Source organism: Funiculus sociatus GB2-C1 (assembly GCF_039962115.1).
GTDB lineage: Bacteria > Cyanobacteriota > Cyanobacteriia > Cyanobacteriales > FACHB-T130 > Funiculus > Funiculus sociatus.
Genome location: NZ_JAMPKJ010000050.1, coordinates 1 through 43,491, shown reverse-complemented (window position 1 = coordinate 43,491; position 43,491 = coordinate 1). Strand labels below are relative to the sequence as shown.

The following is a 43,491-nucleotide window of genomic DNA, read 5'->3' as shown; positions in this document are numbered from 1 at the left end:
AACGCTCTTTTTCTTCCGGGGTCATAGCGGTTCCTCTTGCTTACCTTTTGAGACTTCAGTTGACTACCTATTATCTTTTCTTAATGGAATTTTTACAAAACCGGGATGCTCCCAACATTGACAAGCATTTGTTGGGTTTCGCTACAATTATTCTTCACAGTAGGTTGGGTTGACGTAGGAAACCCAACTTATTTATTAACAAGCATTTGTTGAGTTGCGCTTCGCTCTACCCAACCTAAAATTATTATAAATTGATATTAAAACAGCTCCCAACTTACTCGTGTCCTACACTGACATAAAACAACATTTCTTCCGCAGAACCCCAAAATACATCATATAATCCGGCAGCAACATAACGGTAAAAACTAGAATATTCCCAGTCTTTCGGTGCTTTCACTAATCCATGTTTGACTGGATTATAGTGAATATACTCCAGGTGTTTAGCAAAATCTTCTTCGTCTCGAATTTGATGTTCCGAAAAGCGGCGTTGCCAGATTGATTGCTCTTTTTTACTTTGTCTGGATAGAGAAACTTGGTGAGGTGGTTAGCACTCAAGTCGTTTTGCAAGGGTTCAGTGTGGCGGTAGATGAACTGCTGGGTTGATATGCGATCGCTTACTTTTGAGCAAGACCTGAAGGCGGAATTGACAAATTAGAGAGATTTGAAGGTATAGGTGGAAAGGTAGATGAAACGGGAGTATTGTTAGCTGGTGCTGTGGTTGGTGATTTACCGCACAAAGTTTCTAAATTTACCATTTGACCATTTGCTGTTTGCATATAACAAAATGGTATGTCAACATGAGATTGTACTTGCGATGCTGGAAGACTAAAAGCAGCCTTAGTTGTCAGTGTAATCAAAAAGCCAGATAGGGCAAACGTCCAACGAAAAATTCTTAGCATTTGAATCAAACTTGATAATACTCTTCGATTAAGAGCTTGGCTGATCAAGGTTTAAAACAACAACCGAGAAAACACCGAAAAACGGGCGTTGCATAATTGAGAGGTGACACCAATCGGCTAATTTTGGTAGGAAACACCAAACAAAAATTTTAACAAAAGAATTATTGTTTTTAAAATAACATCCTATATTTACCAAATATATTCCCTAAGTGTCGATGAGGTAAAGCTGTAAGGATGATACAGTTCTTTCAAAGATTGCCCTGTAATATAAAAGAAGTAGGAAAGCAGCAATCGCCAGGGTTCATTGGACTTGAATATCGCACACATTAAGTAAACCATATTGCCCTGTATAGAGTTTTTCAGTGGAATATATGGCAGTTCTGACGTTCAGTCCAGCTTGATAGGGACATGGCATTGCCATGTTCCTAGAGATGTATTGCACCCAATCAAGAATTGCTAGAGACAGTAACTGCATTCCTGCGGTTTCAACTTGATGTCTGCTAGAAATTGCTAGTAAATTTTCACCCATGCAAGTTGCCAATGTCGATTCTGATAATTCCCCCCGCTGTTGCATCCGCGATATTATTCAAAACAAGCGCCTGCAACCTCATTTCCAGCCAATCGTTTCAATCCGTAGAAGAGATGTTATTGGACTGGAAGCGTTAGCGCGAGGCATTGGGGAGGGCGGTTCGCTTATTTCTCCCGACACTCTTTTCGGCTTAGCTGCTGTTTTGGACACCATCCTAGATTTAGACAAGCTGTGCAGCAAAACGGCTGCGGAAAACTTCCTGCGCCTCCATGCTGCCAACCCAAAGCTGATTTTGTTTTTGAATTTTCACCCTTCTACGGTGGTTAGTGACTTAAAGGGCTGCGGCGAACTGCTGGATGTGGTGGAACACTTAAATCTAAATCCGCACAACATCGTCATCGAAATTCTGGAGTCGCACATCGACGACATCAAAGCGTTGAGTCGGATGGTGGACAGCTACAAGCAGCATGGCTTTTTAGTAGCGCTGGATGACATAGGTTGCGGTCACTCCAACCTTGACCGCATTGCTTTTATCAAGCCGGACATTTTGAAAATCGACCGCAGTTTGGTACAAAATATTCACAACGAATACCACAAGCAGCAGATTTTCAAGTCGCTGGTCATGTTGTCGGAAAAAATCGGCGGTTGGGTAATCGCGGAAGGGATAGAATGCCAGGAGGAAGCGATCGCAGTCCTAGAATTAGGTGCGGACTTGCTACAAGGCTATTATTTTGCCAGACCCCACGCCATTGATGCCGAACGGGACAACGGCTTCCAAGACACTATCAACGACACCGCAAACAAATTCAAAAGCCATAAGCTGGCTAAAATCAAAGCCCGCAAATCCAAGCAGGAGGAACGCTTGGCGACTGTGGACGCTTGCTTGAGGGAATTGACCACAACTCAGGTGGAAGATTTCGATCGGCAATTGAACGAAATCATTGGACATTATCCCTCAGTGGAATCGATCCACGTTTTGGATGAAACGGGCATACAAGTCAGCGACTGCATCTGCAACCTGCGGCACTTGCAACCACAAAAGACAATTATTTTTCCTGCGCCCGTTAAAGGCACCGATCACTCGCTAAAGGAATATTATTATCTTTTGCTGGAAGCACAATTTGCTTATTATACGACCGACCCTTATGTACCGCGACCGTCAGGAGATTTGTGCGTCACTGTCTCAGCCCGCTTCCATGATGCCAACAACCAACTGTTTATTCTGTGTGTTGCAATGTATGCAGATTTTGCCTTGGAAATTTAGGTGCATGGATTTATTAACCGTCAATTTCCTGTGTAGGGGCATGGCAATGCCCCTACAAATCGCCAATTTTGCCTTAGTGAAAGTTACATTGTCAGAGATTGCACGTTAGTTTCAATTAACTTCGCCAAGCTTTGCAAGAAAGCTGCGCCATCTGCACCGTAGATAATTCGGTGATCTGCGGTCAGATTTACCTGCATTTGTCGCCGCACTCCCATCATTCCGTCTTCGGTGGCGACGACTTGGGGACGCGACGCGCCAATTGCCAAGATAGCACCTGTCCCTGGAGGTAATATGGCATCAAACTTGTCTACGCCATACATCCCTAAATTGGAGAGGGTAAAGGTGCCAGAACTGTACTCGGCGGGTTGCAGCTGCTTGCTGCGCGATCGCTCTACTAAATCTTTCCAGGTACGGGACAAAGAGTAAATATCCTGCTGGTCAGCATTTTGCAGAACTGGCGTAATTAAGCCGCCGTCGTCCATTGCTACGGCTACGGCTACGTTAATCGCACTATGATAATGGATTCCCTGCTCTGAGTAGCTGGCATTCACCAAGGGATGTTTTTGCAAGGTTACGGCTACTGCTTTGGCGAGTAGCGCTGTCATGGTGACACCCTTGGATTTAATTTGCTTGTAGAGTTTGTCTAGGTTATCGGTGGTGATGGTGTAACCAACGCGGAAAGTAGGCACTTGCAGACTGGCTACCATGTTCCGCACGACGGCATTTTGCAGCGTGTTGAGGGGGACGACACTACCAGGAACGGCAACGGCTGGTATAGTGGCTGCTGCTGCGGGTTTAACAGATGGTGCTGGTGCTGGTGCTGTTGGTGCTGGCTGTGGTGCAACGGGTACCATTGTTGGTGTGGCAGTTGCGGCAGCAGGTTGTTTGCCTTTATTCGCTGCTGCTTCTACATCTTCGGCAACAATGCGCCCGTGGGGGCCACTGCCTTGGATGTTACTTAAATCAACTTTCAGCTCTTTTGCTAATTTACGGGCGCGGGGTGAGATGATGCTGCGTCCGTTGCGCCGTGCTGCTGGTGGCGTTTCTACGGCTGCGGTAGCGGCTGCTGGCTGTTCTTGGGGAGTGGGGGCTGGTGCAGGTGTGGGGGTGGCGCTGCCAGCACTGGGAGCCTGTTGTTGGGCTGTTTCGATTTCGGCTTCGGTTTCTGCGACCAGCGCGATCGCTGCCCCAACGGGTGCCGCTTCCCCAGCAGGTACGATGATTGTAGCCAGGTAGCCTTCATAAAAGGATTCCACATCCATATCAGCTTTGTCTGACTCTACAACGACCACGGTTTCGCCTTTTTCCACTTTGTCGCCTGGAGATTTGACCCAAGAGACTATTTTGCCTTCGGTCATCGTGGAACTAAGAGCGGGCATGAAAACTTCGTGAATCATGGGGTGGTCTTCCGAATCGACAGTCTACAAGAACAAGATTAAAGCCAGACGAATATTGTATCTTGACGGATGGCTTAGGGGCGAAGCATTCGAGGAACAATTTCTGACTTTATCCCAAATTTTTCGCTTGGGATGCTTCTCTCCTACTATCAGACCTTACCACGGTCTATATGTCTGTATTGCTGACAACCTTACAACGCTGATTCCTCCGGACGCTGGCGCTGCTGGCTAGAATTGGATATATAGAACTAAATTGAAACTTTCTATTATATCTAATGTCTGGCAAATTTGGAATTTCCCTTTTGGTGTTAGTAAGTATGACGCTGAGTTTGGGTGCTTGCAGCGACATCCGTGAACAGTACCCTCGGTCAGCTATAAATCCAGCTATAGGTTCAGATACGAATAATACTCCTACGCCTGGGTTACAATCGCCAACGACACAGGTGAGCCAAAGTATCCCCGTTAGTGCAGAGGCAGAGAGAGAAAAGTATAAAACTATACCTCTAACGAATATCAAAGATGGTAAATCTTTGAAGGGAACTGACCCGCAAGCGATCGCTCTGGCAGCTTTCGGTAACATTGAATCCGAGGGAGGATCGCGGGATGTTAGGGTTGAGTATCCGCAACCGGATCGAGCTGTTGTAACTATTACTCAAACTGGGGTTGCAGATGATTCTGTTGGTAGTATTAAGTATCGCGTAGAATTTGCACCAACCTCTCCATCAGCCCAAAAGCCCCAAGAATGGACGATAGCTTGGGTTGGTTCCCAGGTAAAGTGTCGTGTGGGGCGGGGTCATCAAGATTGGTCAACCGAAATTTGTCAATAGGGGCTGGGGACTGGGGGCTAGGGACTGGGGATTGGGGACTGGGGACTAGGTAAGACTTTTTTCCAATCCCCAATCCCCAATTCCCAAATTCTTAAATTTCCCCGCGAATTTCTTCGACAATTCCATCCCGCAGAAGAATTTCTACCTGCATTTTTTGAATCAGGTTGTCTCCCGGTTCAACTTTAAAGAAGCCTTCAATTTGACCGTGGTTAACCTCGTCGTTGAGGTCTATCATTTGCACTTGTTGCAACTGTTGCAGCAGCTGATTCTTTTGCTCTAGGAATTCACTTTTCTTTTGATTGACTTGGATTTGGATATTGTCAATTTGTTGCATCACTTGAGGGCCAGGGGGCTGCAAACTCTGTTTTTGGATTTCCGATATTGCCCTCTGTCCTTGCATCTCCAGCTGTTGTAGCTGAGAGTCAAGTTGATTAATTTGCGTCTGTAGTTGCTGCTGTGCTTCCTCCTTCCAACGAGGAGTGACAACCGCTTTAATAGTAACTGGTCGCTTCAGCAGCAGGTGTGATTGAGAAACATCCATATCCGTTGTACTTGAGAAAATTAAAGGAGGACTCAGAAAAGTTAGAAAGTTTTTCTGCCTACGGCGTTCCCGTAGGATCAGTTTGAAGGTTGAAAGTTGAAAGTTACAGGTTTAAACTTAACCAATTTTTAACTTATTAACTTTCAACTTGCCAACTTTTCAACTTTCCAACTGAATCAGGCAAACATCCCGTCGATCATATCGCGGTAGCGTTCCATTACGACAGGTCTCTTGATTTTCAAGGTTTGGGTCATCATGCCATTTTCAATGGAAAAGGGTTCTAAAATTAGCCTAAACGGGCCAATACGGTCATCTGGGCGATATCCAGGGCGATTTTGCACCTCTCGATTCAACTCTTGCCGGATTAAGTCCTGAATGATCTTACTATCGAGGTCTATTTCTGGTGTGCCTGGAGATGGTTGGTCTGGTAGACGCAAGTGTAAATTTTGTAAAGCTGCCCACTTTTCCAACGCTTCCACATTGGGGACAATTAAAGCACCAAGCGATCGCTCGTCTTGTCCTACTAGAGTAATCTGGTCGATGTAAGGGCTTCGCAGACAAGCATCTTCAATTGGCTGCGGTTCGATATTTTCACCATTAGTTAAGACAATCGTATCCTTTGCCCTTCCGGTCAGCACCACATCATTGGCCACTGTCAGCCAACCCAAGTCGCCGCTATTAAACCAGCCTTCCGGGTCAATTGCCTTAGCAGTGGCTTCAGGATTTTTGTAATAGCCTCGCATAACTTGGGGACCTCGCAACAACACTAAACCTCGTTGACCGACAGGAAGCGGCTGACGAGTTTCCGGGTCAACAATCTTAGCTTCTGTACCGGGAATTGGTTGTCCGGATGAACCTCGTAGATTATGCCAAGGGCGACGGGCGTGGGTGACGGGGGAAGTTTCCGTAAGGCCATACCCTACGAGTACCTGAAGCCCGGTAATTTCAAAGAAGTTCTCTAAGTGCATGGCTAAGGAACCGCCGCCGCTGAGAACATACTTCATTTTTCCTCCTGTAGCTTCGCGTATTTTTTCATACACGAGTTTTCCAGCAAGAGCATGGATAGGATACAAAGCTAAAGCTTGTATTCCAGCCAAGATTCTTTCTGGAAGCGAGGGAGATAGATTATCTAAGCGTAACTTTGAGAAGGTGCGACGAGCCTTGATGTAACGCTGACTTACATTGAGTAGGTTGTTAACCAGTTTCTGTTTGTTAGCTGGTTGTTCGCGGAACTGCTTTTGGACACCTTCATAAATTGATTCCCACAGCCGAGGAACGCCAACCATGTACTGAGGTTTATATTCTTTGAAGTCTCGCTTGATGTGACGAATGTTGCTGTAAATCTGGGTGCAACCTTGGGAGAGAAAAAAGTATTCGCCAATACGTCCGAAACTGTGCCAAGTGGGGAGAATGGTGATAGCGCGATCGCCTTTATGCGGTTGTAAAACAGCTCCCAAGGTGGTTAACTGGTGCATCAAGTTGCCATGACTCAGCATCACACCTTTCGGCTTGCCTGTAGTGCCGGAGGTATAAATTAATGTCGCCAGACTTTCTAGGGTTTGCGTGACACTTTGTAAAGATTGATTTGCACCAGCTGCCATAACTCCAGAAAAGTTCAACACTTTCACAGTGGAGTCTTGGAGTGGTTTTTCATTGGATAGTAGTATTACCAACTGAACTGGCAAATCTTTGAGGTGTTCCCAAAGTTTTGAGAGCGTCTTTAAATCTTCCACTACCAAGGCAGTGCTGCCGCTATTTTCTAGTATAAATAGTAACTCTTGCCGCTCTGCCTGAGCGCTGCGAACAGCGTTAAAGGCACCCGCTGTCATAATACCTTGGTCGGCAATGAACCAGCGAGGGCTGTTGTCAGAAAATAAAGCTACGCAAGATTCTGGTTTTACTCCCAATACCTGCAATCCAACAGCAAATTGTTGAATTTTGTCGGCAAGCTGGGTATAAGTTAGCACAACTTCTGGTTGAGAGTGGGGGTCATGGAGGGCTATGGCATCCCCAAAATGCGATCGCGCTTTTTTCCAGACTTCGGGTAGAGATTGGGCTGAGCTGTAATCTACCACATGGCTGAGGTTAGCACGCTCTCGCTCGCTGAGATGGAAGGTGGGAGTTTTCGACATACTCAATTTCTCCTCTAGCTAATCGCTGTGTTTCCAACATACTCCTTTGGGGGGAGCAAATAGCAATTTTTAAGGACAGATTTTATTGTGCCATACGGCTTAAGATTGGTAGTATTTTATACTTTACCTTTACAGTTTAATAGTGTATTCTAATAGAATGGGAATCTGTGCGTGCAAAAAAAAAAGTGATTTTTTTTAACACAGAGGTAAGTAAAGGTTTTCTTGGCGAACCTTTGCCTTAAAAATTTTTATTCCTTCGTTTCCACATTCCTCGTACCAGTCGAATTTCATCAAAGCTATAGCTTTCCCCTAAGAATTCCCGAATTTTGGTGAGAGATTCAGTAGCAGTAACTTCAATAGCTTTTAAAATTTCTAGCTGACGTTCTGGGGAAACCATTGAGTTTATATCTATTGGTTGATTCAGGGCAATTAATTCAGCTAAATGATCTACAATGGTGCCTGTACGCAAGTCACGTTGTTGGGCTATTTCGGCAACGCTCAAACCTTGCATATACAAATCCAATGTTTTGAGTTGGGTGTAACTGGGTTGATTTTTTGACGGAGTTGTTGCTGTTGCTACTGGGGTTTGCGGGGTAATTCCTTGCTCTTTACAATAAGCTTGGATTTCGCTTACAAAACGTTCCCCGTACTGTGCTAGTTTATATTCCCCAACGCCGGAAAGTCTAGAAAATTCTGTTGAAGTTTGGGGTTGCGATCGCGCCATCAGCTTTAATGTAGAATCTGAGAAGACAACGTAGGGCGCGACAGATTGTTCGTCTGCTAATTGTTTGCGAAGCTGGCGCAGTCTTTCATACAACATTTCCACTTCAGCAACTCTTTGCGGTGATTCCTCTATCACTGCGACAGTGGGAACCGCAATTTTAACTTCACGCTGACGGCGCAATACTTCCCAGCTGAGGGCGTTAAGCTTGAGGACAGAATAACCGTCACTGGTTTGATCTACAAGTCCTTGGTGTAAAAGCGATCGCGCCAGCATCTTCCAATCGTCTACACTTTTATCTGTACCAATACCATAGGTAGAAAGTTCGTGATGTCCGTTCTGCTGAATCTTCTGATTTTTCGAGCCGCGCAGCACATCAATGATATAATTCATCCCAAATCTTTCTTTGCAACGCGCTACGCAAGAGAGAAACTTTTGGGATTCGATTGTCCAATCTTCTAGAGGTTTCGGAAAGCGACAGTTATCACAATTACCGCAATTTCCTTCAAAACGTTCTCCAAAATAACTTAGTTGAATCGTGCGACGACAATCGGTTCCTTCAGTGTAATCTATAACTTGTCGTAGCTGTTGACGGGCAATTCTTTGCTCTTGCGGATCTGATTTTTGGTCGATAATATATTCAATAGTTTTAATATCGCCGTAGCCGAAAAATATTGTACAACTAGCAGGTTCTCCATCGCGTCCTGCCCTTCCTGCTTCTTGATAATAACTTTCTAAATTGCGCGGTAAGTCGTAATGAATTACAAACCGCACATCAGGCTTATTAATGCCCATACCAAAGGCAATTGTCGCCACCATCACTTGCACATCATCCCGAATAAAACGTCTTTGATTAGATGTGCGGTCTTCATCACTTAGTCCCGCGTGATAAGGTAAAGCTTTGATGCCATCTTGCTGTAGCCTAAAAGCAATTTCATCGACCCGCTTGCGACTCAGACAATAGACAATTCCGGAACCTTTAGAGGCGCGAACTTGTTGCAAAAGTTGCGAGTAAGCTGTTTTTAGTTTTGGCTGAACTTCGTAATAGAGATTCGGGCGATTAAAGCTGGCAATGTGAATATTTGGTTGCCGCAGCACCAACTGTTGTATGATGTCTTGGCGGACGCGCTCGGTAGCAGTGGCGGTGAGAGCTAAAAAGGGGACATTTGGGTAGCGATAGCGTAGCAATTGCAACTGGCGATATTCGGGGCGAAAATCATGTCCCCACTCAGAAACACAGTGCGCTTCATCAATTGCGATCGCACTGACGCCAATTTTATGCTGTACTAAATCTAAAAATGGCAGAAATTTCTCCGATAGCAGCCGTTCCGGAGCAACATAAAGTAATTTTACGCGAGAGTTGAGGATGTCTTGTTCCCGCGATCGCACTTGCGCCAAACTCAGACTACTATTGAGGAATGTCGCACCAATTCCATTATCCTGCAACGATTCCACCTGATCTTGCATCAAGGCAATTAAAGGCGACACCACCACAGTTAATCCTGGTTTCAGTAGTGCTGGTAGCTGAAAACACAAAGATTTCCCACCGCCTGTAGGCATCACAACCAGCAAATCCCGATTAGAGAGCGCTTGTTGTATTATCTGGCGTTGTCCGGGGCGAAAGCTATCGTAGCCAAAAAATCGCTTTAGCGCGTGTTCGAGAGATTGAAACTGAGACATTGTTAGCGAGGGCTTCTGCTTTTTCCCCTCATAATGTTAATAGATCACGAAGCAAAGTAAAGTTATGCCAAAAGCAGTTTGGAATGGTGCAATTTTAGCCGAAAGCGATCGCACCGAAGTAGTGGAAAACAACCACTACTTCCCAGCCGACTCCATCAACCGGGAATATTTCAAAGAAAGCAACACCCATACAAGTTGTCCCTGGAAAGGGCAAGCCAGCTATTATACCATCGAAGTCGATGGGCAGGTTAATAAAGATGCGGCTTGGTACTATCCCCAGGCAAAAGACAAAGCCAAGAACATTGAGGGTTACATCGCCTTCTGGAAAGGTGTAAAAGTCGAAGCTTAAAAAAGCTCCCCCCAACTCCCGTTCCTGGGCTGCGGCCTGGGAACGCTCCTAGAGCAGGCTCAGCCTCCGGGGTGTTACTGTAATCTGACCCACAGCGGCGCTTCGCTAACAAAATAGCCACTCCCAGGCGGATACTGGGAAGCACAAAGATATCCTTCCCCCAGTAGACGGATGTAATGTTCCTCTTTTTTGTTAAACCATTAAATCAAAGCAGAGGAGGGGGCGATGCAACTTACAGGAAAAGTGGCACTCATCACGGGTGCTGGTTCGGGTATTGGCAAAGCTGCGGCGGTGCTGCTGGCGAAAGAAGGCGCGAAAATAGGCGCATTAGGTAGAAGTGACGACGAACTCAAAGCAGTTGTCAGCGACATTCAGGCAACTGGCGGAGAAGCCATGATTTTGAAGGCTGACATCTCCGAGCCAGAGCAGATGCAACAAGCTGTGGAACAATTGGTAAATCAGTGGGGACGCTTAGATATAGTCTTCGCCAATGCAGGAATTAACGGTGTCTGGGCATCGCTGGAGGATTTGACACCCCAAGAATGGGATAAAACGATTGACGTCAACCTCAAAGGCACCTTCCTTACCGTCAAATATGCCGTGCCTCATCTGAAAAAGCAAGGCGGTTCCGTGATTGTCACCTCCTCCGTCAACGGCACGCGGATGTTTAGCAACACGGGTGCGACAGCCTACGCCTGCACCAAAGCCGCCCAGGTCGCCTTTACTAAAATGGTGGCGCTGGAACTGGCGGAACAAAAGATTCGAGTCAATGTAATTTGTCCAGGGGCAATTGACACAAATATAGACCAAAATACCGAGCGTCGCGAATTGGACGAGATTCGGCAACCTGTGGACTATCCCGAAGGACAAATTCCCTTAACAGACGGTAAATCTGGAACCTCTGAGCAAGTGGCTCAGCTAGTATTATTTCTAGCTTCCGATAATTCTAGCCACATCAGCGGCACGGAAATCTGGATTGATGGCACCCAGTCGTTGCTGGTGGGGTAGAACGGAAATTAGCGTGTTTGCAAAAAAATGGTGCCAGTGGTGAAAGTTTTTGCTATGATAGCGATCGCACCATGCGGATGTGGCGGAATTGGCAGACGCGCTAGATTTAGGTTCTAGTTTCGCAAGAAGTGAAGGTTCAAGTCCTTTCATCCGCATTACATACACTATAAAGGTTTCAGCTTTGTTAGATGGCTGGAACCTTTTTTACTTTGGTTATAGAGGCTAAGTAGTTTTACTTAGGGTCAATGATTATGCTTTTAAAGACAGTGTAAACCGTAAAAATACGTATTTCATAAATACTAAAGAATAATTTTCAGTAGAACTCACAATTTTTTAATTTCTTTATCTGTTGTATTTTATTACCAGTATTAACTTAGAGTTTTAAAATGTCTGACGTTAAACAACAGAACTTAGTGGAACTTTCTCAAGATCAACAATTAATTTTGAATCAGATAATAGATAGGTTACAAATTGATAGAACTTACCTAAAAGGAAGTCCTAAGTTAATTTTTGGTAGTGTTGAGTTGATGAAACAACAGGCTAATAAACTAATTGATATTGAAAATCAGTTGATGCAAATAAAAGATAAGGTAAATACTGAAATCAAAAAAAATGCATCTAGAAACGTTGTTGATACTGTTGTTGATACTGTTGTTGATACTGTTAGTCATACTGTTGCTCGTACTGGAAAATTTGCAATTGGATTTGGTAAAGCTACGTTAGGATTTAACCTAAGAACAGTTACTATGCCAATTCCTGTTATATCAAATGTTGCCTCAGAAGTAGGTCAAAACTTACTTGGAGATGGTGTTGATAACATGGTAAATGCTTTATTCGAGAACAGTAAAAAAGAAAGTAAAAAAAGCTTAGAACTCTCGGTGCTACTGTTTCTTATTAAGACAATCAACATACTAATATCTGAAAATAGCAATGTAAAAAGTTTAGCAGAAGAGTGCCTCAAAAACCCTAAATTAAGGAAGCAGTTAGAGAAAAAACAAATAAGACAAGAGTTTTTGAAGAAAAACTTAAAGTTAATAATACTTTTAACATTTGCAAGTTTTATAAGTTTAAATGCTATTGTTTCAAAATTAAGGCAAATTCAATATCAACCAATAGTTGCTACTAAAAATATAGACACTAATAACAACGAAAGTGAAGCAATTGAAAATAAAAATATATTACCCCAAAGCTTCGCTAATCAAGAACAGGTAGTATCTAATTCAGAGACTACTAATGAAAGTCCAGAAAATACTAATGTAAATGATGAATTACTTTCTGTCAACCTAAAACTAGAAGCTTCACAAAAAAAAGCTATGGAAGCTTCTATTCTTGCTCAAAATCCACCTCATTCAGTAGAGGTTTGGCAACAGATAGAATCTAAATGGCAGGAAGCGATCGATTTATTAGAAGTAATTCCTCCAAATTCACCTATCTATATTAAAGTAAAAGATAAACTTACTACTTATCAACAAAATCATTCTATTATTACTCAAAGAATTTTAATCGAACAGAAAGCAGCAGATAACTTAAAAACTGCTCAAGAATTAGCATATGAAGCTGCTGTTATTGTTCAAAACCCTCCTCATTCTATAGAAATATGGTTGAAAGCCCAATCAAGGCTAGAACAATCCATTAATTTATTAAAACTTATTCCTCAAAGTACATTTGTTGAATCTATAGCTAAAGAGAAGCGCGTTACTTATCAAAACAACTATACTGCAATTAGTCACCAAATAATAATGTATAAGAAAACTCAAAAAAAGTAATTTACAAATAACTATCAAGATCAGGATAAGCGTCAAATACTCAACTAATAAATTCAATGTATAAAATTTCAGTGGTATGGCTAAAGGATTAACAAGTTCTCATACATCTTATTGGAATAGAAGTAGAGTAGCTCGTTTAATTACAGCTAACCTTTTAGGAGATTGTGAGTTTATAGATTCTGGAAGTCTTTATAGAAAACATTAGATTGACTATTATTGACTATTCTTGTAAATCAAGGGTTTCACGCTTTTTACAGCTAGATTTAGGTTCTAGTTTCGCAAGAAGTGAAGGTTCAAGTCCTTTCATCCGCATTACTAAAGAATAGTCGGGATGTACAGACGTGCGTCCCGACTATTTTTCTATCAGGTTGATGATTGCTGCTGATATGCCAAATATACAGCCTCCAAAAATAAATTAGCGCTTACTCCAGGCGGCACATTTTCCAAAGCAATGACTTCTTTAACCTGTTTAGCCAGTTTTCGGCTTAACTCAGTTCTTGCTTCCGGAATCATCGCCTCACGCCGCTGTAAATACTCTCGAATTACAGCAAAATCTTCTGGCAATAAGCTTGACAAATCCGCTTCCATTTGCAACTTATTAGCCAAAACTTCTGCATTCTCGGAAACTGAGAAAGTTTTAGTAGTAACTTGCTGTTCTTCTTGAATCACAATAGTTCCCGCCACCAAATCTCCCAGGCGCTTCTCTTTTCGGGTAAGTGTAATTAAAAACACTCCCAGAAACAAGATGTCATCAACAGGTCGTAGCAAAGCTCGCAGCGTTGAATGTTGTAGCCTTATCGGTCTACCATCATCACGAATTACGCGAATTTTGACATAGCGCTTACCAGGTGTTTGTCCCCGCCAGAAGGCTTCAAAAAAAACAAAATAACCTACATAAATGGAGAAGGTAATTAAGGACAGAATTGCTATTAGCCAAAGGTTTAAACTACTGTTATTTAAAGCAATAGTTTCAATTATAGCTACTAATTGAATAGAAAATACTGCCCAAACGATTAGGAAGACCAGCAGAATTGCGCTTAAGAAAATATAGTCGATAAACAGCGCATAAGCTCGGTTGCCAATTCCTGCTAAAGTAAAGTCCAGTTCTACGCTTTCCGGAGTTTGGAGCGTAACTCGATTAAAAAAGTGCATAGCAGTTGAGCAAAGCTTGAGATTAAATTAGGTAATAGTGTCAGTCTGCGAAGATAGGTATAACACCTAATTATTATCGCGCAAATTCAAACCCAAACCTTCCCGGCGACTGCGGAGATCGTAATAGATAACTGCTTTAACCGCTTGCCAGAAGGGTATTAAAAGCGCCCCACTTGCTAAGCTGATCGCTAAAACCAGCACTAAATACAGCAAGCCAAAGATGGGAGAATCTGCGGAAAACAAAGCACCTAATAGCAATTGAATGATAGCTGTAACTATTTGAACAACAATGGATATAGGCAGAGTGATTAAAAAAGAAACAAAAACTATCCATTGCAGCCGCCCGACAAATCCCTCCGTTAATTGCCAACTGCGACTAATTGCTGAATTTGCAGTCATATTATTCTCAATCGCCAACGGCACTTCCACGATAAACAACCGGGAAATAAGCCGGATATATACAACCAAAAAGACAATTACGGCAATAACTGTCAGCAGACTCACAATGATAATTGCCGTAGGATTCTGCCCAAGGATAGCACCCAGTACCACTACCAGGAGACCGAAGCCAATACTGGCGACGAGCGCTATCCCAAAAAATATCAAACTAACCAAGATTCCTGCCCAGAGGAAACGCCACATCCGAGGATTGACATGACGGCGGGCATCATTTACTGTTTCCGGACGTTCGTGTAATTCACTGAAAACAAGACGCGAGATTAGCGCTGAGATTGCAGAGAATTTCGCCCAACCATAAATCGGAACTAATATCCACAGATAAGCGGTGAACGCCAGACCATAATATAACTTGAAGCGATCGCGATAAATCCGCAAAGCAGCACTAACGACATTGCCCACACTCAGCGGCCCTGTGGGTTGGCTAAAGCTGGGATTCTTAGACATGAGGATTTCTCCAGTTGTGTGAGGCGCAAAATTTAACGCTATCTTAGGCCAAGTCTGGGAGAATTCTGGGGAAATTTCATGAATATTCAACGTTGGATTGCGCGGCGGGAACCGAACTGGAAGCGCTTAGATGCCCTTTTGAGACAAGTCGAAAAAAAAGGGATTGCGTCTCTGCAAGCATCGGAAATTGGGGCTCTAGCTAGTTTATATCGTTCTGTAGCGGCAGATTTGGCTAGAGCAAAGACAAACAACGTGGGAAATATCCTCGTGCAAGATTTGCAAAAATTAACATCTCGTGCATACAACCAGATTTATCAAGGTTCGCGCCGTCAGGAATGGGAAGCGGTGCGGGATTTTGTGCGTTGGGGTTTTCCGGCGGTGGTGCAAGAGACATTTGGTTACACGGCGGTAGCGACGGCGATTTTTTTCTTGGCGGCGCTGATTGCATGGTGGTTTGCTTGGCAAGATCCGGTGTTTTTGTCGCTGCTTGTTCCAGAAAAATTGATTTCACAGGTACGCGATCGCCAAGAATTGTGGATGGGGTCGATTGTCGGAATTGAACCTTTAGCTTCCAGCAGCATTATGATTAACAACATCTCGGTATCCTTTGGTGCCGTTGGTGGTGGTATCACTGCTGGTGCCTATACGATATTTCTCATGGCATTCAACGGGCTGCATATTGGCGCGATCGCTGCTTTAGTTGCTCAACATAATTTGGCTTACCCTTTCTGGGCGTTTGTTTTTCCTCACGGTTCCCTGGAATTACCGGCGATTTTTTTAGCTGGTGGGGCTGGTTTATTGATAGGTAGAGCTATTCTTTTTCCCGGTAAATATCGTCGCGCTGATGCGCTAAAAGTTCATAGTTTGCAGGCGGCTCAGTTATTATTTGGCATTGTACCCATGTTGATTATTGCTGGTACTATTGAAGGTTTTTTCTCGCCAAGTCCAGTGGTTCCATCTGCGATTAAGTATGTTACTGGTATAGTGCTTTTTACCCTTTTAATAATATATTGCAGCCGTAAACCATTTGATAATATAGCAGCCCTAAAGGATTCGTGAGGGCGAGATCCCCGACTTCTGTAAGAAGTCGGGGATCTGAAGGGCTGGCTCACAACTCAACTACAATTTTTTCTTTAGACGTAAAAGACGCGAAGAGAAGAAACAGAAGGATTGCTATGGTATTACAACTGATTGCGGGCTTTGAGTTGCAGATAGCGGTCTACGAGTTGTTCGCTGATTTGATTGGCGGGTGCATCCAACACTAAAACACCTTTTTGCTTGAGTTGGGCAAAAGCTACTTGGCGCTGGGCGAGTAAATCTAGGGCGACAGCACGAGTATAAGTAGCTTCAACTTGTTGGGTGGGGGTGTGCGCCAGTCGGTCAACTTGAGGATCGCGCAGAGTGACGCAAAAAGGTAAGTAGCGGGGCGTGAGGCGACTTAGTGCAGCAAGCAGTTCAGCGGAAGCGGTGACATCAACTATGTCTGTAATTAGAACTACCAAGGCGCGACGAGTTTGCTGAGTTACCAATTTTGTTACAGCACCAACATAGTCGGGTTCTAACAACACTGGTTGAATGGGGGTAAGACGTTCAGTTAGTTTGGATAGCTGATGCTGACCTCGTTCCGGGGAAATCCAGGTAATTATTTCGCGGTCAAAAACGCCGACTCCCACTTTGTCGCCCCGATTTAACCCAGCTAGTGCTAGGGAGAGAGTGCTATTTACTCCCCAATCAAAACGCTTCAAACCCTCTACTCGTGCCGTCATCAAGCGTCCCCGGTCGAGTAAAATAATCAGAGTTTGCTCCCGTTCTGGTTCCAAGACGCGCATCAGTGGACGACTGCGGCGGGCGGTTGCTTTCCAATCAATTAAGCGGGTGTCGTCACCGATACCATATTCTCGCAGTTCGACGAATTCAGTACCCATACCGAAACGTCGGGATTGGCGCATTGTGCCAGTGTTTTCTAGGGTGAGGCGAATTGAAAGCGATCGCAACCCCACTAAGTCTGGATAAACTGCGACTTCCTGACTTTCCGGGATCTTCCAGTCGCGCCAAACTAAGCCCCAAGGACTCAGCTGGCGGACTTGAATATCTCCCCACACAAACTCACCGCGACTATCTGGACGCACAGTATAAGTTAGTTCCTGGGTGCTGTTGGGGTCGATTGTTGTTTCTAGGGTTGGTTTAGAAACCTGAAACTCTAACGGATAGTAGTCGCGCAAGCGGATTTTAGCCGACTGCTTCCCCGATTGCACGGATAAAACAACCGGATTATCCCGCCCAATCGAAAGTCGCTGTAACGGATAGCGCGTCACTTTTACAGCGTTCGACTTCACCCGTTGTCCGTCCCAGACAGCTAGAAGTAATATCAAAATATCGAATAGCAGGGTGATAAGAATGCTGGTTTTTTCGTCCCAAATGATAGCTAGTATGATAGCGATCGCAATTCCTAGCAGCAATAGAAAATAGAGGCGTTGTGAAGGAATCATAAAACCTCGCAAGATGTGTCACCTTCCCAAGCGATCGCCTGGAAAAGTTAATATTTACCTTGGTACTGATACTTGATTGAGTAGCGACGCAATTACAGAGTCAATCTGTATCCCATCCAACTGCGCCTCTGGTTTCAGGATCAGGCGGTGACGCAAAAGCGGCGACGCAACTACCTTCACATCATCAGGAGTGACATAATTTCGCCCTGCTAACCAAGCTTGCGCCTTACTTGTTTGCAACCAAGCTACAGCCGATCTAGGGGAAGCCCCCAAGGTGATATCGGGATGTTTGCGCGATCGCTGCACCAAAGACAACAAGTAATCTAATATATTATCTTCCACTTTGACAGCTTGAACAGCTTGACGAGCGCTAATAATTTGCTCTACTGTTGCTAGAGGTTTCAGAGGAGCCAATTCTATCGCCTTTGAGCGAAACCCGGATTGAACATTCAGCAACATTTGCTTTTCTGCTGCTGTATCTGGGTAATCTACAACAAGTTTAAATAAAAATCGGTCTAATTGCGCTTCTGGTAGAGGATAAGTTCCTTCAAATTCTAGAGAATTTTGGGTAGCAATCACCCAAAATAAATCAGACAGCCGCAAAGTTTCCCCATCTAGCGTCACCTGCTGTTCTTCCATTGCTTCTAACAGCGCTGCTTGGGTTTTTGGTGGTGTGCGGTTAATTTCATCCGCCAGCAAAACTTGGGTGAAAACTGGGCCTTTTTTCAAGGTAAAACTGCGGCTGTTTATGTCAAAAATATTCGTTCCTAGAATATCTGATGGCAAAATATCCGGTGTTAGCTGAATCCGCCGAAAATCTGCTTGGATCAACTTTGCCAGCACTTTTACCAGTAAGGTTTTCCCCGTTCCTGGTACTCCCTCGATAATTACGTGTCCCCCACTTAGCAGCGCTATTAGTAACTGCTGTACCAGGGAAGATTGACCGACAATTATTTTATCTAAAGTTTGACCCAGGCGGGTAAATATAGTGGCTTCGTTCATAATTTAGTTGTTAATAATTTCCCCATTTTTTAAAATTTGTAGAGTGCTTCGTAAGCGTAACCCACCCTACCAAATAACATTGCATTTTGTTGACTCCACGCTCCTAAGATGGAAGGCTACGACGAATTTGCTCCCATTTTTCTAACCAAGCTAACAATTTTAACTCACTCATTTTAGATTTTCGGGAATGTGAATTTAGCAATGATTCCAGTTCGGTCGCTGGATGTCCGGTTTGTTGTACCCAAGCCTGTATAAGAGATTGATGGTCGAGGGGAACCTGTCCTAATCCTAAAGCTTTTTGCAATTGTAACTGTTCTTCTTTGCCTACCACCTCGACAACAAACTCAGTGCTATTAGCTTTTTGCAAGACACCTGCTAGTGCTTGGATGTAAGCAACGCTATTGTCTATTATTGGTGCTGACAAAGTGAGAGGTTGTCCAAAACGACGATTACCAGCCCAGATGGCGACGAGTAGGAGGATGAATGCTGGTATTAAAGCTGGAAATAAAGGAGTTTTTGTGAAATAAATAATTATATTTTCCCCTTGTTCCCGCTTGATTACTTCTGGATCTTTGTAACCGTGGAGATATTCATCTACTAACAGCTGGTTGGGAATTGATAATTTGTTCGTTTCTCCCGATTCAGTGACAATTTGTGCTAGAAATTTATAGTTACTTTTGAAGTCTTGATAAGCGTTAGCGGCTAGATGGGGTGTAGTGGCGTAAACGACCTTTCCTTTGCCGATACTTTCTTCCCAGACAATGGCACCAAAGCGATCGCTTAAAAGTCCTTCCGCATCTATTTTTCTTCGCCGCGTGTCAATCTTTATGATTCCCTGCGGGCTATTATGGCGGGTACTAAAAGCGGCTTCTGTAACTGGATGCCGGATTCCCAGAAGCACCAAAGTATTACCTTTGTCAACCAATTCTCGCTCTTTTTTTGAAATTGGCGCTTCCAGCTGGCTGTAGACGCGCAACAAGGTAATGGGAGGTTTCGCCTCGCTATCAACTAAATCCTCAAAAGGTTTTTGCCAGCGCTGGATAGGGCTTCCCCGTTCTGACATGAAAGCGTACCAAGCGCCATAGCCAGCGGGGTCACGGGCATAAGTAGAACCGCTTTGCTGCTGATTATTGGCAGGAGCAGCTAGGAAAGTTATCAGGATTATTGCGCCAATAGCGATCGCTCCGAATATCCATAATCGCCGCTTTGATTTCATAATGTCTCAATTTCCCGATAAGCTTGCTGGCACTTGTCAAAGACTGAGCGCGAAGCTTCCCCATTTCCAAAACATAGCTGCTGGTGCGTCATAAGCAATATTTTATAGGGGTTTTGCTGGGGTAAATTTTGGATTAATTGCAGATATTCCCCATCAGTTCGGCTGGGTTGGTGAGGGACAATTCCAGTGTCACTTAATCGTTGCAACATAGCCATATATAAACACAGACAGGCTTCGCGGTAGTTACCTTGCTGCTGGAATTTTTGCGATCGCTCTAACCAACGAGCAAGGGATAATTCATTTTCTGACCTTTTTGTAGTCACATCTGACTGTTTCGGTTGGGTTCTAGCAGTATAAAAATAAGGACGCAACATTTGCCCAATCTGCAAAATAGCCCAGATTAAGAATAAACCTAGGAGCGTCCAAAAGGCGAATTTAGCAATTGTTTGTAAAATAGGAGAATTCAACCAAGATGGTAGGGACATCTTATTTAAGCCGGGAAAATTTGTCGTTTCTCCCCACTCCTGAATTCGTTGTTGCAGCTGTTGTATCTGCCAACTAAAACTATTTTTCTCAAAAGAACCTGTAGCCATAAGTTTATTTATATGTCTGTAGCAAGCGATATTCTGTAAGTCGGACAATGCCACCTTACTTACTACTGAAACTGTGAAACCAACAACGCTTCAGCAGCCATAGCGTCCACAGGTTTAGAGAAAAAGTATCCCTGCCCATAGTCACATTGCAGCTGCTTAAGCTGAAATAACTGATCTGTCGTTTCCACGCCTTCAGCAACGACATCCAACCCTAAATTACGAGCCAGCATAATAATTGTTCGCACAATCTCCCATTTATCCGTCTCATCGCTTCTGGAATTAACAAAAGAACGGTCAATTTTTAAGATATCAATAGGTAGGCGATGCAGACGATCTAAGGATGAGTAACCAGTGCCAAAGTCATCAATTGCTAGTTTAATTCCCAAAGCTTTCAACTGCTCAAAATGCGCGATCGCTTTCTCGGCATTTTCCAGCAAGCAGGTTTCGGTAATTTCTAGCTTCAAACTGCTACTCTCCAAGCCAGTATCCCGAATAATTTCGTCTATCCGTTCAACCATATCAGATTGGTCAAACTGCCTGCTAGAAAGATTAATCCCAATCGTCAGGGGATTATTACTAGAAAATTGCTTTTGCCAAGCACGCACCTGACGACAAGCTTCGCCCATTACCCACCAATCTAGATAAGCAATTAGTCCAGTTTCTTCTGCTACCGGGATAAAGTCGCCTGGGTAAACTATACCCCGCCTTGGGTGCTGCCAGCGCACCAGCGCCTCAAACCCGGTAATTTTACCTGTAGAGAGAGAGACAATGGGCTGATAATATACTGCAAATTCACTGATTGTTGATGGCGTATTGATTAAAGCGCCTATTGCCAACCGCAAATCTGTTTCTAATTGCAAAAGCGCGATCGCATCTTTTTGCACACTCGCATCAAACACTACATAACGCCCTCCACCTTGCGCTTTTGCTTGATACAACGCAATATCAGCATCGCGCAAAAGGTCGGATTTACTATTCTCCTCCTGTCCCCTGCTGCTATTTACGGCAATACCAATGCTTGTGGTGGCAAATATCTCATATCCGTTGAGGTGAAACGGTGCTGCTAGTGCAGAATTGATATCCTCAGCTACGCGGGTAGCATCGCTTAAGTCGTGGATATCTTCAAGCAGGATGGTGAATTCGTCTCCACCAAGACGCGCCACTGTATCGATTGGGCGGATAATGCTAGATAGCCTGTGAGCGATCGCTACTAGCAGTTGATCTCCCACCGTATGCCCTAGGCTCTCGTTGATTACCTTAAACCGATCCAGATCCAGCAAACAAACGGCAAATAAATCATCCTCCCACTCCTGGGAACGTTCTACAGCCAGCTGCAAACGCTCCTGAAATAACGCACGATTTGGTAAACTTGTCAAGGAATCGTAAAGCCGTCTTTGCTGCTGCTGCCCTTCGATACGTTGCAGCTGGGCCTTCATCTTCAGCCGCTCTTGGACGCTCAAACTAATTGCCGTTAAACCAAATAATACCAAAGGGGTTGCTATCGGTATCAAGTAACCAGTGTGCAACAGCAGTAAACTCAGCATCACCCAGCCGCTACAAAGACTCGCAACTGCGATCAGTTGTTGCTTAGCATTCCAGACGCTGAGAGAGCAGTTCAAGACTAGCCCGCCCAACAGCAGGTAAACCAGCAGCGATCGCTCATCTACAATTCGCAGATAGTTTTGTTGCAAAATATTATTAACAACCGCTGCGTGAAGGTGAACGCCACTCGCTGGGGGATGACCGTCAAACGGCGTATTTATCGGGTCAAGACCAAGTGCTGTGGCACCCACCAAAACAATTTTGCCTTTAAAGACACTCGCAGGTACTTTGCCCTGAACTACAGAAGCAAAGGAATATTGCGGCATCTGACTCATCGACCCCGGCCAATTCACCCACAGGGGTCGATTCATATTTGGTAGTTTCACCGACTCTTTAGTAAGGGCGTAAACCCGAAGGCCCGTAATCCCTAAAATCGGCACGCCTCCGAATTGCGGGCTGACTTTGCGAGTTATGCCATCAGTGTCTGGAGTGTTTGAAACATGACCCAAAGCGATCGCGCTTTCTCTCAGCACTGGCGTAGGAAGCAAAGCAGCACCAGTAGCGTCCCACCCCTGCGCTAATACTACCCGACCTTGCCGCAGCATCGCCGCCGCCAATTCTCCATCATCCGGACTACTTTCCGGCATCAGCACATCCATCACCACCACACTCGCTTCTGCCGAAGACAATTTATTTACTAACTTGGTGTATTGCTTGCGAGGCCAGGGAAAGCGACCCAGTTCCCTTAAGCTGGCATCATCAATGACAATTAAGGCCACCCGTTCATCCCAATTAATTGACCCTCGGAGGTGGAATAAACCACGGTAGGCAATTTGTTCTAATGGTTGCCAAATACCCAGAACAGAACCACCAGCGACAGATAAGGTAGCGATCGCACCCCCAAGCGATCGCCACCACCATTTTTTTACTGAGTCAGGATTTTCGTCACCCAACTCACTTTTGTTTAAAAAATGTGGCTGTCTAGGAGAGGTTTTCTCCCCCATATTGCGATCTTCTGATGCCATTAGTAACAACCCTAAAAATCTATTCTCGTTCCTTGGCTGCGGCCTGGGAATGCAAAATGTGAGGTTGTCGCCTTACATGTTGCGTAACTTTTTATATTGTGAGGGTGGAGACACAACCTTCAAGAATCCTTCCTTCGCACTTACGCCTGAAAACCAGTAAATAACTTACAATCTGATTTCCTTTCTTTAAGGCACTGCCAATTCATACACCTGTCGCTTTCCCAAAGGTGTTGTCACAACAGCCTCTATACGACGATCAAAAGGTATTGGCACCTTCACATCAAACTGCCCGTTCAAGTTTGTAGCTACAGGAGTATCAGCAATACTCACCAGATTCGTCGCCTCCACCTTACCTGTAATGCGTGCCATCTGGTTAGCCTCAGTCGTCAGCAATTGAAGTTTCAAACTCGCATCCCCAACATCCCCAGTCAGAGCAACCGGAGCTGAAGGCGCTTGACCAGGTATCATCAAAATCGAGTACCCAGCACCTACTAAGACACCTTTTCCTTGAGAAATAGTGAGAACCTTACCCTCGCGGGTTGCTACCCCTGTCTTCCCATCAGGATGAACAATTACACCAAATTCAGTTCCGCGCACCGCACTGACACCAGCCGGAGTCTGAATTTCCAGTTGCGAACCCGGATTAGTAAATGGCAACAATCGCAAGCGGACTTGTCCACCTGTTACTTGCAAGCGCGTCACTCGCCCTCCGTCCCCTGTACTGTGTAACTCTTGGACGCGCACGGTTGTTTTTTCGGAAACATTTATAACACCCATTTCCGTGTCTACAGCGATAACAGCACTGGATTTGGCACCAGTTTCAATCGCATCGCCGACATTCTGAAGTCGCGTACCAAGCCTAGCCGCAAAAGATTTACTTCCTTGATAATAAATTACATTACCGATCATTTGTCGGACTTCCAGCCAGCGATTAACTCGTATTTCTTGGATGGCAAAACTTGGTTTTTGGACAACTAAAAAATTAGAAGTCAAGCATATTAATGCAAAATAAATAAAACTATTTATTTTCCGCTGCTGGGAATGCGGTTGAAAAATAAAATTTAAAAAAGACAAATTCATAAAATTTTAGCTGTAGGTCTACCCTAATCAGAATGTCTTTTATAAAGTGAAGACGCAATGCCTCCCCCCCCTATAGGTTACAAGGTACTGGTAGATAAGCAACTCGTGCGTCTAGGTTGTACTGTCGCAGTGTAAGACTCAAAATTTCTGCTGGCGCTCTGTCAGAAAAAGAGCCAGCTTGGATATATAATCCCAGCGGCGAATCGGTTAAAAATGCAGAGGGAGCATACTGCTGCACTTTTTCGAGAATCTGGGGATTGGAGGAGGGGATCGCAACTACATAGGGATTTTCACACGGCTGTCCCAGAACAGTCACGCCGTCTTCCGTCTGAGGTTGGAGAATAGGTTCAAGATTAAGATTTTGAGAACGGGAAGGTTTATTTACCAGCCAGCTCACAGATAGAAAAATCAAAGCTTGCAGTAACCCAAGCAGGGTTGGTTTCAACGGCTGCATCGTGGCGCTGACATCGCGGTGCGACTCTTTGGTAATAAACGACTCACAGCAGTTTTACACAGATTCTTAGAAATTAGCAATTAGCTGACAGCTGTTTATTAAAGCTCCAACTGATTCTGCGTCCATCGGCTCAAAGAAATAGTTTCCCTGACCATATTCGCACTTCATCTGCTGGAGTTCAGCCAGCTCTTGGGCTGTTTCTATGCCTTGGGCGATCGCACTCATCCCCAGATTGTGAGCCAGCATTACAATTGCCTGTACAATTGGCAGCCTATATTCATTATTCCAATTGCTTTTTTCTCTGAAGGGATTTTCGCGGGTACGCTTGTCTGTTGCCAATAACGAACGGTCAAACTTGAGAGCATCGACGGTAAATTGATGCAACTGACTCAAGCAAGAATAACCTTTGCCGAAGTCATCAATACAGACAATAATATTACGTTTTTTTAACTGCGCTAAAATTTGTGGTGCAGATTCGCCATTTTCCAGCAAGCAACTTTCAGGAATTTCTAGATGCAAACTACTTCCATCGAGATTCATGTCCTGAAGCGCTTGGTCAATTTGCGATAGGAAGTCTGGTTGCAAAAACTGCTTTTTAAACAGATTCACATGAAGAGTTAATTTTTGCTCATGGCATTGCTGCTGCCATGAAATTAGTTGACGACAGGCTTGGCGGAGCATCCACCAGCCAATCGGGATCATTAATTCTGTTTCTTGAGCAATTGGCATAAACTCGGCAGTGGGTACGAAGCCTTTGAGGGGATGCCAAAGCATTAAAAGCGCCTCGAAGCCTGTAATCTTGCCACTAGAAAGGGAGACGATTGGCTGATACTGGATTTGAAATTCTTGATTTTCAATTGCCCGCCGTAGATCAGTTTCTACCTGCAACATGGGAAGAGTGCTTTGGTGCACGGTTTTGTCAAACACCTCATAGCGTCCTTTACCCAATGCTTTAGCACGATATAAAGCTTTATCGGCATCGCGCAAAAGGTCATCTTCAGTGCTGGAGATTGGGGATTGGGGATTGGGGATTGGGGATTGGGGATTGGGGATTGGGGATTGGGGATTGGGGATTTCCTTGTACCCAGTCCCTTGTCCCTCAGTCCCTTGTCCCCAGTCCCTTGTCCCCAGTCCCTTGTCCCTTACCTCCTCTTCGTCTCTCCGGTTGAGGGCAATACCAATGCTGGCGGCGGTGAAAACTGTGTGTCCGTCTATGTGGAAAGGGGATGTGAGTTCTGCGTTAATTCTCTGGGCGACACTGGTGGCGTGACTAACATCTTCAATGCCTTCTAGGAGGATGGTAAATTCGTCTCCTCCCAAACGAGCTACGGTATCTTGGGTGCGGATGCAGGTTTCTAGACGGCGAGCCAGCGCTACCAATAATTTATCGCCAACCAGGTGTCCTAAACTGTCGTTCACCAGCTTGAAGCGATCTAAATCCAAAAATAACACAGCAAAACAATAGTCTTTAAACTGTTTAGCTCGCTCCACCGCCTGACTCAAGCGTTCCCTGAACAATGCTCGGTTAGGCAACCCTGTCAAAGCATCGTAAAATGCCCGTTCTCGCAGCTGCTCTTTAACTCGCTTGCGCTCGGTAACGTCTTCCACCGTGCCTTCATAGTAAAGCAACCTGCCTTCGCGATCGCGCACAGCACGGGCATTTTCCGAAATCCAAATTACACTACCGTCTTTTCGATATACAGCCGACTCGAACTCGGAAACAGCATCGTTTTCTTGCAGCAGGCGGACAAAATATGCCCGCCGATTCGGATCGAGGTATAGTTGATGCTCAATATCGGTTAGCCGCGCCATGAGTTGAGCTGGTGACTCATATCCATAAATGCGTGCCAGTGCGGGATTAGCGCTGATGTAACACCCTTGTGACGTTGTTTGGAAAATGCCCTCTATTGCATTTTCAAAGATACTGCGATATTTTGCTTCTGCTTGCCGCAAGGCCTCCTCGGCTTGCTTACGCTCGGTGATGTCGATAATAAAGCCTTCTAAATCTAGCAGTTCTCCCGATCCTGAAACCCCACAACCCTGCTCCCAAACCCATTTTTCTAACCCGGAGGCTGTTGTGATGCGGTATACCAGCTGATATTGGCTATTCTCTTCCAAAGCAGCTTGTACATCGTTCCATACTGAGGAGCGATCGTCGGGATGGATGAGTTGCTCCCAGGAGATTCGCTGGTTTCCAATTAGTTCTATGGGATGATATTCAGTAAGCTGATAGCAGCCCTCGCTGACATCCTCTATAGTCCATTTCTGGTCGTTGCGGCGGCGGTACGCTATGCCTGGCAGGTTTCTCATCAGGGTAGAAAAGGCGCGTGCTACGAGCAATACCGCTTCGCGGCTCTCTTTACAGGCGTCTTCTCCCTGCAAAGCATTCGTGATATCAAACGGTGTTTCCAGTACCTGTATCTGCTGCTGAAGATCAACTGGTTTTAACCGCTCCACTTCCAACATCTCCCATAAGAATAAAAAATGTAAAGGTGCTAGAATGCTCGTTGGCTAAAATCAGGCTGTAATTTACTATACCTAATTAAACCAACGTTAATGTATATTAAACTACCTTTACCAGCTTTACTAGGCAGACAACAGTAAAATAGACTACACCCTGCTAAACATTAGTTATTGGCTAATAGCTAATGATTAATCGTTCATGGCAATAAACTAATAGCTATTAGCTATTAGCCCATGACTAATGACCAATGACTACTTTTAATATGCTTCATTGGATACCGAAAAATTGGATCGTTAATAAACAACAACTAATTCCATATTTGTTTTTGTTTCCAGCCTTATTAGTCTTGGGCTTGACCGTTTTTTGGCCTGCATTACAAGCATTTTACCTGTCCTTCACCGAGTACACCGATCTAAGTCAACCGCCGCAGTGGGTGGGTTTTAAGAATTTCCGGTTGTTGTGGAAAGACGCGGTATTTTGGCAGACTCTCAGAAATACACTGTTGTATCTTGCTGGTGTGGTGCCAATTTTAGTTATAGCACCTCTGATGCTGGCGATTTTAGTAAACCAAAAGCTGCGTGGGATCAGCTGGTTTAGAGCTTTTTATTATACGCCCGTAGTAATTTCGATGGTGGTTGCTGGACTTTCCTGGAAGTGGCTTTATGCGGAAAATGGTCTGCTAAATCAGATGATTAACCAGACACGATTCATCCCATTTCTACAATCCGGAATTCCCTGGCTAACCAGTCCTAAGTGGGCAATTTTTAGCGTGATGGCGGTGACGGTGTGGAAGGGGTTAGGTTATTACATGGTGATTTATCTAGCTGGGTTGCAATCTATCCCAGCGGATGTTTATGAAGCGGCGGCAATTGATGGTTCTGATGGTATCAGTAAGCACTGGGACATTACGATTCCGTTGATGAAACCGTATCTGGTGCTGGTAGCTGTGATTTCTGCTATCTCGGCTACTAAAGTTTTTGAAGAAGTTTATATTATGACTCAGGGAGGCCCGTTAAACAGTTCCAAAACGATTGTTTATTACCTCTACGAGCAGGCTTTTCAAGAACTAGAAATGAGCTATGCTTGCACAATTGGATTGGTGCTGTTTCTGGTAATCTTAGGCTTGTCGATTTTGAATTTGAAGCTGACAAATAAAATACCAAATTAAAAACTTTCGTTGGTTCCAGCCTCACAATTTTCTTTTATTCTCGTTCCCATGAGCGTGGGAACGAGGATTTTTCAGTATGATGTCAACGGCAGCTGCTAAATCTGGGGCGATGTAATCGGGTTTGGTGTGGTGCTGGTAATCACCAGTGAGGACGCGATCGCCAAAGCCTGTTTGCACTAAAATCCCCGTACAACCAGCATTGTGCGCCATGTCAATATCTGTGGCTTTGTCCCCCACCATAAAGCTACTTGTTATGTCAAGGTCGTGTTCCCAAGCAGCCGCCACCAACATTCCAGTATTTGGCTTGCGCCAGGTACTCCAACGGGTAAATTCTGGATTCGTTCCTCCTTCTTCTGGAGACAGATAAGGGCAGTAATACAAAGCATCTAAATGCGCCCCAGCTTCAGCCTGGAGTAGCTGCGCTAGGCGCAAATGCAGGGCATCAACATGACTAGCCGGATAGTAGCCTCTGGCGGGGCCAGATTGGTTGGAGACGAGACAGCAAAACATCTGTCGATCGTTGAGTTGTCGCACCGCCTGAGCCACACCAGGTATCAGATGCAAATCCTCTACTTGGTGAATATACCCAGCTTCGACATTGAGAACGCCATCTCGATCCAAAAATACTGCCGATCTAGCCATTTGTTTCCACACTGAAGTATAGGAAGAATTAAAAATTTCGCATTTTTAATTTTTAATTCTTTATGTGTTCCAAATTTTATCTAGAACGTCTGCCGGAGCAATGTCAGCAATCCAACGAGTGGAGGATTGCATACCGCGAACGCGATCGCTATCTGGGGGCAGCAATTTCTTCGCTTCCGTCGGGCCAAACAACGCAATCGTGTAAGTCCCAACAGCTACGGCTAGGTGCATCGGCGCACTATCCGTACACAACATTAAATTAGCAGCAGCGATCGTAGCCGCTAACTTCCCGATATCCGGTGGTGAACTCACCTTCAAACCCGGACAGGTTTGCATCAGTTCGCTGACCAACTGCTCATCTTCTGGGCCTTTGAGGATAACAATTGGCAATTCAGGTTGTCGCTGTTGAATATCTTGAATAATCTGCTGCCATTTCTTGGCTGGGTAGATTTTATCAATTCCCTTGGACTGAGCCAAGGCACTAGAACCACCATGAATCAGGATGTAGCCAGTTTCATCAATACCCAGCTGTCGCTGTTGTATTTCTGCCCACTCGATATCTTTTTTAGGCACATTAATCGCTAGTGGCGGACACGGGGAACTTATGCCTACACCTTGCAGCAAGTCGTGGTACATATGGGCGGCATACTGGGCTGGCTTCAGGGGTACAGGGTTTGTAAGGAACAAATTGCCTGGGCCGCTGTAGCTAACCCTGGTGGTAATGCCAGTCAGCCATAGCAACAAGCCTACACTCCACCTACTCCCCAAAGAGAGGACGATATCATACTCGCGATCGCGGATGATACCGAGTAAATTTCCCCAGTCTGCGGGGCCATTGCTACCCTTAAAATCATAGGCTATGACTTCATCGACAGACTTGCAAACACGGTATGCACCCTTTGCTCTGGGTTCCACAACCACATCTATCTGGGCTTCGGGGTAATTCCGTTTTAGATCGTCCAGTGTAGGGAAAAATAGAATTTGGTCGCCAATTCCGCCGGGAACAAGGGCTAGTATTCTCATCTCGAGTTACTGAGGGTACTTCTGAGCCTAATTTTAAGGGAATATATACCCATAACACCCTACGCCGAAAGAACTAATGGCTAAAACAGGAGAATTATGCACTTATTAATTCCAGCCGCGGGCATGGGGCGGCGGATGGGAAGCGATCGCAACAAACTGCTGCTAATGTTACTGGGTAAACCTTTGATTACCTGGACTCTCCTAGCGGCGGAAGCCTCACGGCACATTCGCTGGATCGGTTTGATTGCTCACCCTGATGACTTTCCCGACTTTAAGGAGATTTTAGCTGAGCTTTCTCTGACTAAGCCTGTGCAGCTGATTGTCGGTGGGACTACACGGCAAGAATCTGTCTATAACGGCTTGCAAGCACTACCAGCTGCTCAGTTAGTATTAATTCATGATGGCGCTCGGTGTCTAGCAACTCCCGAACTGCTAGATCGCTGTGCTGAGGCACTTGTGGAGGTTCCCGGCTTAATTGCTGCTGTGCCTGTGAAAGATACGATTAAGGTAGTGGATGCAACCGGATTAATTGAGAGTACGCCCAATAGAGAACAGTTGTGGGCGGCGCAAACGCCTCAAGGTTTCAAGGTTGATTTGTTACAACAGTGCCATGCCGAAGCGCGATCGCAACACTGGGAAGTTACAGACGATGCTGCTTTGTTTGAAAAATGCGGTTTAAAAGTACAGATTGTGCAAGGGGAAGAGACGAATCTGAAGGTGACGACCCCGATGGATTTGAGTTTGGCTGAATTTATTTTGCGTCAGCGCTTAGGAACGATTTGATTTTTCAATGCGATCGCTTTGATTAAATTCCTGCGGGATCGAGTTGAATTTGTCCTCCTGGGGTTCAAACTTGCTTTGAACCTCTTCCAGCTTCTGAGTTATTTTATTAATTCTTTGCTTAACTTTCTGAAAGTCTATATCGCTCCAAACATTTTTTTCTTTGATTTTTTTCATTTTTCTGTTAGGCACTGCTAACCTCTTATCAGTAATTTCAATTTTTTTAAAAACTTGTAAACTAACGTAACACTGGCTGATCCCCGTAACGCTCCATCTTCCGACAGAAACATAGGGTGGTGGGAGCTGGTATACCAAGATGCCCTAGTTATTAGAACTTTGCTATTTTAGAACAGCAAGCATCATCAGTCAGAAGACATAGAAAGGAGGTGAGATGCGGCTGTAAACGGCTGAAGATAAACTACTGCACCAAAAAGTAAAATAAGCATTACCGACTCAACTTAAATCAGTATTTCTTTTGGTTGGTAAATTTCGCCGCCTAAATATATAAGAAACGGCATGAACCGCCCCATGACACAGCCTTTTCTGCCCAAAGTTTCAGTAATAGTCCCAATCTACAATGGTGAAAGGGACTTGTCAGGTTTAATCAGCTGCCTCTTGTCGCAAACTTATCCAGCCGAGAATGTAGAGTATTTGCTGGTAGACAATAATAGTAGTGATCGCACCCTCAGCCTTCTCCAGTCAGCCGCCGAGTCAGCCGCATCCTCTGGCTGGACAATTCGCCCAATCACAGAAAACAAAATCCAAAGCTCTTATGCGGCGCGAAATGCTGGAATTCGGGCAGCAACAACTGACATTTTTGCCTTCACCGATGCCGATTGTCGTCCGGAACCAGATTGGTTAGCAGGCTTAATCCAGCCTTTCGAGAATCCCAATATTGGTATTGTCGTAGGCGAAATTATGGCTTTGCCGGGTAAAAGTCTGCTGGAACAACACGCCCAGCGAGAAGATGTTTTGTCCCAGAAACATACTTTAGCTAATACGTTCTGCCCATACGGTCAAACTGCAAACCTAGCAATTCGCAAAAAAGCTTTCCAACAGGTGGGTTTATTTCGCCCTCACCTGACAACTGGCGGCGACGCTGATATCTGTTGGCGCATCCAGAGGGAAAGCGACTGGCAGCTACATTTTGCCCCTACAGCTATTGTCCGGCATCGCCACCGCTCGACAGTGCCGGAACTCCAAAGCCAATGGCGGCGCTATGGTCGCTCAAATCGCTACTTGCACGAATTGCATGGTGTCAAATTGATGCACGAACCAACTCCCACGCAATATGCAGTGCGGCTGGGACGGTGGTTAGTGAAGGAATTGCCGATGAAAGGGGCGATGTGCGTCACTGGCAAAGCCACGCTTGTAGATTTGTTGAGTACCCCGATTGGCTTGATTAATGTCCGAGCTAGGGCAGTTGGGCAAAATCAAGCGAAACTGTCAGAAGAAGCACGAGTAATTGAGTGGCTGGAAAAAAATCAGGATGTGGAAGTTGATCAATGAAAATCCACCAACGTCACGCATGGCCTCTTACAGTTGAAGAAGCGCTGCCTATCCAACAAGAGCTTAGAAAAGAAGTAATCACCTCAGATCAGTTGGAATCGGTACAGTATGTGGCTGGTGTCGATATGGGCTTTGAGGATTCTTATAGCATCTCACGCGCAGCTGTTGCCGTTCTCAGTTTTCCAGACTTGGAGCTAAAAGAGCAAGCGATCGCAAAGCGTCCCACTACGTTTCCCTATGTTCCCGGATTCCTCTCGTTTCGAGAAATCCCCGCCGTACTGGATGCGCTAGAGAAACTCGCGATCGCGCCTGACTTGATATTATGTGATGGTCAAGGCATTGCCCATCCCCGTCGCTTTGGGATTGCCTGCCATTTGGGAGTGCTGATAGACGTTCCCACTATTGGCGTAGCGAAATCCTTGCTGATTGGGAAGCATGAGGAATTGCCTTTAGAGCGAGGCAATTGGCAACCTTTAGTGCATCGCAGTGAAACAATCGGCGCAGTCTTGCGGACTCGCAAAGGCGTTAAACCAGTTTATGTCTCTAGCGGACATCGAGTAAGCTTGACAACGGCAATAGATTATGTAATGCGTTGTACGCCGAAATATCGTTTGCCAGAGACAACCCGCTGGGCTGATAAATTGGCATCGAATAGGTAGGGATTGGGGGTTGGGGCTGGGGACTGGGGATTGGGAAGCCTTCTGCTGAAGTTCGGTAAGGTGCAATGGGACTGATTTAAGAGGATGTTGAAGTGGCGATCGCCTTTCAACAAGGAAAATTGAGAGCGGTGGGGGCAACCGTTTGGATAGGTGCGATCGCTCTGAGTCTAATCCCCTAGGACTGAGGGCGAAGCACCTCTAATTAATCTCCTCGAACTGAGCGCACTAATGCTTCTCTAAATCCTTAGCGTTTTTAAAGCCCTACTCAAGAGCAAGCGGAAATTCAAGGATAAATTGAGTCAGGTTATGGCTGCTCTCAACCCAGATCGAGCCGCTCATATGCTCAACTAGCTTTTTTACCAGTGCCAGACCTAAACCCGTGCCACCATGTTTCCAGGGGTCATTATTAGGGATGCGATAGAACTTATCGAAAATGCGCTCGTGTTCTGTTTGAGGAATTTCGACCCCCGAATTGCTCACTTCAATTCGCAAAAGGGGGATATTGCTACAATTACGATCTACTGTTAAACGGGCTGAAACGCTAATTTTTTCTCCAGCTGGAGTATACTTGCACGCATTTTGGAGCAACTCTGTAAGCACTCGTCCCAGATAATTAAGATCCGCCATCAAGGGTGGCAAGTCTTCTTTAACCGAAATTTCCAGGTATTGCTCTTGATGAGAGGTACGCTGAATAAAAGGTTCCACGACATGAGGGAGCCAAAAATGAAGATGAATTGGAGACAGACTTAAAGGAGCTGTACTGGCATCAGTCTGAGCCAGCTCCAAGAGAGTATCGATCAAGTCCAGCTCTTGCTGGCTTTCGGTTTGTAGGATTTCAAAGTACTGACTGATAGGGTTGGTTTCTTGCTCGAATACTCCTAAAGGAAGCAGATAAATTTCTAACATCTGAAGTGCCATCTTCATGCTAGACATCGGTGTCCGAAGTTCGTGGGAAATTGTACTTAGGAAGTCGCTCTTGAGTTGATTTAGACGTTTTAGTTCTTGGACTTGAAGTTGAGCAGCCTGATAAAGACGAGATTGGCGCAGAGCAACCGCGCAATGAGTGGCAACTTGTTGTACCAACCGAATTTCTAAATTGCTAAAAATTTCTTCCTTTTGCCTGAACAACCAGAGAATGCCTAAAACTCCCCGGTCATCATAAATAGGGCAGGCAAGAATTGCTAACTGTAGGGGATTATGAAGCAACTTATCGGAGATAATTGAACACAATTGCAAAACTTCTCCCTGCATCAGAGCGGGGACAAGCACAGGAATGGCAGAAGTAATTTCCAGAACTTTCCCTCTCGCCAAAGTCAGGCTTTGGTTGTATTCATAGGCGACTACCACTTGCGTCTGGTCTGCATTATAAATTTCCACATCACAATATTCGATGGCCAACTCAACCCCTAACTCTTGCACTGCCGCTTGCAGGATCTGTTGCTCATCGAGACTGTCACGAACTTTGTCTGCAATCCGGTGTAGTAAGGATTCAAAATTAAGCGCTTGTTGTAGTTGGGCTGTTCGCTGCTGAACTTGGTCTTCGAGCTTCGCATTCAGTTCCAATAATTCTGCCTGCTTGGACTCTAATGCTATCTGAGCTTGCTGCAATGCAGCGTTAGCTTGGTTCTGGGCTAAAATGGCGGCTTGTGCATCCTTCTTTGCCTGAAGAATTTCATCTTCATACCGAAATCGCTGGCGCACGAGTACAAAGATACAGTCATTAATGACAACTCCTGAACGTTCCTGGCGCGCTGCATTCACCAGTACGGGTAGAGTATTCCCGTGTTTAGGCCTGAGTGAGATGTATATCTCTTCCACCTTGCCATGTAGCTTGAGCAAGGGAAAGAAATGGGTTTGATAGAAGATGCGACTAGCTAGCGGCAAAATCGAGTCAATACGTTGCCCCCGCAGTTCATCTAGTTCATACCCAAGTAATTGCAGCAGCGTAGCATTTACAACGACAATTTTGCCATCGTCTGTAAACGTGAGAAAGCCGCAAGGTGCAGTGTTTAGTAGTTCATCCAGGTGATAAATGTCTCCTGATTTAAAGCACTCAGGTTGCATGGGCAGCTGTCAAATATTCTTTGATGAAATGAATACTTTCCTCGGGATGGCTCATGTGCGGGCAATGCCCGGTAGCCTTGATGATTTGTAGCGTGCTTTCAGGCAAATGGTGGTGTAGATAATGCCCTACCTCGATAGGAGCGATCGCATCCTCTGAGCATTGCAAGAGCAGGGATGGAACGGTCACTTTCGGCAAGTCGCCGCGGTTATCGGAAAAGAAAGTAACTTCACCAAAGCGACGAGCAATTACTGGATCGGTCGAGCAAAAGCTAGTCTCAAGCTCATTTATAAGCTCAGGGCGCTCCTCATTCCTCATAATGACCGGAGCAAAAAAACTTGCCCACCCAATGTAATTTTTCTCCATAATATCCAGCAGCTCTTCAATGTCCGCGCGCTCAAACCCTCCCAGATAATTGGGTAAGTCATTGATATAGCAAGGGGAGGGAGCGATAAGAATCAGGCGCTCGAAGCGATGGGGAGCTTGAATGGATGCCAAAATGCCAATCATGCTACTAACCGAATGTCCAACGAAAATGACATTCGTCAAATCTAAGGTCTCACAAATGTCAAGGACATCTTTAACATACCCATTGAGTTCGCTGTACCGCTCAACGCTATAAGCATTCAGGTCTGATTTTCCAGACCCGACATAATCGAATAAGACAATTTTGTAATCATTCTCAAAGTCTGGCGTTAAAAAACGCCACATATTCTGGTCACAGCCAAATCCATGAGCAAACAGCATTGGCTGTTTGCCTCGTCCAAATATGGTGACGTTATTTCGAGAAATAATATTTGAAACCATCATAACTTATCCAAAGACGCTGAATATAGAGTAGGAGCCATAAGGTCTCTTGCAAATTAGTTTCCTTAGATAGGTTGCTAAAACTGCAAAAACGAGAAAAATCAGGACATAGTTATTGCATCAAATATCCTGATGAATTAAACGATAGCGCAGACTCTGTTTGGCGAACGCTTCAAGTGCCTTTTTTTGGAGTGCAGCAAACCACATTTAAATAAATGAAATGGTCAACGCGCTCAAATCCTACGGGAGAGAAGTTCCTAAACTAGGAGCCAAGCCCCGCGTTAGGTATTGAGGAGCGTGTCTTGGTCACTCTAGAATATTGGACTTGAGTCTCGCACCTATCGAATCTTTACGTTGGGGAGGTTTCAGAGTTTTGCTCCGAGCGTGATTTTCCGAGGCTGACACAAGAGGGCGAAGATGCTAAAACTAGACTTCGGCGCTCCGAAGCCTAGTTTCACCGTTATCTGGACTTTCAATCCTCTGTTGAACCTCCTGAAATGTCGGTACAAAAGGGAACGAGGTTTGTTGATGACGATCCCGTGCTGGAGCAACCAACTTATGACGGCACAGTGCCCATGCCTCGGCAACGATTTACACCAGAGGCAAAGCTAGAGCTGCTGGATTATCACCCAATGTTTTAAAAGTCCAACTGGCTGTAGCAAGCCGTACAAGATACCCCTTGCATCTCCCTTGAAAAGCAGGGTGGTTTCATTGATTAAAAGAAAATTCTGTAACGTTGATTTTGGTTGGCGGTAGGGGCATGGCATTGCCATGCCCCTACAAAATGTTGCAATTTTCGATATTTTCTCTCATTGTATAAAACCACCCTGCCTCAACGAAGAGCAGCGTGGGGTTCTGGGGTTACAAATTAACCGAATTTAATATATAGGTCTTCCCAATCCCCAGTCCCCAATCTCTCCTTCTTTAAACTTCATACACAATTTCGGATTTCTCTTCTAGCTCATGTTAGAAATCAGAACAGGCTAACTTGAAGCACTTTATAGAAGTAGACAATATATAAGGCTAGAGCGATGAACGAACTAACTTTAGAGTGGTACGAAGCAACGCAGGTAAAAAGCCTGACAATTAACGACCACCAAATCAGTAAAAACCCTGGAACAATCCGCATCGGTCGTGACCCAGCTCGATGCGATATCGTACTGACAGATCCCACAGTATCGGGACTGCACGTCGAAATTTTTTTTCAAGCGCAGCAGCAAAGCTTCTACTTGCGTTCCCTGCGAGAAAGTAATCCCCCTCTAGTGGATGGATGCAGCATTGCTCAAGGCGAAGTAGCTCTGAGTCAGGGTAGCATTTTTTACTTAGGGCAGATGGAACTAAAAGTCACTGCTGTTTGTCTGGGCGCGATCGCTGTTCCCGCGACTATAATAATGCCACTGTCCTCCCCAGCAGCAAAAGCAGTAGCTCCGGGTACTACCCGCCCTAACCCATCTGTAACCTACGGACTGCAATGTTTTGCTTGTAATAAAGTTTCTCCGTATAAGCAGCTAAATTTGGGATGTCCCTGGTGTGGCACTTCCTTAGCAGCAGCACTCAGTGTATTAGTAACTCCCAACGGCAACTAATATTAGGTCATAAAGAATGAATCCCGCATCCCTGCGCCTTCGGCTTAGCTGGGACGACCCAGCAACGGGAGAACGACGCGAACCAATACTCTCCGTCCCAATTGCGCTAGGACGAGAATTTAATCAGATGCCAGGTGAAATTAACGGGCGTCGCGTCTCCCGGATGGTTCTTAATAGTCTTGAAGTTTCGCGCTTCCACGTCCTAATTGAACAGGATGCAGACGGCGTGGTAGTAATTGACCAAAACAGCAGCAACGGCACCTTTGTTAATGGGCAACGTCAGACGCGGAGCATTTTGGCGAACGGCGACACGCTGCAAATGGGCCCCTACCAAATTATTGTCACCTTCGCTGCCAGTACACAAGCGCCGTCCCCTTCTGGCAATTCCCAGATTTTATTTAATCCAGATACCGATTTACCCGACCCCAACATTAGTCAGCCTGCACCTCAACCAGTGGTGGCGGTTGGTAGTAGCTTTCCCCCGCCTGTGTTTGGGGCAGACCAAGTTGTAGTGCAAGACCTCCATGCTACCGGGTTGTCGGTGGATGAAGTGGACTATGCGGCAGTTGGGGCGGGGTTGGGCAGCTTTGTCTGGGTGGATTTATTGAGAATTTCTGGGGTAAAAAGCGATCGCATTGCGGCTTTGGGGATGGAGGCGCAGCCCTACGCCCGTTACAAGCGGCTTTGCATGAATTCGCAAATTCCCTTGCACGAACGGTTGCGCTCAAACTCAGATTCTTGTCCAGATAATATTTGGGGTTGGCCTAGCTATGCTTTACGGGAAGCTTGGCGCGACTTGTTTAAGGGAAGTATTGGTACAGCATTAGGGTATTTATGGCAAGTGTTTGCTGAACCAACCTTTGCCCAAACTTACACCCCCCGCGCTGGTAATGTATTTGACTCAATAGATAGAGAAGCCAAACGGATTGGTTGGGAGCAAATATTTCGCTACGGAAGCGTGCGGTCGATTCGGAAAACAGAGGATGGAAGGTATGCGATCGCTTATTCTCGCACCAGCGCCAACCGCCGCGACCATGCTTTTTTAATCGCCCGCAACGTACAACTAGCAACTGGCTATCCAGCAATTCAGTTTCTCCCTGATTTGCAAGAATACCGCGAAAAAACAGGCGATTTTAAATCAGTGGTGAATGCCTACGAGGAACATAACCACGTCTACGAACATTTAGAGCAATATGGCGGGACGGTGATGATTCGGGGACGGGGAATTGTCGCTTCGCGGATTGTACAGCGAATTTATGAAGCTAGAAAGAAAAATCAGAATATTGCGCTGTTACACTTGATGCGATCGCCCAAACCCCAAGGCAACAAATTTGGCACCTCTCAGCGTACCGTCGAAAATCACTACGAATTTCAACCCTTTAACTGGCCCAAAGCCTGCTGGGGCGGCGAATTGCGGGTAATGCTCGAAAAAGCCGATCCCCAAGCGCGATCGCGCTTACTGGCAGACTGGGGAGGCACCACCACCGCAGACCGTGGAGACTGGAAGCGCATCGTAGAAGAAGGCATCCGCCAAGGCTGGTATCAAATCGCCTTTGGTGCAGTTGAAAAAGTCGAACGCGACCCGCAATCGTCAGCAACAGGACACACCATCACCTACATTCAAGAAAAAGGCTTAAAAGGGCAAATTCGGCTGGAAGCTGACTTTATCATTGATGCCACCGGACTTGATGCCAAAGTCAAAGCAAGTCCCCTGCTTAACGACCTTGTTAGCCATTACAACCTCCCCTTGCACGAAAACGGGCGCATAGCCGTCGCCAACGACTTTGAAATTGTTGATATGCGCTCCTCACGCGGGCGAATGTATGCTGCTGGTGCCATGACACTAGGTGGCCCCTACGCTGCTGTTGATAGCTTCCTTGGCTTGCAGTATGCCGCACTTTGTACAGTTGATAGCCTCGCAGCCGCGCGATCGCCTGGAATGCACCGATTAAACCTTTTTAGTTCCCTTGGACAATGGCTGAAATGGGCAGCAAATCAATCCCCCTAGTATCAATTGCTGTGTCGATGGTTAGGCGATTATGCGGAAATACACGTTCAGTAATTTTGCTAAAAAGTAACAATTTGCAAGTTTCTATCATCCGTCGGAGCAATCCAAAATTCAAAATTCAAAATCTAAAATCCTATGACTCCAACGCTGTTTGGCCGCTGGCAAACCCGGTTATTACTACTTGCAACAGTAGGCGTTTTAGTAACTTTACCCTTTTATTTGGGCATCATTGGCCTAGCGAATCCAGTTTATTTCTGGGTATTGCTAGATGTTGCTATCTTTGGACTGGCTTGGGATGTTCTTTATGACTATATCCAGAAATTTCGCTGGGATAGAGATTGGCCCGGAGTCTTGCAATTACTTGCTGGTATCTGGGAAGCAATATTTATAGTGCTATTAGTAAAAATATTTGGCTTACCAGGTGTAAGACGAGATTTACCTCTACAATGGTTCGCACTCCACTACAGCGTCGTTTGGCTGGCTGTCTATATAGCATCGCAAACAATTATGCGAATTATATTTCCCCGCTGGCGTTTTCGGGGCGGACAATGGCTGTAGATTATCCCGTTGCTAGTTGTCTATTTCAGATTTAGGAAAGTATTGGTTCAAACAATAGGCAGCTAAAACAATTAACCCTTGAAACGTTTTTGCTGGCTTCCTCGTTTTTTATGAATTCTGAATTTTTGCTATTGATGTTTGCGATCGCGCTCAGACTTAACCGAAAATACTACTCATACAAAGTTGCATTTATACGTGCTATGTCATTGTGAGTAAAGCGAACTGAAGCGACCTATTTGAATGCTACTAGGTATCAGCCATAACTAATATGAAGATATTTTGTATTTAAAATCACCTTTAAGCTTAACCTTAGTTCCATTCTCGGATAGAAGCCGCAGAAAACAGTAACAGTTAAATTATTTTAAACAACACGTGGGTAATCACTGATCATGGTGTCTAAAACTTTCTTTGGTTTACGCACAATAATGGGCATTTGTCCATGCTGCTTGCGGTTTATTAATACAGGGCATTGTTTCAATAGGAACTCCTGAGCAAATAATTTATGATAAACTTGATACCCAAATATAAAAACTTGCCATCAGGGATATGCAAAAATACTTTTAACTCGATTAATAAGGCAAACACATCTAAATTTTCAACATCAATTTAATCAATAACATACAGCGTGGAATAACGCAATTGTTCCAATTCTTAAGTCATTTGTTTAGCAAGACTTGAGAGATTAGATGCGTTTGCTTGGAGTGAACTGACGCTGTAAAGAGTTGATTTTAGCTAACTATCAATTTTTCGTGAATTTTTCCATATATGCACCTAGAACTCTGGCCTGGTAACGTTTATCCTTTAGGTTCCTACTGGGATGGCAAAGGTACAAATTTCGCTTTGTTCAGTGAAAACGCAACCGGTGTAGAACTTTGTCTGTTCGACAAAGACGGTAAGGAGAAACGCCTCACCCTGACGGAAGTAGACAACTGGGTTTGGCACGGCTATGTGCCGGGGATAGCACCGGGACAACGCTATGGATACCGTGTATATGGCTCTTACGATCCATCTCAAGGTCATCGCTTCAACCCCAACAAACTCCTGATCGACCCGTATGCAAAAGCGATTGATGGCGATGTCGTCAATGGGCCAGAACTCTTTGGCTACTCTTGGGATGACCCAGAAGAAGACCTCAGCTTCAGCGAAACTGATAGCGCCCATCTGATGCCAAAATCGGTTGTTATTGATGAGTCCTTTGATTGGGAAGGGGATCAACTGCTGCGAATCCCATTCCACGAGACGATCATCTATGAAACCCACGTCAAAGGATTTACCCAGCTGCAACCGAATATCCCGGAAGAACTGCGGGGTACTTACGCGGGACTGGCGCATCCGGCCGCGATCGCTCATCTCCAGACCCTCGGAATTACATCAGTAGAAGTGATGCCCGTGCATCACTTCTTAGGCTTTCCTGGACATCTCGCTGACAAGGGACTGAAGAATTTCTGGGGCTACGATTCCCTCAATTACTTTGCCCCCTACTCTGGCTATAGTGCCGATAAAACTCCGGGTGGTCAGGTACGCGAGTTCAAGGCAATGGTAAAGGCACTACACAAGGCGGGAATTGAGGTCATTCTGGATGTGGTCTACAACCACACGGGCGAAGGCAATCACCTGGGCCCTACATTGTCGATGCGGGGGGTAGATAATGCCGCTTACTATCGTCTGGTAGAGGACGATCCCCGCTATTACATGGATTTCACGGGTTGCGGAAATTCCTTGAACGTGCGCCATCCGCAAATCCTGAAGTTAATCATGGATAGCCTGCGCTATTGGGTCTTGGAGATGCACGTCGATGGATTCCGCTTCGACCTGGCCTCGGCACTGGCGCGAGAACTTTATGATGTGAATAATCTGGCAGCATTCTTTACCATTGTCCACCAAGACCCTGTAATCGCCGACGTGAAGCTGATTGCCGAACCTTGGGATGTGGGAGATGGTGGCTACCAAGTCGGGAACTTTCCCCTGTTGTGGTCAGAGTGGAATGGCAGATATCGCGATGTCATGCGAGATTTCTGGCGCGGCGAGGAAGGTAGCTTAGGGGAATTTGCCTACCGCTTCACGGGTAGCTCTGATCTCTACCAGACCAACGGGCGCAGTCCTTATGCCAGTATCAACTTTATAACTGCCCACGATGGTTTCACTCTCTACGATCTGGTCAGTTACAACGAGAAGCACAACGAGGCGAATGGAGAAAACAACTGCGATGGCGATAGCCATAACCGTTCGTGGAATTGCGGGGTAGAAGGGGAAACCAATGACCCCGAAATTTTGGCATTGCGGGAACGACAAAAGCGAAACTTCCTGGTGACGTTAATGCTTTCCCAAGGCGTACCGATGCTAGTTTCCGGGGACGAAATGCAGCGAACCCAAAAGGGTAATAATAATGCCTACTGCCAAGACAATGAAATTTCCTGGTTGGATTGGAATTTGCAAAATGAAAAAGCTGAGCTGTTAAATTTTACTCGCCAGCTAATCTACTTCCGCCGCAAACATCCGGTATTTCAGCGACGCAAGTGGTTTCAAGGAAGACCGATCCACGGTAGGACGATAAGCGATCTTGCCTGGTTCAATCCTGATGGTACCGAGATGACTGAGGAACAGTGGCAGATTGGTTTTTCCAAGGCAATTGGGGTTTTCTTGAATGGGGAGGAAATTCCCAGAGTTGGTTCCCAAGGTCAACGCATTATTGATGAGAGCTTTCTGTTGTTCTTTAATGCTCACTGGGAAATGATTGAGTTTACTTTACCAATTGATTTGCAAGAGCGAGGGTGGATGGTTGAGATTGATACTAAGGAGGCTGGGTTCGTAGAAGACGGAGCTATTTACACGGGTGATAAAGCTGTGCCAGTCACGGCGCGATCGCTGGTAGTGTTACGCTGTCTGCCATAGAACTCAAGACAAATAAAAAAGGCTTCGCCTAAGAAAAGGCGAAGCCTTCCTCTAGGGTTGATAAAGCAGGAAGTATTAATTAACCTCAGTTCGGGTTAAGCTGATTGAACCAAAGCCCACTCTAAACGGAGTGATGGTTTCTTGGGTTGATGACAGTAAGCAATTAAACCACACAAGATATTGACCATAAAATTAACGGGGCTGCGATGTCGAGAATGCTCAATCTGAGAAATATTCTTGAGCTGGTCAATAATAGTTTCGATAATCGAACGTTTGCGCGCAAGAAGCTTATCAGTCAGGCGCATCAAATGATTTTTCATGTTCCGTCGAGGTTTGGCAAAAAACTCAATCCCCAATTGTGTAAACAACTGGGTAGCTAACTGTTGAGAGACATATCCTCTGGAGAGCAAAAACTTTCCCGAATAGGGACTCAAGTAAATCGGGGACAGGCTTACGGTCATCAACATTACCAGGAGTGATTTGAAGATTGAGCAATTCGCCCTGTTCATTGACAACAAGATGTAACTTGAAACCAAAGAACCAGTCAACAGAGGTCTTTCCCCGTGCAGCTATATCTTTAAAGACACGATGTTGAGAGATCCGCCGATTGTGGCAGACCTTGAGACTTGTGGAATCAATAAAGCTGATACCGGGAGCATCCCGGTTTTGTAAAAATTCCATTAAGAAAAGATAATAGGTAGTCAACTGAAGTCTCAAAAGGTAAGCAAGAGGAACCGCTATGACCCCGGAAGAAAAAGAGCGTT

37 protein-coding genes, 1 tRNA gene and 2 pseudogenes are annotated in these 43,491 nt (G+C 45.3%); 17 read left to right on the top strand and 23 right to left on the bottom strand.

Going from position 1 to position 43,491, the window contains the following annotated elements; genetic code table 11:
- Positions 1–274: 274 nt before the first annotated feature.
- The 3 genes and pseudogenes from NDI42_RS20500 to NDI42_RS20490 all read right to left on the bottom strand — a co-directional run.
- A pseudogene (locus tag NDI42_RS20500) lies at positions 275–535 on the bottom strand (REP-associated tyrosine transposase); the annotation flags it as partial.
- Between the two features lie 79 nt (positions 536–614).
- On the bottom strand, positions 615–899 hold the full coding sequence (locus NDI42_RS20495; RefSeq protein ID WP_190459994.1) for a hypothetical protein: 285 nt from the start codon (positions 897–899) through the stop codon (positions 615–617).
- Between the two features lie 301 nt (positions 900–1,200).
- Entirely contained in the window at positions 1,201–1,428 is a 228-nt protein-coding gene (locus tag NDI42_RS20490; protein ID WP_190459993.1) for a hypothetical protein, read from the bottom strand.
- Between NDI42_RS20490 and NDI42_RS20485 the strand changes: the two genes are divergently transcribed.
- The gene (locus NDI42_RS20485; RefSeq protein WP_190459992.1) at positions 1,427–2,692 is read left to right on the top strand and encodes an EAL domain-containing protein; all 1,266 of its coding nucleotides are present in this window, start codon (positions 1,427–1,429) and stop codon (positions 2,690–2,692) included. The two genes, NDI42_RS20490 and NDI42_RS20485, sit on opposite strands and share 2 nt — an antisense overlap.
- A gap of 83 nt (positions 2,693–2,775) precedes the next feature.
- Here the strand turns inward: NDI42_RS20485 and NDI42_RS20480 are convergent, their stop codons facing one another.
- Positions 2,776–4,089 (bottom strand): dihydrolipoamide acetyltransferase family protein, encoded by a 1,314-nt coding sequence (locus NDI42_RS20480; protein ID WP_190459991.1) that lies wholly within the window; start codon positions 4,087–4,089, stop codon positions 2,776–2,778.
- On the opposite strand from NDI42_RS20480, the gene NDI42_RS20475 reads away from it, so the two are divergent.
- Together NDI42_RS20475 and NDI42_RS20470 are read left to right on the top strand one after the other, a co-directional pair.
- Positions 4,088–4,321 (top strand): hypothetical protein, encoded by a 234-nt coding sequence (locus tag NDI42_RS20475; protein ID WP_348231463.1) that lies wholly within the window; start codon positions 4,088–4,090, stop codon positions 4,319–4,321. The genes NDI42_RS20480 and NDI42_RS20475 overlap by 2 nt on opposite strands.
- A gap of 43 nt (positions 4,322–4,364) precedes the next feature.
- The gene (locus NDI42_RS20470) at positions 4,365–4,916 is read left to right on the top strand and encodes a hypothetical protein (RefSeq protein ID WP_190459990.1); all 552 of its coding nucleotides are present in this window, start codon (positions 4,365–4,367) and stop codon (positions 4,914–4,916) included.
- A 91-nt stretch (positions 4,917–5,007) separates the two neighbouring features.
- Here the strand turns inward: NDI42_RS20470 and NDI42_RS20465 are convergent, their stop codons facing one another.
- The 3 genes from NDI42_RS20465 to recQ all read right to left on the bottom strand — a co-directional run bounded on the left by NDI42_RS20465 (position 5,008) and on the right by recQ (position 9,990).
- The gene (locus NDI42_RS20465) at positions 5,008–5,457 is read right to left on the bottom strand and encodes a YlqD family protein (protein ID WP_190419747.1); all 450 of its coding nucleotides are present in this window, start codon (positions 5,455–5,457) and stop codon (positions 5,008–5,010) included.
- A gap of 176 nt (positions 5,458–5,633) precedes the next feature.
- Positions 5,634–7,589: an AMP-dependent synthetase/ligase gene (locus NDI42_RS20460; RefSeq protein WP_190459989.1), complete on the bottom strand. Its 1,956-nt coding sequence runs from the start codon at positions 7,587–7,589 to the stop codon at positions 5,634–5,636.
- A 238-nt stretch (positions 7,590–7,827) separates the two neighbouring features.
- A complete protein-coding gene (gene recQ / locus NDI42_RS20455; RefSeq protein ID WP_190459987.1) occupies positions 7,828–9,990 on the bottom strand; it encodes a DNA helicase RecQ in 2,163 nt (720 codons plus the stop codon).
- Between the two features lie 64 nt (positions 9,991–10,054).
- Between recQ and NDI42_RS20450 the strand changes: the two genes are divergently transcribed.
- From NDI42_RS20450 to NDI42_RS20435, 4 genes are all read left to right on the top strand, one after another.
- Positions 10,055–10,339 carry a DUF427 domain-containing protein gene (locus NDI42_RS20450; protein ID WP_190419754.1) on the top strand — a complete coding sequence of 95 codons (285 nt, stop codon included), beginning with the start codon at positions 10,055–10,057 and terminating at the stop codon, positions 10,337–10,339.
- Positions 10,340–10,564: 225 nt separating this feature from the next.
- A complete protein-coding gene (locus NDI42_RS20445) occupies positions 10,565–11,347 on the top strand; it encodes an SDR family oxidoreductase (RefSeq protein WP_190459985.1) in 783 nt (260 codons plus the stop codon).
- Positions 11,348–11,420: 73 nt separating this feature from the next.
- Positions 11,421–11,502: transfer RNA gene (locus tag NDI42_RS20440), tRNA-Leu, on the top strand.
- Positions 11,503–11,733: 231 nt separating this feature from the next.
- Positions 11,734–13,113: a hypothetical protein gene (locus NDI42_RS20435; RefSeq protein ID WP_190459983.1), complete on the top strand. Its 1,380-nt coding sequence runs from the start codon at positions 11,734–11,736 to the stop codon at positions 13,111–13,113.
- A 363-nt stretch (positions 13,114–13,476) separates the two neighbouring features.
- On the opposite strand, the gene NDI42_RS20430 is transcribed toward NDI42_RS20435, so the two are convergent.
- A complete protein-coding gene (locus tag NDI42_RS20430) occupies positions 13,477–14,265 on the bottom strand; it encodes an RDD family protein (protein ID WP_190459982.1) in 789 nt (262 codons plus the stop codon).
- 66 nt (positions 14,266–14,331) lie between these two features.
- Entirely contained in the window at positions 14,332–15,168 is an 837-nt protein-coding gene (locus tag NDI42_RS20425; protein WP_190459979.1) for a DUF975 domain-containing protein, read from the bottom strand.
- A gap of 78 nt (positions 15,169–15,246) precedes the next feature.
- On the opposite strand from NDI42_RS20425, the gene NDI42_RS20420 reads away from it, so the two are divergent.
- Positions 15,247–16,227, top strand: coding sequence for a stage II sporulation protein M (locus NDI42_RS20420; RefSeq protein ID WP_190459977.1), 981 nt, complete (start codon positions 15,247–15,249; stop codon positions 16,225–16,227).
- Between the two features lie 122 nt (positions 16,228–16,349).
- Here the strand turns inward: NDI42_RS20420 and NDI42_RS20415 are convergent, their stop codons facing one another.
- The 8 genes from NDI42_RS20415 to NDI42_RS20380 form a co-directional block, all read right to left on the bottom strand.
- Positions 16,350–17,657, bottom strand: coding sequence for a DUF58 domain-containing protein (locus tag NDI42_RS20415; protein WP_190459975.1), 1,308 nt, complete (start codon positions 17,655–17,657; stop codon positions 16,350–16,352).
- Between the two features lie 54 nt (positions 17,658–17,711).
- Complete coding sequence (locus NDI42_RS20410; RefSeq protein WP_190459973.1) at positions 17,712–18,659, bottom strand: AAA family ATPase; 948 nt, start codon at positions 18,657–18,659, stop codon at positions 17,712–17,714.
- Positions 18,660–18,762: 103 nt separating this feature from the next.
- A complete protein-coding gene (locus NDI42_RS20405; RefSeq protein ID WP_190459971.1) occupies positions 18,763–19,875 on the bottom strand; it encodes a DUF4350 domain-containing protein in 1,113 nt (370 codons plus the stop codon).
- On the bottom strand, positions 19,872–20,468 hold the full coding sequence (locus NDI42_RS20400) for a DUF4129 domain-containing protein (protein WP_190459969.1): 597 nt from the start codon (positions 20,466–20,468) through the stop codon (positions 19,872–19,874). The genes NDI42_RS20405 and NDI42_RS20400 overlap by 4 nt, the downstream gene beginning before the upstream one ends.
- A gap of 62 nt (positions 20,469–20,530) precedes the next feature.
- Complete coding sequence (locus NDI42_RS20395; protein WP_190459968.1) at positions 20,531–23,035, bottom strand: EAL domain-containing protein; 2,505 nt, start codon at positions 23,033–23,035, stop codon at positions 20,531–20,533.
- Between the two features lie 186 nt (positions 23,036–23,221).
- Positions 23,222–24,028, bottom strand: coding sequence for a FecR family protein (locus NDI42_RS20390; RefSeq protein ID WP_199311462.1), 807 nt, complete (start codon positions 24,026–24,028; stop codon positions 23,222–23,224).
- 157 nt (positions 24,029–24,185) lie between these two features.
- Complete coding sequence (locus tag NDI42_RS20385; protein WP_190459963.1) at positions 24,186–24,569, bottom strand: hypothetical protein; 384 nt, start codon at positions 24,567–24,569, stop codon at positions 24,186–24,188.
- Positions 24,570–24,635: 66 nt separating this feature from the next.
- Complete coding sequence (locus NDI42_RS20380; RefSeq protein WP_190459961.1) at positions 24,636–27,035, bottom strand: sensor domain-containing protein; 2,400 nt, start codon at positions 27,033–27,035, stop codon at positions 24,636–24,638.
- 245 nt (positions 27,036–27,280) lie between these two features.
- Here NDI42_RS20380 and NDI42_RS20375 point away from each other — a divergent pair, with 245 nt between their 5' ends.
- A complete protein-coding gene (locus NDI42_RS20375) occupies positions 27,281–28,201 on the top strand; it encodes a carbohydrate ABC transporter permease (protein ID WP_399318271.1) in 921 nt (306 codons plus the stop codon).
- 21 nt (positions 28,202–28,222) lie between these two features.
- Here the strand turns inward: NDI42_RS20375 and NDI42_RS20370 are convergent, their stop codons facing one another.
- Entirely contained in the window at positions 28,223–28,843 is a 621-nt protein-coding gene (locus NDI42_RS20370) for a D-glycero-alpha-D-manno-heptose-1,7-bisphosphate 7-phosphatase (RefSeq protein WP_190459959.1), read from the bottom strand.
- Positions 28,844–28,903: 60 nt separating this feature from the next.
- Positions 28,904–29,866 carry a glycosyltransferase family 9 protein gene (locus NDI42_RS20365; protein WP_190459956.1) on the bottom strand — a complete coding sequence of 321 codons (963 nt, stop codon included), beginning with the start codon at positions 29,864–29,866 and terminating at the stop codon, positions 28,904–28,906.
- 96 nt (positions 29,867–29,962) lie between these two features.
- On the opposite strand from NDI42_RS20365, the gene ispD reads away from it, so the two are divergent.
- Positions 29,963–30,649: a 2-C-methyl-D-erythritol 4-phosphate cytidylyltransferase gene (gene ispD / locus NDI42_RS20360; protein ID WP_190459954.1), complete on the top strand. Its 687-nt coding sequence runs from the start codon at positions 29,963–29,965 to the stop codon at positions 30,647–30,649.
- Here the strand turns inward: ispD and NDI42_RS20355 are convergent.
- Positions 30,635–30,823: a hypothetical protein gene (locus NDI42_RS20355; RefSeq protein ID WP_190459951.1), complete on the bottom strand. Its 189-nt coding sequence runs from the start codon at positions 30,821–30,823 to the stop codon at positions 30,635–30,637. The two genes, ispD and NDI42_RS20355, sit on opposite strands and share 15 nt — an antisense overlap.
- A 339-nt stretch (positions 30,824–31,162) precedes the next feature.
- Between NDI42_RS20355 and NDI42_RS20350 the strand changes: the two genes are divergently transcribed.
- Together NDI42_RS20350 and nfi are read left to right on the top strand one after the other, a co-directional pair.
- Positions 31,163–32,155 (top strand): glycosyltransferase family 2 protein, encoded by a 993-nt coding sequence (locus NDI42_RS20350; RefSeq protein WP_190459949.1) that lies wholly within the window; start codon positions 31,163–31,165, stop codon positions 32,153–32,155.
- Entirely contained in the window at positions 32,152–32,814 is a 663-nt protein-coding gene (gene nfi, locus NDI42_RS20345) for a deoxyribonuclease V (RefSeq protein WP_190459948.1), read from the top strand. The genes NDI42_RS20350 and nfi overlap by 4 nt, the downstream gene beginning before the upstream one ends.
- 261 nt (positions 32,815–33,075) lie before the next feature.
- Here the strand turns inward: nfi and NDI42_RS20340 are convergent, their stop codons facing one another.
- On the bottom strand, positions 33,076–34,878 hold the full coding sequence (locus NDI42_RS20340; protein WP_190459946.1) for a PAS domain-containing sensor histidine kinase: 1,803 nt from the start codon (positions 34,876–34,878) through the stop codon (positions 33,076–33,078).
- Positions 34,868–35,683: an alpha/beta fold hydrolase gene (locus NDI42_RS20335; protein ID WP_190459995.1), complete on the bottom strand. Its 816-nt coding sequence runs from the start codon at positions 35,681–35,683 to the stop codon at positions 34,868–34,870. Before NDI42_RS20335 ends, NDI42_RS20340 begins: the two co-directional genes overlap by 11 nt.
- Before the next feature lie 497 nt (positions 35,684–36,180).
- On the opposite strand from NDI42_RS20335, the gene NDI42_RS20330 reads away from it, so the two are divergent.
- From NDI42_RS20330 to glgX, 5 genes are all read left to right on the top strand, one after another.
- Positions 36,181–36,324, top strand: coding sequence for a hypothetical protein (locus tag NDI42_RS20330; protein WP_190459944.1), 144 nt, complete (start codon positions 36,181–36,183; stop codon positions 36,322–36,324).
- A 390-nt stretch (positions 36,325–36,714) separates the two neighbouring features.
- Positions 36,715–37,269: an FHA domain-containing protein gene (locus tag NDI42_RS20325; protein ID WP_190459942.1), complete on the top strand. Its 555-nt coding sequence runs from the start codon at positions 36,715–36,717 to the stop codon at positions 37,267–37,269.
- A gap of 16 nt (positions 37,270–37,285) precedes the next feature.
- Positions 37,286–39,277 (top strand): FHA domain-containing protein, encoded by a 1,992-nt coding sequence (locus NDI42_RS20320; RefSeq protein ID WP_190459941.1) that lies wholly within the window; start codon positions 37,286–37,288, stop codon positions 39,275–39,277.
- A gap of 135 nt (positions 39,278–39,412) precedes the next feature.
- A complete protein-coding gene (locus tag NDI42_RS20315) occupies positions 39,413–39,835 on the top strand; it encodes a hypothetical protein (RefSeq protein WP_190459939.1) in 423 nt (140 codons plus the stop codon).
- A gap of 765 nt (positions 39,836–40,600) precedes the next feature.
- Positions 40,601–42,727: a glycogen debranching protein GlgX gene (glgX, locus tag NDI42_RS20310; RefSeq protein WP_190459937.1), complete on the top strand. Its 2,127-nt coding sequence runs from the start codon at positions 40,601–40,603 to the stop codon at positions 42,725–42,727.
- 95 nt (positions 42,728–42,822) lie between these two features.
- Here the strand turns inward: glgX and NDI42_RS20305 are convergent.
- A pseudogene (locus NDI42_RS20305) lies at positions 42,823–43,378 on the bottom strand (IS982 family transposase); the annotation flags it as partial.
- Positions 43,379–43,491 lie beyond the last annotated feature (113 nt).

What these genes read in the sequence shown, in the direction of transcription:
- NDI42_RS20495 (WP_190459994.1), bottom strand. Translation starts at nt 899, where the DNA reads ATGCTAAGAATTTTTCGTTGGACGTTTGCCCTATCTGGCTTTTTGATT.
- NDI42_RS20485 (WP_190459992.1), top strand. Translation starts at nt 1,427, where the DNA reads ATGCAAGTTGCCAATGTCGATTCTGATAATTCCCCCCGCTGTTGCATC.
- NDI42_RS20490 (WP_190459993.1), bottom strand. Translation starts at nt 1,428, where the DNA reads ATGGGTGAAAATTTACTAGCAATTTCTAGCAGACATCAAGTTGAAACC.
- NDI42_RS20475 (WP_348231463.1), top strand. Translation starts at nt 4,088, where the DNA reads ATGGGGTGGTCTTCCGAATCGACAGTCTACAAGAACAAGATTAAAGCC.
- NDI42_RS20480 (WP_190459991.1), bottom strand. Translation starts at nt 4,089, where the DNA reads ATGATTCACGAAGTTTTCATGCCCGCTCTTAGTTCCACGATGACCGAA.
- NDI42_RS20470 (WP_190459990.1), top strand. Translation starts at nt 4,365, where the DNA reads ATGTCTGGCAAATTTGGAATTTCCCTTTTGGTGTTAGTAAGTATGACG.
- NDI42_RS20465 (WP_190419747.1), bottom strand. Translation starts at nt 5,457, where the DNA reads ATGGATGTTTCTCAATCACACCTGCTGCTGAAGCGACCAGTTACTATT.
- NDI42_RS20460 (WP_190459989.1), bottom strand. Translation starts at nt 7,589, where the DNA reads ATGTCGAAAACTCCCACCTTCCATCTCAGCGAGCGAGAGCGTGCTAAC.
- recQ (WP_190459987.1), bottom strand. Translation starts at nt 9,990, where the DNA reads ATGTCTCAGTTTCAATCTCTCGAACACGCGCTAAAGCGATTTTTTGGC.
- NDI42_RS20450 (WP_190419754.1), top strand. Translation starts at nt 10,055, where the DNA reads ATGCCAAAAGCAGTTTGGAATGGTGCAATTTTAGCCGAAAGCGATCGC.
- NDI42_RS20445 (WP_190459985.1), top strand. Translation starts at nt 10,565, where the DNA reads ATGCAACTTACAGGAAAAGTGGCACTCATCACGGGTGCTGGTTCGGGT.
- NDI42_RS20435 (WP_190459983.1), top strand. Translation starts at nt 11,734, where the DNA reads ATGTCTGACGTTAAACAACAGAACTTAGTGGAACTTTCTCAAGATCAA.
- NDI42_RS20430 (WP_190459982.1), bottom strand. Translation starts at nt 14,265, where the DNA reads ATGCACTTTTTTAATCGAGTTACGCTCCAAACTCCGGAAAGCGTAGAA.
- NDI42_RS20425 (WP_190459979.1), bottom strand. Translation starts at nt 15,168, where the DNA reads ATGTCTAAGAATCCCAGCTTTAGCCAACCCACAGGGCCGCTGAGTGTG.
- NDI42_RS20420 (WP_190459977.1), top strand. Translation starts at nt 15,247, where the DNA reads ATGAATATTCAACGTTGGATTGCGCGGCGGGAACCGAACTGGAAGCGC.
- NDI42_RS20415 (WP_190459975.1), bottom strand. Translation starts at nt 17,657, where the DNA reads ATGATTCCTTCACAACGCCTCTATTTTCTATTGCTGCTAGGAATTGCG.
- NDI42_RS20410 (WP_190459973.1), bottom strand. Translation starts at nt 18,659, where the DNA reads ATGAACGAAGCCACTATATTTACCCGCCTGGGTCAAACTTTAGATAAA.
- NDI42_RS20405 (WP_190459971.1), bottom strand. Translation starts at nt 19,875, where the DNA reads ATGAAATCAAAGCGGCGATTATGGATATTCGGAGCGATCGCTATTGGC.
- NDI42_RS20400 (WP_190459969.1), bottom strand. Translation starts at nt 20,468, where the DNA reads ATGGCTACAGGTTCTTTTGAGAAAAATAGTTTTAGTTGGCAGATACAA.
- NDI42_RS20395 (WP_190459968.1), bottom strand. Translation starts at nt 23,035, where the DNA reads ATGGCATCAGAAGATCGCAATATGGGGGAGAAAACCTCTCCTAGACAG.
- NDI42_RS20385 (WP_190459963.1), bottom strand. Translation starts at nt 24,569, where the DNA reads ATGCAGCCGTTGAAACCAACCCTGCTTGGGTTACTGCAAGCTTTGATT.
- NDI42_RS20380 (WP_190459961.1), bottom strand. Translation starts at nt 27,035, where the DNA reads ATGTTGGAAGTGGAGCGGTTAAAACCAGTTGATCTTCAGCAGCAGATA.
- NDI42_RS20375 (WP_399318271.1), top strand. Translation starts at nt 27,281, where the DNA reads ATGACTACTTTTAATATGCTTCATTGGATACCGAAAAATTGGATCGTT.
- NDI42_RS20370 (WP_190459959.1), bottom strand. Translation starts at nt 28,843, where the DNA reads ATGGCTAGATCGGCAGTATTTTTGGATCGAGATGGCGTTCTCAATGTC.
- NDI42_RS20365 (WP_190459956.1), bottom strand. Translation starts at nt 29,866, where the DNA reads ATGAGAATACTAGCCCTTGTTCCCGGCGGAATTGGCGACCAAATTCTA.
- ispD (WP_190459954.1), top strand. Translation starts at nt 29,963, where the DNA reads ATGCACTTATTAATTCCAGCCGCGGGCATGGGGCGGCGGATGGGAAGC.
- NDI42_RS20355 (WP_190459951.1), bottom strand. Translation starts at nt 30,823, where the DNA reads ATGAAAAAAATCAAAGAAAAAAATGTTTGGAGCGATATAGACTTTCAG.
- NDI42_RS20350 (WP_190459949.1), top strand. Translation starts at nt 31,163, where the DNA reads ATGAACCGCCCCATGACACAGCCTTTTCTGCCCAAAGTTTCAGTAATA.
- nfi (WP_190459948.1), top strand. Translation starts at nt 32,152, where the DNA reads ATGAAAATCCACCAACGTCACGCATGGCCTCTTACAGTTGAAGAAGCG.
- NDI42_RS20340 (WP_190459946.1), bottom strand. Translation starts at nt 34,878, where the DNA reads ATGCAACCTGAGTGCTTTAAATCAGGAGACATTTATCACCTGGATGAA.
- NDI42_RS20335 (WP_190459995.1), bottom strand. Translation starts at nt 35,683, where the DNA reads ATGGTTTCAAATATTATTTCTCGAAATAACGTCACCATATTTGGACGA.
- NDI42_RS20330 (WP_190459944.1), top strand. Translation starts at nt 36,181, where the DNA reads ATGTCGGTACAAAAGGGAACGAGGTTTGTTGATGACGATCCCGTGCTG.
- NDI42_RS20325 (WP_190459942.1), top strand. Translation starts at nt 36,715, where the DNA reads ATGAACGAACTAACTTTAGAGTGGTACGAAGCAACGCAGGTAAAAAGC.
- NDI42_RS20320 (WP_190459941.1), top strand. Translation starts at nt 37,286, where the DNA reads ATGAATCCCGCATCCCTGCGCCTTCGGCTTAGCTGGGACGACCCAGCA.
- NDI42_RS20315 (WP_190459939.1), top strand. Translation starts at nt 39,413, where the DNA reads ATGACTCCAACGCTGTTTGGCCGCTGGCAAACCCGGTTATTACTACTT.
- glgX (WP_190459937.1), top strand. Translation starts at nt 40,601, where the DNA reads ATGCACCTAGAACTCTGGCCTGGTAACGTTTATCCTTTAGGTTCCTAC.